The sequence below is a fragment of the Candidatus Planktophila sulfonica genome (assembly GCF_002288065.1).
GTDB classification, from domain to species: Bacteria; Actinomycetota; Actinomycetes; order Nanopelagicales; family Nanopelagicaceae; genus Planktophila; species Planktophila sulfonica.
Map to the genome: position 1 here is coordinate 1 of NZ_CP016773.1, position 57671 is coordinate 57671.

The following is a 57671-nucleotide window of genomic DNA, read 5'->3' on the forward strand; positions in this document are numbered from 1 at the left end:
GGCTAAACCCCTACTTTAGACCACAGCCTGTGGATAACTTTGTGGATAGACCTGGGGGTTTGAAATGGCAGTAGTTGGCGTTGAGCTAACCGAGCTCTGGGATCGAGTCGTCGAGCATGTCTCGGCTGGCGAACCTCAGCATCGCGCATTTTTAGCGATGACTAAGCCCCTAGGTCTTCTACAAAACGAAGGTGGCGCCACCAGTCTCTTGGTCGCAGCGCCCAATGCATTCGCAAAAGATGTTCTCGAATCCCGCCTCCGCACAGTTGTAAATGAAGTGCTCACAAAAGAGCTCGGTGAGAAAGCAAATATCGCAGTGATGGTCGATGAAACTATCGAACTCGCAGATCTGCCGGCACCAACTGTTGCGATTGAAACCACAGCACCACGTCCGGGAACAGGACGTGAAGATGAAAGCGTTCGCAAATCTGACGAACCTTCACAACTCAATGCGCGCTACATCTTCGAAACTTTTGTTATTGGTGCATCAAACCGATTCGCGCATGCTGCTGCAGTTGCAGTCGCTGAAGCGCCAGCAAAGGCATACAACCCGCTCTTCATCTACGGCGAATCTGGTTTGGGTAAGACTCACTTGCTCCACGCAATTGGTGCATATGCAAAAGAGCTATACGGCAATGTCCGCGTGCGTTATGTGTCTTCTGAAGAATTTACCAACGACTTTATTAACTCAATCCGCGACGATAAGGCAACCGCTTTTCAGCGTCGTTATCGCGACCTCGACATCTTGCTCGTCGATGACATTCAATTCTTAGAGAATAAAGAACGTACACAGGAAGAGTTCTTCCACACTTTCAATACGCTCTATAACGCTAATAAACAAATAGTTATTTCATCAGACCGCCCACCTAAGCAGTTAACAACTCTTGAAGATCGTTTACGTTCACGATTCGAGTGGGGTTTGATTACAGATATTCAGCCGCCTGAACTTGAAACCCGTATTGCAATTCTTCGAAAGAAAGCTGCGCAAGATAAATTAAACGCACCCGATGATGTTCTTGAATTTATCGCGTCAAAGATTTCAACCAACATTCGCGAGCTCGAAGGTGCGCTGATTCGCGTTACCGCTTTCGCATCCCTCAATCGCCAGGTTGTTGATATGGGCCTTGCTGAAATTGTTTTGAAGGATTTGATTCCAAATGAAGTTAACTCTGAAATCACTGCGCCAACGATCATGGCTCAGACCGCGGCTTATTACAGCCTGACCATTGATGACCTTTGTGGAACATCTCGTTCACGCGCGCTGGTAAATGCGCGCCAGATTGCGATGTATCTCTGCCGCGAGCTCACTGAACTTTCACTACCGAAGATCGGCCAGACATTTGGCGGCCGCGATCACACCACTGTGATGCATGCCGACCGAAAGATCCGCGAGCTCATGGCTGAGCGCCGCTCGATCTATAACCAGGTCAATGAGTTGACCACCCGCATTAAGCAGCAGACTAAATAGCCTTAGAAAGCGGTTTTGTCCGTTTTCACCCTCTTTACCCCCAGATGGGGATAACCTGTGGATAACTGTGGATATTGGCGCTATTTATGTGGGTAATCGCAGTTGATAAGCACACAAGGAGATCGGAGGGTAGGGATGGCTACGACGCCACACATCTTTACCCACAGCTCGCTCGGCGTTTCCCACAGCACTGCACAGGTAAATCAAGGCTCTGACCAGCGCTTTTACTCGATTTCCACAGCTTTCCGCCGCGGTTACTACTACTACCTTTATATATACAAATCCCGTTTCCAAGCGGACCGCTTCCACATTAGATTTCCACTACTACAAACACCTACATGGATCTGAGGGCTACGGCGTGAAATTTACTGTTGATCAAAATTCTCTAACAGATGGAGTGAATTGGGTTTCTCGAAGCCTCTCCACGCGCCCTATTAAAACTGAGCTCCTCGGAATCAAGATTGATGCAACCGGCGATGAAGTAATCCTTAGCGGTTCAGACCTAGAAACATCTTCTAAAGCAAACTTTAAAGCAGACATCTTTGAAAAAGGCGCAGTGTTAGTTCCTGGAAAGTTGCTTGCGGAAATCTGTCGCTCCCTTCCAAATAAACCAATCACTATTACTTTAGATGGCTCGCGAGTATTAGTGACATCAGGTTCTGCAAAATTTACCCTGCCAACACTTTCACTTTCTGAGTACCCAAATCTTCCTGAACTTCCTGAAACAACTGGAACAGTTGCAAGTGATACTTTCGCAACAGCAGTTGCACAGGTTGCAATCGCTGCAGGGCGCGATGATTCACTACCAACACTTACGGGTGTTCATGTTGAAATCACCGAAGAGACAATCACTCTTGCTGCAACAGATCGCTACCGCCTTGCAGTTCGCGAATTTAACTGGAACCCAGCAACACCAGGTTTCTCAACATCAGCACTCATGCGCGCTCGCACATTAGCGGATGCTGCAAAATCACTTATTGGTTCAAAAAATGTTTCACTTTCTTTTGCACCAACAACATCAAATGATCGCCTTGCAGGATTTAGTGGCGATGGTAAAACAATGACTTCACGTATGTTGGATGGAACCTTCCCTCCATACCGCCACTTGCTGCCAACTGATTCAGTAACAACTGCAGTTGTAGAAGTTGCACCATTCCTTGACTCTGTTCGCCGCGTCGCGCTCGTTACAGATAAAACTGTTCCACTACGTCTTGAATTTAAAGATGGAGGAGTATCACTTGAAGCAGGAGCTGGCGAAGAAGCGCAAGCAACCGAAACTATCGATGTACTACTTAACGGCGAACCAATCTCAATCGCTTTTAACCCTGTCTTCTTAGCTGACGGACTCCAAGCGGTCGGAACACCATTTGTTCAGATCTCATTTACCGGCTCCAACAAACCAGCGATCCTCACCGGCCGCACCGAACCAAACGGCGCATCCATCGAGAACTACCGCTACCTGTTGATGCCTATGCGTTACGCCTCTTAACAAGGCACCCATATGCGCGTAACTCGGCTAGCGCTGACCAATTTCCGCTCCTATAAAAACCTCGAGCTGGAATTTTCTGCCGGCCCCACAACATTTATCGGCAATAACGGCAGCGGCAAAACAAATATCGCCGAGAGCCTTATCTATCTCGCCTACCTATCTTCACATCGCGTTTCAAATAACCAACCACTTATCTCGCTAGGTGCAGATCAAGCAATAATCCGCGCAGAAATTGAGAGCCAAGGTCGCACACTGCAGGTAGATCTTGAGATCAACGCAAATAAAGCTAACCGTGCACGACTTAATAGCAACCCAGTTAAATCACAGCGCGAAATTTTGGGCGCTCTGCAAATTATCTACTTCTCCCCTGAAGATCTTGATTTAGTTCGCGGCGAACCAACCCACCGCCGCGATTTCTTAGACAAACTTTTGATTACACAATCACCACGCCTTGCTGGAGTTATCTCTGATTACGAGCGTGTTGTAAAACAGCGCAACACTTTGCTAAAAACCCGCGCTCCGGAAAACGCTTTAGTTCCATGGACAGAACAACTCATTACATACGGCGCACAACTATCGGCCGAACGAATTAAATTAGTTGACGATTTAAACCCTTATGTCACTGCAAACTACAAAAATCTCAACGAAGTGAAACCCGCATCCATCTCATATAAATCTTCAACAGAAAACTTATCCGCAGACGTTACACACAATGTGGAAATCTTGACTGCGCGACAAATTGAAGTTGCGCGACAAGAACAAGAACGTGGTGTTTCATTGATCGGCCCACACCGCGACGACTTACATTTACAACTCGGTGACTTTCCTGCAAAAGGTTATGCCAGCCACGGAGAATCCTGGTCGATGGCGATCTCATTGCGTATCGGTTCATATAACTTACTTAAATCAGAAGGCGCAGAACCTGTTTTAATTCTCGACGATATCTTCGCCGAGCTCGACACTGCGCGCCGCCAACAATTAACTTCGGTTACACAGATGGCCGAACAAACTTTTATTACTGCAGCTGTTGAAAGCGATTTACCCGCCGAGTTACTATCAACCAAGTTCTATGTGGCTCCAGGGGAGGCGAAGAGATGAGTAAGCGCGATCTCGCCCACGACCTCTTCCAAAGTTATAAAACCGGATTCACCAAAAAGAAGAAGGTCATCGAAGAGCGCACCCAAACCCCCGGCGACCCAACCCTGATTGCCAATGTTCTTAGTGACCTGATTCAGCAGCGCGATTGGGATTCCGGCCTCGCCGAAGGAACCTTGTTCGCCACCTGGGCTCAAGTCGTCGGCCCTGAAATCAGCCAACACACCACACCTTTATCCATGCTCGACGGGCGCCTTCTGGTGCAATGCTCATCAACCGCCTGGGCCACCCAGCTCAACCTCGTCGGTCCATCACTGCTCGAGAAGATCCGCTCAAGCGCACCAGGCGCCTTGGTTGAATCCCTCGACTTCATCGGCCCCCAGGCTCCATCCTGGAAGCGCGGCTTAAGAACAATCTCCAACGGGCGCGGCCCCAGGGATACATACGGCTAAAAAGGATTTATGTAGCAAGGAAGGCTGAAAGCAAAAGTTGGGCGCGAAGCAACCAGTTTTGCGTAGCCTTCCTGTGGAATAAATCCGCAGCAGCCATAGTTACACCCTATGTAAACCTGAGTCGCCTCGACTCAACTCTTTGCGTAGAATCGACTCAGGTTACGAGCCTCAACCCAGATTGGCTTGAGAGAAGAAACAGATTCAGCGAAGGAGCAACACAATGGCTAGAGCAGTCGGAATCGACTTAGGAACAACAAATAGCTGCGTATCAGTACTCGAAGGTGGAGAACCAACGGTTATTGCAAATGCGGAAGGCGCTCGCACAACCCCATCGATCGTCGCATTCGCAAAGAATGGCGAAGTTCTCGTCGGTGAAGTTGCAAAGCGTCAGTCAGTGACAAACGTCGAACGCACAATTCGTTCCGTTAAACGTCACATGGGTACCAACTGGACGATGGATATCGACGGTAAGAAGTACACACCACAAGAAATTTCAGCGCGCGTTCTACAAAAGCTAAAGCGCGATGCAGAGGCGTATCTCGGAGAGACAGTAACGGATGCTGTAATTACAGTTCCTGCTTACTTCAACGATGCACAGCGCCAAGCAACAAAAGAAGCTGGCGAAATCGCGGGCCTCAACGTTCTTCGTATTATCAACGAGCCAACTGCAGCAGCACTTGCATACGGACTCGATAAGGCAGATCAAGAACAGACAATTCTCGTATTCGACCTTGGTGGCGGAACATTCGACGTTTCACTCCTTGAAATCGGCGACGGTGTTGTAGAAGTTAAAGCAACCAACGGTGATAACAACCTCGGTGGCGATGACTGGGATCAATCACTTGTTGATCACCTCGTAAAGACATTCGGATCTGCAAATGGCATCGACCTTACAAAAGACAAGATGGCAATGCAGCGTATCCGCGAAGCTGCTGAAAAAGCGAAGATCGAACTTTCATCTTCACAATCAGCAACTATCAACCTTCCATACATCACAGTTGATTCAGAGAAGAACCCATTGTTCTTAGATGAAACAATTACTCGCGCACAGTTCCAGTCATTGACTGCAGATCTTCTCGAGCGATGCAAGAAGCCATTCCAAGCAGTTCTTAAAGATGCTGGAATTCCAATTGCAAATATTCACTCAGTAGTTCTCGTTGGTGGATCAACTCGTATGCCAGCTGTCGTTGACTTGGTTCGCGAATTAACTGGCGGAAAAGAGCCAAATAAGGGCGTAAACCCTGATGAAGTAGTTGCAGTTGGCGCATCACTTCAAGCCGGTGTTCTTAAGGGCGAAGTAAAGGATGTATTGCTTCTCGACGTCACACCACTTTCTCTTGGTATCGAAACCAAGGGTGGAGTTATGACAAAGTTGATCGAGCGCAACACAACTATTCCTACAAAGCGTTCTGAAATCTTTACAACTGCTGATGACAATCAGCCAGCTGTTCAGATTCAGGCTTACCAAGGTGAGCGCGAGATGGCTGCATATAACAAGAAGCTCGGAATGTTTGAGCTCACTGGTATCGCACCAGCTCCACGCGGAGTCCCACAAGTTGAAGTTACATTCGATATCGATGCAAACGGAATCGTTCATGTATCTGCGAAGGATCTTGCAACAGGTAAAGAGCAGGGAATGACCATCACTGGTGGTTCAGCTCTATCTAAGGATGAGATCGCAAAGATGATGGCTGATGCCGAAGCACACGCAAATGAAGATAAGCAGCGTCGTGAAGAAGCAGAAATCCGCAACACAGGTGACTCACTCGTCTACCAGACAGAGAAGTTCCTTACCGATAACGCAGATAAGTTCACCGAAGGTGAAGCTGCAACTAAGAAGGCTGAACTCGATGAAGCACTCGCTGCGTTGAAGACAGATCTTGGTGGGGCTAACTTCGAATCAATTAAGTCAAACACTGAAAAGGTTTCGACAATCTCACAGGCACTTGGTGCACTGATGTATGCGAACGCATCTGCTCAGGCAGAAGGCGCATCAGCAGGATCTGAAGATCATGTTGAAGATGCAGAAGTTATCGACGCGGAAGAAGCTAATTAAGTGAGACACAAAAGTGTCGAGCATTTGGGATGGGTATAAATAGGTGACTACAGAAAACTTAGAATCAACCGAAGCAAATGACGCTTTGATTGAGTCTCAAGAGTCTGAAACAACTGCCGACGCTGCACCGGTTCAGGAGACTGACCCGGTTGCAGCGCTCACAGCTGATTTACAACGACTTCAGGCTGAATATGCCAACTATCGCAAGCGCGTAGAACGCGACCGCGCAGTTGCTCACGAGCTCGCTATTGGTTCAGTACTAACTGAACTTCTCGCAACCCTCGATGACATCGACCGCGCGGCTGACCACAACGAACTTACAGGTGGCTTCAAGGCTGTTGCAGATCAGATCTCAGCAATCACCAACCGTTTCGGACTCGAAAAGTACGGAACTGAAGGCGAAGAGTTTGATCCGCAGATCCACGAAGCGTTGCTCCATGACACATCTGCTGATGTAAAGGTTTCAACTGCATCAAAGATCTTGCAGCCTGGATATAAGTACAAAGAACGCATATTGCGCCCAGCGCGAGTTGCAGTGACGGATCCAGAATAAAAAATGGCCGCTAAAGACCTGTACGAGAAGGATTTCTACAAAATCTTGGGTGTAACGGCTACGGCGACCCAGTCTGAAATTAAAAGCGCCTACCGTTTGAAAGCTAAAGATTTACACCCTGATAAAAATCAAGGTGATACCGCTTTGGAAGATAAGTTCAAAGCTGTCTCTGAGGCTTACGACATCTTGTCTGATTCAAAGAAGCGCGCCGAATACGATGAAGCCCGTTCATACTTTGAACGTGGTGGATTCCGCGCACCACAAGGTGGCGCAGGACAGAACTTCCAAGGTGGAGATTTCTCCGACATCTTCGGTGGCGGAAACCCACAAGATATCTTCGCTAATTTATTTGGCGGCGGCGGTCGTCGTGGGCCACGTAAAGGCAGCGACTTACAAACCGAAGCAACAATCACATTTAAAGAAGCTGTCTTCGGTACAACACTGGATTTGAAACTTAATACCGATGGAAACGGATCGCAGACAATTTCTGCACGTGTTCCTGCTGGTGTTAATGATGGCGCAAAGATTCGCGTTAAAGGAAAAGGTGCACCGGGAGAGGCAGGACCCGGTGATCTCTTCATTGAGCTAGAAGTAAAGCCCCACGCTACTTTTTCTCGCAAAGGTGAGAACTTGTTATTAACCCTTCCTGTTACATTTGCAGAGGCTGCACTTGGCGCAGACATTAAAGTCCCGACACTTTCTGGTGATGATGTCACTGTTCGTTTAGCTGCAGGAACACCAACAGGCCGTGTGCTTCGCGTTAAAGGCCGCGGCATTAAGAAAGGCGCAATTGTTGGCGACCTACTTGTCACCGTTGAAGTACAGGTTCCTCGTCGGGTTGAAGGAAAAGCTATTGATGCAATCAAGGCATTTGCAGCGGCAACTTCAGATCACGATATCCGTGCAGAGTTTGTTACTAAGGCAAAGTCATGACAAAGGACTTGCCACACGAAGAGCATCCTGACGACGATGCAGGACTTTATGTAATTTCAGTTGCTGCAGAACTTTCTGGTCTGCATCCACAAACTCTTCGCCAATACGACCGCCTAGGTTTAGTTTCACCAGATCGCACAGTCGGCCGTAATCGTCGTTATTCACTTCGCGACATTGCATCGCTTCGTATGGTGCAGCGATTAGTCGGCGAAGGAATCAACCACGCCGGCATTAAGCGGATCATCGAACTTGAGACAGCAATGGCAAACATGGCTGTTGAAGTCGCAAAACTACGCATCGAAGTTGATGCACTGATTGAGCAGAACCCACCAAAGGGATTGCCAACACGTAAGAAGTCCGATGTCATCATTTACAAAGATGAGAACTAACTCTTTATAAAGTTTGTGCGACCCTTCCAAGTCCCTAAGGTTTGTTCCGCAGGTGATTTCAAAATACTTTCTAATACGGTTGCATAGACATCTCTAAAGTCTGTTGTCACCGCTAGGTCTCCATTAATCAAATTCTTCAGTGATGGTTGATCTCCGTAGAAGCCACCATTTACCTTGTCACCAATAACAAACATTGGTCCCGAAGTTCCATGATCTGTTCCTTGTGAGCCATTTCCAATGACGCGGCGGCCAAATTCGCTATAAACAACCATCGTGACATCGGCCGCCCTTGAAGTGGATTTCATCTGCCCCATAAAGCGCGCAATCGAATCAGATACAACACCAAGCAACTCAGCCTGCGCATTGGCCTCATTGGCATGGGTATCGAAACCACCGAGAGAGACAGACCAGACACGAGTAGGCGAACCGGCTGCAATCAGCTTTGCCACAACATCAAGCTGTTGCGCCAAATTGCTATCACCACCCGCATTTCCACCATTAACAGTTGGAAGATCAGGATTAACTGGCGCAGGTGCTTTCAAGATTGGTTGCACCGTAGTTGAAACTGTAAAGAGATTACGCATTGAGGTTGCAGCTGCTGCCATTAACGCTGAATCGTTACGAGAAACCTTTGAAAGCTGCTGGCAATTCACACCAACACTTCCCTTAGGAATTACCAAACCACCAAGTGGTAATACTGATCCTGAACGCTTCGCACCGGCAAAGAGCGGAGGCAGAACCGAACCTAGAGAGATTGCCAACATTGAATCTTCTGCCTGCGAATCTATCCAGCGACCCAACCAACCAGTGTTTATGTGTTTTGCAGGAGAAGCTGTCTGCCACTTCGCCATCGATGAAAAGTGTGAGCGGTCAGGATTTGGATAACCAACACCACGAATGATCGCAACCTTCTTCTGGTCCCACAAAACTTTCAAACTCTTCATTGCGGGATTGAGGGCCAGTTCAGCATCAAGTGGAAGAACAGTTTCGGGTTTATAAGAAATCTCAGGACGCGATGCAAAATAAATCGGATCCTTATATGGAATAACGGTATTCAAACCATCGTTACCGCCATACAAGGTGAGCATGACAAGAATTGGAGTGCCGGAAGGAAGTGGGCGACTTACTGCGGCAGCTGCAATTTCATCAACACTTAAAATCGGTGCAATTGCACCCGCCGCAACAGCACCTGCTGTCATTGTTAAGAATTTACGTCTGGTTACTGTATCCATGGCGGCTCCTATGCACTCACTACATATTCAGGGCTACAGAGTGCAAGCACTGCAAACTCTTGCGGATTAGAAACTGAATTACGCAGCGCTGCCTGTGTGCGGGCGCTCCATTCAGCAACACCTAACCAATCAGCGCTCTGCATAACGCGGCGATCTTCAGAAATTTCTAGTAGCCCGCGAAGAGAACTCTGTTTAACCAACCATGTGGCAAAAGAGATTCGATACTGAGCGCTAGCTGATGAAAGCCACGCTTCACCTGCTGGCCAACCACCAACATTGGGGGGCGAGAACGGAATCTGCCCCAATTTATTGAGGAAGCCATTTAACTGCGCAGGCTTTTCAAGAAGCGATGGGGTTAATTCAAGTGCGCGACATGCAGAGATAAACCATTCGACTGGCGATTTCACTAGTGCAAACCGCGCATCCTTCAGCGCAGAATCGTTAGTCATAGCAAGGACGCCTTGTGAAATATTCCGTGATGAAAGCGCTTTAACCGCCGAGAAATTAGCTGGCATTGGTTCAGTGCTAGAAATAAAGCGATACCAGAAACGCTCTGCAATAAATTTTGGACAATCATCGCGAGCAACCAAATAGTCAACGACGCTTTCGCCTGTAAAAACTCTATTTGTGCCAAGGAGAGTAACCGCGCTTGAATCGTGGCGCTTCGGATTAAATGTAACTGTGCCATTGCTCTTCACAACCTGGTAACCAGTCAGAACTTTTGCCAGAGCTTTCACATCATCTTCGGTGTATCGATCAACACCCAGAATAAATAACTCCATCAATTCGCGAGCTAAATTTTCGTTAGGTGCTTTGGCGGTGCTGTCTTGCCCATCTAACCAAAATTGCAGAGCGCCATCATTGAGCATGGCACGAGACATCTCATTGAAATTACCAAGCGCATACTTTCGAAGCGTTTGATTCTGCTTAAACATGGTGAGCGGATAATCAACTTTGGTAATGGAAGTCGCCCAGTGCCCATGCCAGAACCAAGTCATCTTCTCTGAAAGTCCATGGTTGCTCAGCGCCATGCGATCGAGCCACCACAGCGATAACTTTTCGGATTGATTACGCATTCCCAAAGCGAAAGGAACTACATCTGCAGAGTTCGGCTTCGGGCGCGGCCCTAAATCAGTAAGTACAGGTTCAGCGATTGCATCTGCGCCCGGGTCACTTGCAGGAATAGTGGTCAGAGCGCTGCGAGATTTTTCAACGCCCATCTTGAGTGATGCTGCGAATTCGCCAGGACGAGGCCCAAAGCCAAAGCGTTGGTGAAGTCGAGCAATCTCCATCCGCTTCGTGTTCATGTCTCGACAGTAGCCCCACTAGTTGAGCGAGGTAAGGTTCGGGCATGAATTCAAAGGAACTTCTCCGAGAACAAATTCTTAACAAGGCTGTTGTCCACGGCAAAGTCATCTTGTCTTCAGGCAAGGAAGCCGATTACTACGTCGATCTTCGCCGCGTAACTCTTGACCACGTCGCAGCGCCCCTTGTTGGCGAAGTAATGCTCGATCTGACCAAGGGCCTTGATTACGACGCAGTGGGCGGACTTACCTTGGGCGCAGACCCTGTTGCCACAGCGATGATGCATGTGGCTGCCCGCAACGGCAAAAAGATTGATTCTTTTGTAGTTCGTAAGGCTGAAAAGGCACACGGACTTCAGCGCCGCATCGAAGGTCCAGATGTAAAAGGCAAGAGAGTCTTAGCTGTTGAAGATACTTCTACAACAGGTGGATCAGTTCTTACCGCTGTCGAAGCACTTCTTGAAGCAGGCGCAATTGTTGTTGGCGTTGCAGTTATAGTCGAACGCGGTGCAAAGCAGGCAATTCTTGATGCAGGCTACAAGTACTACGCCGCTTACTCGCTCGAAGATTTAGGTCTGTAAGACTTACGAGTGATGCTTGCGAGTACTCCACTCGCGGAAGAATTCGATTGCAACAGGTACGACGCTCACAATAATAATGAGCCCCACAACCGGCAGAAGATACTTATCTACTGAACCTTCCAGCTTTTCACCGAGCAAATAACCCAGACCAATAATTCCTTGCGTCCAGATAATTGCGCCCAGAACATTCCAGAACATAAATTTCTTTGCAGGAACACCAACAATGCCAGCAAGTGGATTAATCAGCGTGCGAACAAATGGAATAAAACGAGCTAACACCAACGCTTTTCCAGTGCCGTACTTGTTCAGCCACTTCTCAGTTGCTTCAACCTTTGATTGCGTGAAGAAGCGACCATCAGGACGGCTAAATAACTTGCGCCCGTATTTTGCACCGAACCAATAACCAACCTGCGAACCAATAACGGCAACGATAGGAGCACCAATAAAGAGTGCAACTGGATCAAGGGAAGCTCCACCCAAGATGGCAGCGCCCGAACCAGAGGCTGCAACACCTGCGATAAAGAGAAGTGAATCGCCAGGAAATGCTAGGCCTACCAACAAACCAGTTTCTGCAAAGATGATTGCCAAGACACCGATAAGCCCAAGGTCGCCAACGATCGAATGGGCATCAAAGAGGTTTGCAGCAATGTTCATGACTCGAGGATAAGGTAACGGCCGTGAATATTCATCCCAATGGCGAGCTAATGAATGAAAAATATCGCCCACAGTTTCACTTCACACCTGCGCGCAATTGGATGAATGACCCCAATGGGTTGCTCTATTACAAAGGCAAATATCACCTCTTTTTCCAACATAACCCGCAGGCAAATGTCTGGGGAAATATGTCGTGGGGACATGCAGTCAGTACTGATCTTTACTCATGGCAAGAGTTACCTGTTGCAATTAATTGCACACCAACATCTGGAATCTTTTCTGGAAGTGCTGTTGTTGATTACAACAACACTTCAGGTCTTGGAACTACAGAGAATCCACCGATTGTTGCTATTTATACAGAACATCAAAACGATGAAAGCAATCAATCACAATGTTTGGCATATAGCGTCGATGAAGGTCTGACATTTACCAAGTACGAAGGTAATCCTGTTCTTGATATCAACCTTCCTAACTTCCGCGATCCGAAAGTGAGCTGGATTGATGGCCAATGGATTATGACTCTGGCGCTGCCGCAAGAATTTAAAATCTCTTTCTATGCATCCCCTAACTTAAAAGAGTGGACACACTTAAGTGACTTTGGCCCTGCAGCTGAAGTCGGCGGAATCTGGGAATGCCCCGATCTATTTCAACTCGGCGATAAATGGGTATTGATTGTTTCGCTCAACCCAGGTGGATTCCAGATCGGTTCAGGAACACAGTATTTTGTCGGTCAGTGGAACAGTAAAGAATTTATCGCAGATGATGTGCAGACTCGCTGGATTGATTACGGCCGCGATAACTATGCGGGTGTCACATTCTCAAACGCACCAGATAACAAACGAATCTTTCTGGGATGGATGAGCAACTGGGATTACGCAGTGAAGGTTCCAACAGACCCATGGCGAAGTGCGATGACAATTCCGCGAGAACTTTCTTTGCAGGCAAATACATTGGTGCAGATACCTATCGAAAAACCAGGCGGGTTCCCAGAAGTTTCATTCACAACAAGCGGTGGCGCGATCCGTATTCATGAAACACCTGAACGTTTTGCCGAAATCGGCGTTCGCAACGGAAAGATTTATGCCGATACATCCAATGCCTGGAATGAAATAGCAGCGCCACTGGTGCAAGAAGTCCCCGCACCAGCGAGCGAGGTCGACTTCAGAGTCATTGTGGATCGGGGCTCAATCGAGGTTTTTGCCGCTGGTTCTACCGTCTGTTTCACAAACCTTGTGCTTGTTGATACTTCGCTGCACTATGTCGAAACAATTGGCGAAGTGAATAACCTTAAATTGCAGCAGTTGTATCGCGAACAACAAGGCTAAGCGGAACCAAAATATTCTTATGCTCACTTACTGGGTGAGCGATTTCAGAGATAGCTGCAGCTGCAGCAACCTGTCCTTCAAATTGAGGCGGCTGCGCAACAGTTGTTAAACCCACATACTGTGCAATCAAGTGATCATCAAAGCCAATCACTGACATATCTTCAGGAACGCGCAAGCCTTTCTTGCGAATAGCTTTTAGCGCACCGAACGCCATTTCATCTGAATGACAGAAGAGCGCAGTCGGCAACTTCTTCCTCTGCAAGAAAGCTTCCATAGCAATCTCTGCGGTGTAGATATTAAAGTCGCCACGGATTTCAAAATCAGGATTCCATTCAGCGCCAACTTCATTGAGCACTTCAATAAAACCTTTGGTGCGATTATCTGAGACATCAAAGTTATAAGCAGTTTCGCGCTGGCCAGATAGAACCGCAATCTCGCGATGACCCAAATCAATTAAGTGTTTTGTTGCAACGCGCCCACCCATCACGTCGTCGATTGCAACACTTGTACAACCTTCGTGAATGAAACCAATTGTTGTGATTGGGATTCCTAAACTAAGTAGCGATTCAAACTCTTCATCTGTCGGAGGCATGCTGATTACAATGAGCGCATCAACTTTTCCGCGCAACTGCTTATGTTGGAAAATTCTTTGACGCGCTTCAACTTGAGAAAAGTTATAGAGAAGCAAATCCATTCCAGCTTCGCGTAAACTTTGTTCAATTCCATTAATCGCTTCAGCAAAATACCAACGTGATAAATACGGAGCGATGACACCGATTCGATTTGTGCGCTGAATTAATTCGCGCGGAATTAAATCTGAACGCAATGGATAATTAAGTTCCATCGCAGCTGCAACAATCTTTGATCGCGTTGCTTCATTAACGTGGTGCAGCCCTCGAAGTGCGCGAGAAACCGTGGCCGGTGAAACCCCAGCCTTTTCGGCGATTTCGACGACTCCAGCCATCTACCCACCCTTTCGCTAGCCGACTGCAAATTTCTGCAAAACCTCTGCAAAAGATACCCCCGAGACCCCCTTTTTAGATAGCCCACCCCCGCACTTTGAGCGTGGAAACCAGCGCCCCGTACCGTTTATAACGCTTTTATTACCTTCCGCCCCGCGCGCTAGCGACCTGCAAGCCATTAGCAATAACGTTGCCCCACGTTCGCGGCTCAAGGCCTGTCCCCAAAGCCGCTACACCCTCAATAGAAAAGGTATCCACATGCTAAAGAAAAAGGGTCTACTTGTTGGAGCTGCTGTTGCAGTTCTTTCACTCGTAGCAACTACTTTCACAGCAACATCAGCATCAGCTGCTGGCTGTGACGAATATTCAAAGTGGAAGGGAACAGGAACAGTAAAGATTTTCGCTGGTATCCGTGACCCTGAAGCTTCAGTAATGGAAAAGATCTTCGCTGAGTTCACAAAGTGCACAGGCATCAAGATTGCTTACGAAGGCACAGACCAGTTCGAAACTCTTCTCCCAGTACGTGTTAAGGGCGGAAACGCACCTGACCTCGCAATCATTCCTCAGCCAGGTTTGGTATCAACAATGGTCGCAACAGGTAAGGCTGTCCCAATTTCAGCTGCAACTCGCGCAAACCTTTCTAACTACTACAACCCAGCTTGGGCATCATTTACAACAATCAACGGACGTATCTACGGTGCACCATTCGGCGCATCTTCAAAGTCACTCGTTTGGTACTCACCAGCACAGTTCAAGAAGCTTGGCGTTTCAATTCCAGATACATGGAAGGAAATGGAAGCTGTTGCAGCTAAGTTCGAAAAGGCTGGAGCAAACCCATGGTGTGCAGGAATCGAATCAGGTGCAGCTACAGGTTGGCCAGCAACTGACTGGATCGAGCAGATGGTTCTTCGCGAACAGGGTCCAAAGAAGTACAACCAGTGGTGGCAAGGCAAGCTCAAGTTCTCATCACCAGAAATTCTTGGTGCAATGAACAAGGTAGCTGCTTGGCTCGGAACAAAGTCACAGGTTGGCGATCTCAAGTCTGTAGCAACACGTAAGTTCCAGGATGCAGGCGTTCCAGGACTTAAGAACGGTACTTGCGGCATGTTGCAGCAGGCATCTTTCTACTCATCAATGTTCCCAGCAGGAACAACATTCGGTCCTGCAGGTGACGCAGATGCGTTCTACCTCCCAGCTACAAACTCTAAGTTTGGTAAGCCAATCATGGGTGGCGGAGAGTTCCCAGTCGCATTCTCAAAGAAGAAGGAAGTTGGATTCGTCCAGGATTACCTATCTTCACCTGTATACGGCATTGAGCGCGCGAAGGCAGGCGGATGGACATCAGCTAACACTGGTATCCCACTATCTTCATACTCAGATCCAGTTCTTAAGGTTGTCGCAGCACAGCTTCAGAACAAGTCTGGCGCAATCGTGTTCGACGCATCTGACTTGATGCCAACTGCAGTAAACGGTGCTTTCTGGAAGGAAATGACCAAGTTCTACGCAGAAGGTAAGTCAATGAAGGAAGTTGCATCTTCAATCGACGCTAACTGGTAATTAATTACCAATAGCTCATTGCAGTTAAGCAATAAGAAGTAAAGATGCCGGGGTCCACACCTTGTGGGCCCCGGTCTCTTCTTAGATAATCACCACCTAATTAATCTTTACCGAGCTGAAAGGATGTAAACGAAAATGACATGGTCAAGTTTGCTCAACAGCTCTGGTCCGAAAATTCTTCAGATCCTCGCAGTGCTCGCTATCTTCTTCGGTTTCTACGGGGTCGCATTCGCAGCTGGAGCACGCGTTCAAGGCAAGAAACAAAACATTCTTGCACTCTCACTCTTCTTAGTACCTGCACTAATCCTCGCCGCTATCGGTCTTGGAATTCCTGCAATTCAAACTTTTATCGAATCATTTAAGAACGCTGACTCTTCACAATGGGTTGGCTTTGCAAACTACACACGCGCTTTCCAAGATCCAGACATTCTCCTTGCATTCCGTAACACAATGCTTTGGATCATCATCTCGCCAATTGTCGTAACAGCACTTGGCTTGGGTCTTGCAACAATGCTCAACAAGATGAAGCGCGAAGCACTCGCTAAGTCACTGATCTTTATGCCGATGGCAATCTCATTCGTTGGGGGTTCACTTATCTGGAACTTGATGTACCAATATCAAGAGCCTGAGGTAAATCAGACAGGTCTCGTCGGCCAGATCATGAAGTCACTTGGAATTCCTCTGCAGCACCTTCTGTTGTGGTCACCATGGAACAACTTGTTCCTTATGGCCGTTTACATCTGGGGAACAACCGGCTTCGGCATGGTGATCTTGTCTGCGGCTATTAAGAACATTCCTTCAGATATCGAAGAAGCAGCCCAGCTCGATGGCGCTTCAGGATTCACGCTTTTCCGCACAGTTACTGTGCCAATGGTTAAAACCACCATCATCGTTGTTCTTACAACCGCCATGGTCGGCACGCTCAAGCTCTTCGACGTCATCCACACGATGACCGGCGGAAACTTCAAGACCGATGTGCTCTCAAACCGTATGTTCGATGAGCACTTCGTCTATCTCAACAACGGCCGCGGATCTACGCTCGCAATCCTGATTTTCTTGGGCGTTCTACCTATTACTTATTACAACATCCGCTCTATTCGCGCAGAACGGAAGCACTAACCATGGCCAAAGTATCTTTGAAGCGAAATAAGCCGCTCCTAGCCGAGCACGGCACCAAGCCATTCACCTCACCGATCGCATCAGCGGTCGTGACTGTGATCGCGCTTTTGTGGACAGTTCCAACTCTTGGACTTGTCGTTACATCTTTCCGCACCAAGGAAGACATTCTCTCTTCTGGTTGGTGGACATCATTTAGCAATCCAACATTTACTCTCGATAACTTCCGCGCAGTTCTGCTTACAGGTGGCGGCTCGCTCGGTTCAGAAGGAATGATTCCTTTTGCAGTGAACTCACTAGCAATCACAATTCCTGCAGTTGTTCTCTCTGTTGGATTCGGACTCATGGCTGCATATGCACTTGCCTGGATTCCATTCCGCTTTAGCAACCAGGTCTTCTACTCACTCTTTGCACTGCAAGGTGTTCCACTACAGCTTTCACTCTTGCCACTTCTTACATTCTTCGCAACAGGTGTTCAAATCGGTGGAACACAAATCATTCCACCACTTGGAATCGTCGGAACTTTGGCTGCTGTCTGGTTCCCACACGTGATGTTCGGTCTTCCACTTGTTACATACTTACTTCACAACTTCGTTTCAGCACTTCCTCGCGAGCTTCTTGAAGCAGCGCGCGTCGACGGAGCGAATCACTTCGAAGTCTTCCGCAAGATTGTTCTTCCACTTTCACTTCCTGCAGTTGCATCGATTGCAATCTTCCAGTTCCTATGGATCTGGAATGACTTGCTTGTAGCTCTCGTATTCGCAGGCGGAACAGATGACGTTGCACCACTGACTCTTCACCTTGCAAACCTCGGTGGTTCACTTGGTTCTAAGTGGGAGAACGTTGCGCCTGCAGCGTTGTTCTCGATCATCATTCCGTTGATCGTCTTCTTCTCGCTACAGCGCTACTTCGTCCGCGGACTCCTTGCAGGTTCTGTTAAAAGCTGATTTAAACGTCAGCGCCGTTATTGGCGATGACATCCTTGTACCAGTAACCAGAATCCTTAATGGTGCGCTTCTGCGTATCGAAATCAACGTGCACGATCCCAAAACGCTTCTCGTATCCGAGCGCCCATTCGAAGTTATCCATCAGTGACCACTCGTAATAACCCTTAAGTGGCGCACCTTCTGCGATTGCTTCGGCAAGTGCTGCAAGGTGAGCTTGTAAGTAATTCACACGTCGCTGATCGTGGCACTTTCCATCTTCACTAATTCCTTCATCAAATGCTGCGCCGTTTTCGGTGATGTAAAGATCAGGAAGAGCGCTTCCATATTCTTTATGCCAACGCATCAAGAGATCCCTAATACCTTCTGGAGTTTGTGGCCAACCCATATCCGTTAGATCACCTGGTGCTGCTTCATCAATATCGAGTTCAAAGAGACCGGCGATTGAATGCCACTGCATCGGCTCACCCTTTGATGCATGAATGAAGTTATCGAAGTAATAGTTAATTCCAATAAAGTCATTCTTCACTGTTGCTGATTCAAGATCGCCTGGCTTGATAACTTCACCGAGTTCGTCACCAAATTCATCGAGCAAGATCTGTGGATATTTACCCTTCATAAATGCATCCATCCAGAATGTATTCAAGTGGGCATCACTTACTTCATATGCATGGCGCTGAACTGGATCGTTCATATCATCAGCACGGAAGTTAGTCTGGTTTAGTACCGGACCAGTCAAAATATCGCTACGCACAGCACGCATCGCATTCGTTGATGCAACATGTGCCAAGACAGTGTGGTGCGCTGCCGCAAATGCGGACTTGCGATCCTTCACACCTGGTGCGTGAATTCCAATTCCATAGCCAAGCCATGAAACTACCCACGGTTCGTTAATCGGTGTCCACTTCTTTACGCGATCACCAAAGTGTTCAACGACTGCAGTTGAGTAATCTGCAAAAGCTTTCACGATTTCGCGGTTTGTCCAGCCACCCTTATCTTGCAGAGTCTGTGGCAAATCCCAGTGATACAAAGTTGCAAGCGGTTCGATTCCTGCTTCAAGCAACGCATCGATTAAACGATCGTAGAAAGCGAAACCACGTTCTTCGCGGACGCCATCGCCGTTTGGAAACATACGAGGCCATGCGAATGAGAATCGGTATGACTTAAGACCAAGTTCCTTCATCAGCGCGATATCTTCGAGATAGCGGTGATAGTGATCATTGGCGACATCGCCTGTATCGCCGTTGGCTACCTTGCCCGGCGTCTTACAGAATGTGTCCCAGATCGAAAGCCCGCGGCCATCTTCATAAGCTGCGCCCTCGATTTGATAGCTGGAGGTCGCAGCGCCCCAGATAAAGTCCTTTGGAAAAGTGGCCATGGAGTGAGCGTACTTTCACATGTAATAAATATGTATAGATTTGCTAAAAAGCCCCCTCCAGACCCTAAACTTCGCAGAGCCTGCGCGCCTCTCCCTCAACTTGGGGCGCCCTGACTCTCCAATGGAGGAGAAAACATGACAGCTTCTGCTGCCCTATCGACCGTGCAAGTAACCGGTTCAAATCTCAACATCACCTATGTGGTTCTCGCAGTCGCCCTCGGCGCACTCGGAATCGCCTTCGCTCTTCGCCAGCAAGTCTTGGCTGCAAGCGACGGAACAGACAAGATGCGCGAGATCGCTGAAGCTGTCCAAGAAGGCGCTGCGGCATACCTTGCCCGCCAGTTCCGCACACTTTCATATTTCGTAGGAATCGTCTTCTTCCTCCTACTCGCACTCCCAGCTGACACCACCGCACTTCGCGTTGGTCGCTCTGTCTTCTTCCTCCTTGGCGCAGGTTTCTCTGCACTCGTTGGATATAACGGCATGTGGCTCGCAGTACGCGCAAACGTTCGCGTCGCAGAAGCTGCTCGTCAGAAGGATGGCAGCAAGGCAGTTCAGATCGCATTCCGCACAGGCGGCGTTGTCGGTATGACAACTGTTGGTCTCGGACTTGTTGGTGCATCCCTCGTTGTAATTCTCTTCCGCGAGAACGCACCAGTTGTTCTCGAAGGTTTCGGTTTCGGTGCTGCAATGCTCGCGATGTTTATGCGCGTCGGCGGCGGTATCTTCACAAAGGCAGCTGACGTCGGAGCAGACCTTGTCGGTAAAGTTGAAAAAGGTATTCCAGAAGATGACCCACGTAACCCTGCAACAATTGCAGATAACGTTGGCGATAACGTCGGTGACTGCGCTGGTATGGCTGCAGACCTCTTCGAGTCATATGCAGTAACACTCGTTGCAGCACTCATTTTGGGTAAGGCTGCATTCGGTAACGAAGGTCTTATCTACCCACTGATCGTTCCTGCAATCGGAATCATCACAGCTGTTATCGGAATCTTCGCAACTCGTTTGCGTTCAACAGATAAGTCAGCAATGAGCGCAATTAACCGCTCATTCTTTATGTCAGCAATTATCTCTGCAGGTCTTACAGGCCTAGCAACATTTACCTACCTTCCAGGTAAGTTCAACTTGCTTACAAACTACTCACCAACAGTTCTTGAAGAAGCTGGCAATATCAACCCACGCGTTCTCGCATTCGGTGCAGTAATCATCGGAATCGTTCTTGCCGCAGCAATTCAGGTACTTACAGGCTTCTTTACTGAAACCGGCAAGCGCCCAGTAAACGATGTAGCAGCCTCATCTCAGACAGGTGCGGCAACAGTAATTCTCGCTGGTATCTCAGTCGGTTTCGAATCAGCTGTGTACTCAGCACTTCTTATCGCAGCAGCAGTATTCGGTGCATTCTTGCTCGGTGGCGGATCAGTTGTCTTGTCACTCTTCGCAATCGCACTCGCAGGAACTGGCTTGCTTACAACAGTAGGCGTCATCGTTGCGATGGATACATTCGGCCCAATCTCAGATAACGCACAAGGCATTGCAGAAATGTCAGGCGACGTTAAGGGCGAAGGCGCACAGATTCTTACTTCACTTGATGCAGTTGGTAATACAACTAAGGCAATCACTAAGGGAATCGCAATCGCGACAGCTGTTCTTGCAGCAACTGCGTTGTTCGGCGCATTCACCGATGCAATCAAGGAAGCAGTTATCAAGGCAGTTGGCGAAGGCACAACAGTTGCTCTCGAATACCAAGGCGTTCTTGATATCGCATCTCCTCGCAACCTCGTCGGTTTGATTATCGGTGCAGCAGTTGTATTCCTCTTCTCAGGACTTGCAATCAACGCAGTATCACGCGCAGCGGGTGCAGTTGTTGTTGAAGTTCGTAACCAGTTCAAGCTTCACCCAGGAATCATGAAGGGCACAGAAAAGCCTGAGTACGGCCGCGTTGTCGATATCTGTACTCGCGACTCACTACGTGAACTCGTAACTCCAGGACTTCTTGCAGTGATGGCACCAATCGCAGTTGGCTTCGGTCTCGGCGTTGGCGCACTCGGTGCATACCTTGCAGGTGCAATCGGTACAGGTACTTTGATGGCTGTCTTCCTTTCAAACTCAGGCGGAGCTTGGGATAACGCAAAGAAGATGGTTGAAGATGGACAACACGGCGGCAAGGGCACAGATGCCCACGCAGCAACAGTTGTTGGTGACACTGTCGGAGATCCATTTAAGGACACAGCAGGCCCTGCAATCAACCCACTTATCAAGGTGATGAACCTTGTTGGTCTCTTGATTACACCTGCGATTGTTAGCTTCGCACTTCCAACACAATCAACGAAGTCACTGCTTATTGCAGCAGTTGCAGTTGTTGTGATTATCGGAGCTCTTATTCGCAACCGTCGTCAATCGACAACTATCGACTACTAAGCCAAGGCACTTCCCCAACCAATGGCAAAAGATCTCAAGAAGCTGGTGATCGTTGAATCACCAGCGAAGGCACGCAAAATTGGCGGCTACCTCGGCGATGGTTTCATCGTCGAGGCTAGCGTCGGTCATATTCGCGATCTGCCGCAGCGCGCAGCTGATATCCCTAAAGAGGTAAAGAAGCTCGCTTGGTCCAAAGAAGGCGTCGATATCGAAAATGATTTCGCACCTTTATATGTCATTAACCCCGACAAGAAGGCGAAAGTTGCCGAGCTTAAGGAGTTGATGAAGGACGCTGAAGAGATCCTTCTTGCAACTGACGAAGACCGCGAAGGCGAAGCAATCGCCTGGCACCTCGTTGAAGTACTACAGCCAAAGATTCCCATTAAGCGCATGGTCTTTAACGAGATCACCGAAGAGGCAATCAAGGCAGCTGTCGAAAACACTCGCGACCTTGATTACAACCTCATTGATGCACAAGAAACACGTCGTGTACTAGACCGTCTCTATGGTTACCGACTTTCACCAGTATTGTGGAAGAAAGTTATGCCACGCATTTCAGCAGGGCGCGTTCAATCTGTTGCCACACGCCTCATCGTTGAAAAAGAACGCGAACGCATGGCCTTCATCTCATCTTCTTGGTGGGATCTCAATGCAAAGACAGAGCTTGGCTTTACTGCACGACTGCTTTCAGTAGATGGCAAGAAAGTAGCCTCCACCGCTGACTTCGGCGCAGATGGCGCAGTTAAAGAGAAGTCACTTAAAGACATTCTCTTGCTTGATGAAAAGCAAGCAACAGCTCTTACTGAAAGCTTAAAGAACACACCACTGACCGTTAAGTCGATGGAAGAAAGCCCACGCACCGAACGTCCTAAGCCACCATTTACTACATCAACAATGCAACAGGACGCGGGTTCACGACTTGGTTGGGGCGCACAAATCACTATGCGTATTGCACAACGTTTGTACGAAAACGGTTACATCACCTACATGCGTACAGACTCAATCAACTTATCTGATCAAGCAATCAAAGCTGCACGCGCGGCCGCAACTTCGCTCTACGGAAAAGATCACGTCTACGAAACCGCGCGCCTTTACCAAGGTAAATCTAAGAACGCACAAGAAGCGCACGAAGCAATTCGCCCAGCAGGAGATGTCTTCAAGACCCCTGGTGAATTAGCACCCGAACTTTCACGTGATGAATTCGCACTATATGACCTCATCTGGAAGCGCACCGTTGCTTCCCAAATGGCTGATGCCAAGAAGATGCAGATGCGCGTCGACTTCGATGCACAAACCGCAGATAAGAAAGAGACAATCTTCCGTGCCAACGGTTCAGTCATTACCTTCCCAGGTTTTTTAGCTGCATACGATGACATCGCAACTGATGAAAACAAGGATGAAGAATCAGAAGACCGTCGCTTGCCTGCAATGACTGTTGGTCAATCAGTAAAGGTCGATGAATACTCTTGCGAAGGCCACGACACCAAGCCACCTGCGCGTTACACCGAACCAACTCTCGTTAAAAAGTTAGAAGAACTCGGTATCGGTCGCCCTTCAACATTCGCATCCATCATTCAAACCATTCAAGATCGCGGCTATGTCTATAAACGCGGCCGCGCACTTGTTCCAACCTTCCTCGCATTCTCAGTGACAGGCTTGCTTGAAACCCACTTCACCAAGCTTGTGGATTACGACTTCACAGCCTCAATGGAAGAAGATCTCGACAAGATTGCATCCGGTGAAGCAGGCCGCGTCGATTGGCTGCGCGATTTCTACTACGGCGTCGATGGCCAACCAGGACTTAACGAACTCGCACTCGACCTAGGCGTTATTGATGCGCGCGCCACCAACACAATGAATTTATCTGACACCATCGAAATCCGCGTTGGTCGCTACGGTGCGTATCTACAAGAGAACATCCCTGATCAAGATCGCAAGCTCGCCAACATTCCTGAAAACCTTGCACCCGATGAACTCACTCTTGAGAAAGCAATCGAACTTCTTGCAGCTCCATCAGGTGAACGCGAACTCGGCGTAGACCCAAAGACAAACTTTGAAGTCGTTGCAAAGTCAGGACGCTTCGGCCCATACATCACTGAAATCTTCCCTGAAGAACCTGTCGAACTTAACGATAAGGGCGAACCAAAGAAGAAGCGCAAGAAAGCCGATGCACCAAAACCAAAGACAGCATCCCTGCTTTCCACCATGAACCTCGACACCATCACACTCGATGATGCACTCAAACTCTTATCTCTTCCGCGCGTACTTGGCACCAACAGCGCAGGAGATGAAATCACCGTGCAGAACGGCCGCTACGGTCCGTATCTCAAGGCCGGCGCAGATTCACGCACACTCACATCTGAAGACCAACTCTTTTCTATTAACCTCGATGAGGCACTTGAGATTTACTCAAAGCCAAAGGAACGCCGCCGCGGTGTTGCAAAGCCTCCACTGAAAGAACTCGGCGTGGATCCAGGCAGTGAAAAACAAGTCATCATTAAAGATGGTCGCTTCGGTATGTATGTCACCGATAGTGAAACCAATGCAACGCTTCGTCGCGGTGACACGTTAGAGGCTATGACTCTCGAACGCGGACTCGAACTCCTTGCAGGCCGCCGCGCATGGGAAGCAGAAAACGGCCCAACACCTAAAAAGTCACGCAAAAAGGCAGCCAAGGTAAAGCCAGGAGATGCTGCCCCAACTCTTACAAAGAACACCGTAAAGAAAGCAGCAACAAAGAAGAAAGCCGCCAAGAAAGCCACAGGAAAAGCGAAGAAGGCTTAACTACTTCGCCAAGTAGACTCCACTCATGACTCAAGAGACGTGGTTACTTACCGGAGGCGCTGGATACATCGGCACACATATCGCTGATGAATTCATCCGCAACGGCAAGAACGTCGTCATCTATGACTCGCTCTACCAGGGCCTTGAATCCCGCATCGTCTACCTGCGCGCAAAGCACAACGTCGAAATCCCACTGATCAAAGCCGATATACGCGATTACAACGAGATCGAAAGCGTAATCCGCACCCACAAGATTGATGGCATCGTCCACACCGCAGCACTCAAAGCAGTCGGTGAATCTATGGAAAAGCCAGATGAGTACTTCGAAGTAAACCTCGATGCCACAACAGAACTCCTTGAAATCGCAAAGCGCAACGGTGTTAAGAAATTTATCTTCTCATCCACTGCAGCTGTCTACGGCAGCCCAGATTCAATGGATCCCTGCAAAGAAGATGGCGACAAGAAACCAATCTCTCCTTACGGTGATTCTAAGTACCAAGCAGAGTCAAAAGTCACCGACTTCATCAACCTAGAGGGAAATCACGGAACATCACTTCGCTTCTTCAACGTCGTAGGAGCTGCTGCCCCAGAACTTCTCGATAACTCAGTAGAAAACCTTGTCCCAATCGTTCTTGGCAAACTCAACAAAGGTGAAGCACCAACAATCTTCGGAACCGATTACCCAACTCCCGATGGCACATGTATCCGCGACTACGTCGATGTCCGCGATATCGCCCGCGCACATTTAGCTGCAGCCAATGCCACAACCAAACTTCCACCCGCAATGAATATCGGCACCGGCCGCGGCGCATCAGTGCGCGAGATCATCAAGCTCGTACTTGAAGCCACCAACAAGGGCGACACCAAGGTCAACGAAGTCGAACGTCGCGCAGGCGACCCAGCTTTCCTCTGTGCAGATATCAACCTCGCCAAGTTAGCGATGGGCTTTACCTCGCAATACTCACTTGAGGAGAGCGTCCGCAGCCTCTTTTAGAGCAGGATAATATCTAAATGAAAATCATTGCCCTGATTCCTGCGAGAGCTGGTTCCAAATCCATAAAAGATAAGAATTTACAGAGAATTTCAGGTGAGAGTCTGCTCGAAAAAACTATCTTGCACTCTCAGAAAGTAATCCAGATATCGGATGTTTATGTATCGTCTGATTCAGACGAAATACTCCAATTCTCGCGATCTCTGGGATGTAAACCAATAAAGCGACCAGATTTATTCTCAAATGATTCTGCAACCGCGGACGACGTCGTGAGAGATTTCTTGCTGCAGACTCGATTTATCGAAGTACCCGAAGTATTGATAGTTTACCTTCAGCCAACTTCTCCTTTTCGAGAAATTGGAATGATCGAAAAAGGAATTGAAGATTATTTACGGAATAGTAATCCGGTTATTGCGGTAACTGATGTGTACCAACATCCATTTAAGACATTAAAGCTTGACAAGTCTGGAAAAGTAGAAAAGTACTTAGAAAATTCAGATCCCACCGCGAATCGACAGTCACTCCCAAGAGCGATCATTGCTTCCGGCTCCCTCTATATATTCTCAGTGCAAGACTTTGAGACGAATGGAGGAATTCCAGTAAGTGGAGCCACACCTATTTTTGTTACAGGGGTCTATGCTTTGGATATCGATACTGAGTTCGATTTAATAATCGCGCAAAAGATAGGGAATGATTATGAAGTTTGATATTGCAGGCCGAACCGTGGGCGACGAGTTCGCACCTCTGGTAGTGGCTGAGATTGGCATCAACCACAATGGATCACTCGCGGAAGCGATTAAGTTAGTCAATGCTGCGAAAAAAGCCGGCGCGGAAATTATAAAGCACCAAACTCACATTCCTGACGCTGAGATGTCTCAGGAGGCGAGAACTGTTATTCCAGGAAATGCCGAAATCTCGATTTATGAAGTGATCGCCAACTGTTCGCTTTCGCTGGACGAAGAAAAAGAGCTGGCTCAGTATGTTCGAGATTTAGGGTTAATCTATATGAGCACCCCATTCTCATTCGAGGCTTTAGAATTCTTGGACTCTCTGGACGTCCCTGCATTCAAAATTGGATCTGGGGAATGCAATAACTACCCTTTAGTACGCGCAATTGCAGAAAAAAGAAAGCCAGTAATCATGAGTACTGGGATGAATTCAATTGAATCAATTCAGCCATCTGTCGAAATTTTCAGAGAACTTGGTGTTCCATTCGCGCTTATGCATTGCACAAATCTTTATCCAACTCCAGACAAACTGATTCGCCTCAACGCCCTTAATGAACTTAGACAAAATTTCCCAGATGCTGTGCTTGGATTGTCTGACCATTCCTTAACTAATTACCCATGTTTAGCTTCGGTTGCTCTTGGGGCATCGATATTAGAACGCCACTTCACTGACTCCAAAGATCGGCCCGGCCCGGACATTGTATGCTCCATGACTCCAGCCGAATTGACTGAACTGATTGAGGGATCAAGAATTATTTATGAGGCAACCAAAGGAGCGAAGTTCCCGGTGTCCGAAGAAGATGTGACAATTGCCTTTGCATTTTCCTCTGCTGTAGCGACGAAAAAACTAGCCAAAGGGCATGTCATCCTCAGAGAAGATATAACATTGAAAAGGCCTAATGGAGGCGCTTTTGGGCCTAAAGAATTTGATGCTCTCGTTGGATCAACAGTTGTGACAGACATTGAACCCAATTTGCAAATACGTTCAGACCAGGTCCTGCTTCGTCCATGAAAAAAATAGGCTTTCTTACCGGCACTCGCGCCGATTACGGCAAACTGAAACCGCTCATCAAAGCTATAAAACCTGATGGGAATTTTGAAATTCATCTCCTTGTGACAGGTATGCATCTTTTGGACCAGTATGGATCAACAGTGGCTCACGTGATAGATGACCACCTTGGCATTATTCATTTACTGCCGAATCAGCATCCTAGACAAAACATGGAAACCTGCCTTGCCCGGACCATTGAGCAAATATCTGAAACGTGCTCAGACAATGACTTTGATTTGCTTGTGGTGCATGGAGATCGAATTGAGGCTCTTGCGGGTGCAATTGTGGGTGTATTGCGGAATATTCCGGTTGCGCATATAGAAGGAGGCGAAGTTTCAGGAACAGTTGATGGTCTCATTAGACATTCCGTGAGTAAGTTGTCGCATTTGCACTTTGTGTCTAATAAAAAAGCCCAAAAACGATTGGAGCAATTGGGAGAGAAAACATCATCGATTTATGAGATCGGCTCTCCAGATATTGATGCAATGCTGTTCAGTCAACTCCCTAGCGTCTCTGAGGTGAAGACAAGATATAATATTGATTTTGAGGAATATGCAGTATTGATTTTTCACCCAGTTACCAATGAAATTGAATTCTTAAATCAAATTATGGAAGAAATCACGAAAAGTCTTGAACATTCAGGTCATAAGTTCATTATAATTAAGCCAAATAACGACCTTGGTACTCATATTGTCCAAAAAGCACTTTCAACGCTTAGTGATCGAAATAGGTATCTTCATATCCCATCTATGAGGTTTGAGTTTTTTCTCCAACTTTTAAAAAACGCAAAGTATATAATTGGAAATTCCAGTGCCGGCGTAAGAGAAGCGGCGTACTTTGGTGTACCAGCAATAAACATAGGTACTCGCCAGTTAAACCGAAATGAGAACGAATTAATTTTAAACACAGGCTATGACAAAGAAGAAATTCTGGAGTCCATTCTCGCGACTGAAAATATTGAGCGAATGCCAAAGCAAGACTTTGGAGATGGGAAATCTGGAATTAAATTCGCCCAAATCTTAAACAGCGAGAGTTTCTGGCCAGTCGACACAAACAAAGTTTTTGTCGATGTCTCAAAATAATCAAAGGAGTAGATGTGAACACGTTATTTGGACTACCTGAAGAAGTAGTTTTCTGTAAGAAATGCGTAATATCTAATCAGCGACCACGATCTACGGTTGAGTTTCTAAATTCACCAGATGATGCAAAATCAACAATTGCATTCGGTGACGACGGCGTCTGTGAGGCATGCCGATTCGGAGACCAAAAGGACCTTACAATTGATTGGGAGGATCGCGAGACAAAGCTCATGGAACTACTTGATAGGCATCGGCGGTCACAGGGTTATGACGTCGTAGTTCCTGGAAGCGGTGGGAAGGATAGCGCTTACACAGCACATGTCCTTAAGGAAAAATACGGAATGAATCCATTGACCGTAACCTGGGCCCCACACTTATATACGCAAATCGGGTGGGAAAACTTTATCAATTGGTCACACGTAGGAGGCCTGGATAATCTTTTGTTTACCCCGAATGGAAACTTGCACAGAGTCTTGACCCGCGAGGCCTTTATTAATCTCCTACACCCATTTCAACCGTTCATCGTAGGACAAAGAATTATTGGTCCTAAAATCGCGGAGAAGTTCGGCATCCCGCTTATTATGTATGGTGAAAATCAAGCGGAGTATGGAAACCCCATCAGCGAGAATTCTACCCCGTTGATGCAAGAGCGTTTTTACAAGTCCAGTTCAATAGATTCTATAAAATTAGGTGGCCGATACATAAAGGAGCTCGTAAAAGACCACAATATTAAACCGAAGGAGTTCGAACCGTACTTACCAATGGAATCCTCTGATTTTAAATCAGAGGTTCATTACCTCGGCTACTATCATAAATGGGATCCCCAAGAATGTTTCTATTACGCAGTTGAACATACTGGATTCATACCCGCACCCGAGAGAACCGAAGGATCTTATTCCAAGTACAGCAGTTTGGATGACAAGATTGATCCTTTTCATTACTTCACCACATTGATTAAATTCGGCCTTGGACGTGCATCGTACGATGCAGCACAGGAAATACGAACTGGAAAAATAAGTAGAGAAGAGGGTGTATCTCTTGTTAAGCAATTTGACCAAGAATTCCCTGAAAAGTATTTTAAAGAATTCTGCAACTATATTTCCCTATCAAAGTCCGAATTCTTTGAAGTAGTAGATAGAAACAGGTCTCCTCACCTCTGGGAGCAGCAATCAGGTGAGTGGGTACTGCGCAGAACTGTTTGGAAAGAGTGATGATCCCGAAAAGGATAATTGCACGGCTTGATGTCAAGGGCGAGTTCCTTGTAAAGGGCATTCAACTAGAAGGTATTAGGAAAATTGGCGACCCCCTCCAATTTGCCCAAACGTACTATGACGCAGGAGTTGATGAAGTAGTCATTGTCGACGTAGTGGCATCGCTTTATTCTAGAGAGCATTTATACAACCTGATTTCCTACATCACAAACAAATTGCGAGTGCCAGTTACTGTTATAGGTGGAATCAAGACGCTTCAGGAAGCCAATGCGGTCTTCCGATCTGGTGCAGATAAAATAGGGATTAATTCAGAAGCAACACGAAACATAGATTTACTAACTAAAATATCAGAAATCTATGGGGCGCAAGCGGTAGTTAGTTCTATAGAGGCCAAGTACGATAAAGAAAAGAGTAATTGGTTTCTATTCACGGAATCTGGGAGAAATAATTCCAAGATTTCAATTAATGAGTGGTTTTCAAAGATTGAAGATATAGAGATTGGAGAGGTGTTTGTTACCTCTGTAGACAGCGACGGACTTAAAAAAGGGCCTGATGTTTCACTCATGCAGACTGCTAGAAATTTAACTCCGCTGCCAATGATTTATTCCGGTGGGATTTCGTCACTCCTAGATGCTGAAGAAGCACTTAAAACTGGTATTGACGGCTTGGCCATAGGAAGCGCACTTCACTATAAAACGATTGAAATCTCATCTCTCAAGAAACATCTTAGCGACCAGGGATTTTCAATTCGAATAGAGGAGAATAAATGAAGATAGGAATCGCTGACTATCAGGCAAGTAATCTAGGAAGCCTGAGTTCCGCGTTAGGCGAGATTAAAGTCGACCACTTCATAAGCTCAAACTCTAAAGATTTAGAAATGGCCGATTTAATTTTACTCCCAGGTGTTGGATCATTTGCGGCTGGAATTCAGAATCTCAAAGAAACGGGGTTAGCCGAGACGATTTGCGAACATGCTCAAAAGGGTAAGCCTGTACTTGGAATCTGCTTGGGAATGCATTTACTTGCCTCTCTCGGATTTGAAGGAGGTTCAACCGCTGGACTAAATTTGATTCCTGGTGAGGTTTTAAGATTGAATCCAAGTATCGATTATCGTATTCCTCACATGGGTTGGGATATAGTGCACTATAAAGAGCACACAAGTTTCGTGTATTTTGCACATTCTTATTATTTTCAACCTTCAAGCAATTCGGAAGTCGAAATAAGAAGCGAATATGAGCTTGGAGGTCAGCGCTATCCGGCTCATATTCAATTAGGGAACGTTGCAGGAATACAATTTCATCCTGAGAAAAGCGGTCCTAATGGACTAAATATCCTCGTAAATTCCATCGATACATTGGCAGGGAACCATTAGTATGCCGCTCTCGAGTTCAAAAACGAACATTACCGTTGCACATCTGGCAAGTTTTCAAGGCAATTTTGGAGATGTGGCCAACCATCTTGGTTTCAGGAAGTGGTTTTCGGGATTAATCCAAAGTGATATTCATTGGGCTAATATAGAAATTAGAGACTTCTATAGAGGGAATCGGGAATTCGATGCGAATTTAGTCGCAGAATTAAATGCGTTCGACTTGGTTGTAATTGGCGGCGGAAATTATTTTGAGCTTTGGCCTGAAAATACCCGAACCGGTTGTTCAATCGACCTCCCAGAAGAGCTACTCAAAGATATCCACCCCCCAATCTTCTTCAACGCTTTGGGGGTGGACGACGGTCAAGGTGTCGGAGAGAAAGCAAGGCGCTATTTCGCCGATTTTGTAAAATATCTGTACAACTCGGACAAATATTTATTGTCACTTCGAAATGATGGAGCCCTGCAAAACATTAGGAAAAACTTTCCAGAGCTTTCTAATTTTAACTTTAATGTCATTCCGGATCATGGATTTTTCGTCCTATCTGATTCCAACCTTAGGCATAACCACAAAAAAGATATTTCAGAAGTTGTAATCGGATTAAACCTTGCACAGGATATGACTAATTTAAGATTTAAGAACGGCAAAGAGCAATTTCTGTCTCAAATCAGGCATGTTCTACTGAAAATTGAATTTGATCGCCTCATCCTGTTCCCTCACATTTATAGTGATGTAGAAATACTCTACGAATTGATCAGCTCTCTGCCTGATGCCATAAAGCGAGAAAAAATCTCCCTTTCCCCACTCGGTAGTCATAATTTGGATATACGCACAACGCTTGAAAATTATTTGAGTGTGGATTTGATGATTGCAATGAGATTCCACGCAAATGTCATACCATTATCGTTGGGAACTCCCACCATTGGGATTTCGAGCTATCCTCAAATTTCCAATCTTTACGCCGATTTGGATATTCAAAGTTGGAGTCTGGATGTTGACCAGCAGGCTGATTTCCCACGAGATTTGACAATAAATCTAGAAGAAATATTGAGTGGAAGCGAAATAGTTAGGGGAACGTTCCAACAGATTCCAATTAAGCTCTGGGCACAGAGGACAAGTTTTGAACCAACCATAAAAACCTGGCTTGGAAGTCACGGTTTTTCATAGAGGATATGAATCCACCTAAGAGTCTCCAACAGTCCTTTCTAGCCGTATCAGCTGCGCCCGATAGACTCACTCCATGCCTGCAAGCCTGCCAACCCCCGCTGCTCCAGCGCCGGATGCACGCCGCAGCGTCTTAGCAATCCCAGCCTTTCGCAAGCTCTGGAACTCGATGGTCTTCTCATCCCTTGGTGATTGGCTCGGCCTTCTTGCAACTACGGCGCTCGCACAACAACTCTCGGGCGGCTCATACGCAACAGCAAACTTCGCAATCGCCGGTGTCTTTATCGCTCGCTTACTTCCTGCAGTATTTCTTGGCCCCATCGCCGGAGTAATCGCCGATCGATTCGATCGCCGCCGCCTCATGGTCTCAGTCGACATCATGCGCGCAGCTCTCTACATATCTATTCCAATCGTTCACACATACTTCTGGCTCTACACCGCAATGATTCTCGTCGAGTGCCTGACTCTCTTCTGGTCACCTGCAAAGGAAGCATCCGTTCCAAACCTTGTTCCTCGCGACAAACTCGAGAACGCAAATCAAGTTTCACTCTTAGCTGCATACGGAACCGCACCCATTGCTGCAATTCTCTTCTCGCTCCTCACACTACTTTCAGGTGCAATCGCCGCAATCAGCCCACTAATTCCAAGCAACTCCATCGACATCGCACTTTATGTCAACGCACTCTCATTCTTATTCGCCGCATGGACAATCCGCGGCCTCAAAGAGATTCCAAAAGGTTCGGCATCTAAATCAAATAAGGATGAGAACGTCGGACAGTCACTCATTCAAGGATGGAAAGCTGTCTCCGAATCTAAAATCATCCGCGGCCTCATCATCGGAATGGTCGGCGCATTCTCAGCAGCTGGCGCTGTTATCGGCCTTGCCCGCACATTCGTAGGCGATCTCGGTGGTGGAGATGCCGCATACGGTGTTCTCTTCGGCTCTGTCTTCACTGGTCTTGCAATTGGAATCGCAGTCGGGCCTAAGGTATTTGCACAGTTCTCACGCCGCCGTTTATTCGGTGCAGCCCTCACAACATCTGGTGTATTCCTTGTTCTTCTAGCTCTTATCTCAAACCTTGTTCTTTCTGTCTTTATCGTTGCGATCCTCGGAGCCTTCAGCGGAATCGCTTGGGTTACCGGCTTCACCATGCTCGGCATGGAGGTCGGCGATGATGTTCGCGGCCGTACCTTCGCCTTCGTACAGTCATTGATCCGCATTACATTGGTAGCAGTTCTAGCAATCGCCCCAATCATCGCCGCCACAATCGGTGAGCACCGCTATGAATTCCAAACAATCGTCCTTAACTACAACGGCGCACAGATCACCATGCTCATCGCCGGAATCATTGCTGCGCTCATTGGTTCAGTTTCTTATCACCAGATGAAAGATCGCCCAACAGTCTCTCTCTGGTCAGACATCCTCGCAGCCCTTCAAGGTGAACTCGGTGCAATTACCGGCACACAATCAAAGGGAATCTTCATCGCATTCGAAGGTGGCGAAGGCACCGGTAAATCAACACAATCACAACTTCTTGCTAAGTGGCTTGAACAAGAAGGCGAAACAGTTGTTCTCTCCCGTGAACCCGGTGGCACTGATCTTGGAAAAGATCTTCGCAAGATTCTTCTCGGACATGAAACTGGCATCATCAGCCCACGTGCAGAAGCTCTTCTTTATGCAGCAGACCGCGCACACCACGTCTTCTCTGTAATCCGCCCAGGTCTTGACCGCGGAGATGTTGTCATCACCGACCGATACTTCGATTCATCTGCTGCCTACCAAGGCGCAGGTCGCGTTCTCAATCCATCAGAAGTAGCGCGCATCTCTCGCTGGGCTACAGAAAGTTTGTATCCAACACTCACAATCCTTATCGATGTCCCTGCAGAAATCGGACTCGGTCGCCTTCAATCACGCGATCGCCTCGAAGCAGAACCAACCGAATTCCACGAACGAGTGCGACAAGAGTTCTTACAAATCGCCATGATGGATCCTGAACGCTACTTCGTTGTCGATGGCACACAAACGGTTGAAGAGATTCACGCACAAATCATCGCTCGAGTTGCAGAACTTCCTGCACTTAAGCGCAACGCAGAAGAACCCAAGAAGAAAAGATTTAGAAAGTAAATGATCTCTGTCAAGAAGATTGTAATTACCGGTGCGGCGGGTCAAGATGGATTGATTCTTGGGTTGAAGTTGGTGGCTGCAGGGCACAAAGTTGTTGGCATCGTAAGAAGCGCAGACCAAAAAGCTTTCTTGGAGAGCTACAACCCAGCGGTTAAATCCGAAATCTTAGATTCATCCACTCTAACGTCTGTACGGGAATTCTTGGAAAAAAACCAGCCAGATCAGATCTATCACTTGAGCGCCAAGAGCTCAGTTGCAAACTCCTGGAGTGATTCAGAAAACACGCTCCAAACCAATATTTTCCACACGCTTAATTGGCTAAATGCGCTTAATGAGCTCAAGATGCATTCAACGCGTTTCTATCACGCCTCAAGCAGTGAAATGTTTGGACTCCCCAAAAGCCATCCCCAAACAGAGGAAACCTTGCTTCACCCAAGATCCCCTTACGGAGTAAGTAAGGTTGCAGCACACCATCTCGTGGTTAACTACCGAGAGTCATTTGGTCAATTTGCATCTACCGGAATTCTCTTCAACCACGAGTCACCTCTTCGGGACATTAAGTTTGTTACTCGAAAAATCTCACAAGCAGTTGCAGAGATAGCTCGAGGAAAAAGAGATTCGTTAACCTTGGGAAATATTGAGATTTCGCGCGACTGGGGGTGGGCACCGGACTATGTGGATGGAATGATTTCGATTCTTGAGCATGATTCTCCGGATGATTTCATTTTGGCTACAGGCGAATCACGTACTTTAAAGGAATTTGCAGCAACGGCCTTCCAATCAGTCGGAATAGAAGACTGGGAAAAGTATTTGACAATAGATTCTGCACTTGTGCGGCCTGCAGACGTTATCTCAGTGGTTGGCAATTCACACAAGGCTAGACAAATGCTCAAATGGTCACCCGCTGTTTCTTTTGAATCAATGGTAAAGAGAATGGTTGACTTCGATTTAGAATTAATTGACACCGGAGAAATGAATAGAAGCTGGAAGCCTGAATAAATGACATCCGTCTTTGATGTTCTCGTGGGTCAAGAACACATCATTGAAATTCTTCAGGGCGCCGTAGCTGCTTCTCGCACAGGCGAAGAATCACAAGAAATGACGCATGCCTGGGTCTTCACCGGCCCTCCAGGGTCAGGCCGTTCATCAGCCGCTGTTGCATTCGCTCAAGCGCTTATCTGCCCCAACAATGGATGTGGCAACTGCAAAGACTGTAATTCAACGAAAACTCACGGCCATCCTGATGTTGAAATTATTCGCACCGAAGGTTTATCAATCAAAGTAGAAGAAGTCCGCGAACTTCTTAGTCGCGTCGCATGGGCTCCATCAATGGGTGGATGGCGTGTAGTCGTGATGGAAGATGCTGATCGACTTACTGAATCGGCAGCTAACGCACTTCTTAAAGCAATCGAAGAACCAGGAACTCGCACAGTCTGGTTGCTCTGCGCACCCACACTTCACGATGTACTACCAACTATTCGTTCACGTTGCCGCCACCTACAACTGCGCACACCAAGTCTTGAAGCAGTCACCAACGTTCTCATTAACCGTGACCATATTGCTCCAGGCATGGCAGATTTTGCAGCGCGAGTAAGCCAAGGACATATTGGTCGTGCCAAGTATTTAGCAACGAATGAATCAGTTCGCAGTAACCGCAAAACAATCCTGCGGCTTCCACTTCAACTTGGTTCACTCGCGGCAGCATTCCAAGCAGCACAAACGCTCGTTGATCTAGCAACTACCGAAGCAAATGCATCATCAGATGAGCGAGACGAAAAAGAAGTTGAGAAACTTCAGGAAGCCTACGGAAAAGGCGCAACCGGTCGCGGCATGGCTACAGGCGGAGCCAAAGCAGTCAAAGAACTTGAGAAAGAACAGAAGTTACGCTCCACTCGCATGGTCCGTGACTCCATTGACGGCGCTCTCCTTGACATCGCCACTTTCTACCGCGATGTCATGATGGTGCAATCGGGCAATACAGATTCAATAATCAATACCGACATGCACGAACAAATAGAAAGCTACGCATTTAACTCCCCATCGCACTCAACCGTCAACAAAATCAACGCCATCATGGAAGCGCGAGAAAACCTGGCACGCAATTCAGCTCCGCTTGTGACCTGCGAAGCGCTGATGTGCCAATTAGCGCGTAAATACCTCTCAACCAACCCTTGAGGGTGGTCATCGGCACCCCTTGCTATACGGCAGAATTCCACCATGCGTCTAGACCATGTTTCTTATGTTACGTCCCATGATCAACTTGCCGACACAGTTCAACGCTTAGGTTCGCGCCTTGGTAGCACCTTCGTTGATGGTGGGATTCACCCACGTTTCGGAACACGTAACTTCACTGCTTCACTAAAGAACGGCCAGTACATCGAAGTAGTTTGTCCGCTTGATCATCCAGCTACAGAGCAAACTCCATGGGGTAAGGCTGTTTCAAAGAAAGCCAATGAAGGCGGCGGTTGGTTCACTTGGGTATTTAGCACCAAGGACATCGCACCAATAGAAGCTAAGTTTGGCCGCGATGCAATCGAAGGTCATCGCACACGCCCAAACGGAACTGATTTAAAGTGGAAGCAAATTGGCGTAAAGGAAATCGCAGATACTCGCGAATTTCCATTCTTTATTCAATGGTTATCTACGGACCACCCTTCTCAAGACGGAACTCCACTGGCAGAGATTGAGAAGATTGTCATTGCCGATAAAGATCAGCTTGCGGATTCATGGTTTAAAGAAGACATCCTTGCCTCACTCGGAGATGTCAATATCGAGTGGGTTGATCCCTCAGCAAATGATGATCAATCAGGAATTGTTGCAGTGCATCTTTCAACGCCATCAGGTGTCGTAATCCTCGACTGAGTCAACCACTCACAGGGTTTCATCGAACTCGCGAGACTTGGTAACAATCTGGGTTAAATTTCATCATGCAGGTCCATTTTGGTTTACTATCCTGATGTGAAACTCTGCAACCGAATTCTCTTGAAGTTCTATTATTTTGCACCGCGTAACCTCTGGAATTGGGTTGCAACTTTGCTTGGAATTGGGAAAACGGGCTACGATTCAGAAACGATTACGCAAATGATTGTCGAGAAGAATATTAATTGGGAATATGCTTATGAGAAAGATGTTACTTCTTACGAGAATCAGAAAATTGTTACAGCAATTGCCCACCATCAATCCCGACACAACTCTTCATTTGTAACTGTCCTGGATTTTGGGGGTGGCGGGGGCCACTCATTCGAAATCGCGCAACAAACCTTTAAGAAGATCTCGATGAAATGGGTGGTTGTCGAACGGGAGAAAATAGTGAAAATGCTTACAAATCGAATTTCTCGGGATGGACTTTCCTTTGCTTCCAGCATCGAAGAAGCAAAGAAAATGACAGGGAACGTAGATTTGATTTTTTGCAATAGTGCACTTCAGTACACCGACGCCCCACTTGATTCACTGGAAAATCTTCTGAGACAAAACGCAAAGACAGTCTTCTTAACCAGAAGCCCTTTTGCTAAGGGTAAAGATGCTATTTCATATATACAGCCTTCGCTTTCTGAATCAAATGGTCCTGGGCACCCACCAAGAAATCTCCACAGTGTTCTAGAAGGATATAAATGCAAGTCAGTCCCAATAGAAGAAGTACTGTCTTTGATCCAAAAATACTACCGAGAGGTGAAGGTATTTGACGAAGGTAGATGGGAAGGTGCAAGGAGTGCGAAATTAATAAACTCATATACCATTTTGGCGACCAACCCGATTTTAATTTGAGTATTTCAACAGTTTCTTGATTTTCTGAATCACATCTGACTCACTTAAAAGTTTGCTGTCAATTGTTGGCGTCTCGGCCAATACATGTAATCCGGGAAGATTCCTCTCGACAACTAAATTAAACTCAGAATTGTCCTTAAAATTTAGACTCCAAAATAAAATTCTATAAATGAATCGAATCCACGACTTAGGAACCTTGGCATCATATTTAACAGCTGGCCTTCGGAGTGAAGATTCCACCAAGAGCAAGAAACTTTCCTTAGACAATCGTGTCGGCCGAGCAACTCTTGAACTTTTAAAACTAATCCAGCGAGTAGCCAATATTGCTTGTTTTGGGGCTTTCTCTAAAATTAGTAATTTAGGAATTAATTCGAAATACTCTTGCTTCGTTGTTGCCCAAAAAGCCAAATCTTCAGGGAATGCTGTCAGATTTCTACGTTCGTGGCAGAGGATTGGGATTTCAAGTACCGCAAGTTCGGCTCCCGCAGAAGAGTTGCCAGTCAGAAGAAGGTTTGTTGTCTTCGCCAGATCGTATAGCGAAATATTATCACCAGGCAGGTTCACATAAATATTCGGTCCTGAAATTTTCTCTAACAAATCGAGAATCTTTTTACCATTGCTAGATTCAATCGACTCTCGCTTATTTGGGAATTCGCGTGGGTGAATTCTTACAATGACAGACAAATCATCCCGGCTTGAGACATACTTGCAAACAGATTCAATCCAGTCAAGTTGAGATTTGAAAATCACCGGCAGGTTAGTCCTAATTGGGTCTATTCCAATGAGTTTGATTGCAAAGATCTCATCCGCGCTTGACGTTGTGAGTAAAAGAACCTTGTTGTTTATCGGAATCTTCATTCTCTCCCGTAACTCCAAAGAAGGAGATCCCTTGAATTTGCTGGAATATACCCATGGACTAGTTGCGCTCAATAGGCCACGGAAATGATTAACAACTAATTTCGACTCTTGTTTATTCAAGGCAATTTGTTTAGTAACCGCCCATTCGGCGGAATTGTTAATTGTGAGAGCTTGTAAATCATCCCGATAAAGGGAAAACTTCGAATAATGATTGTCGCTTGAACCGGCAGCGTGCAAAGTATACGTTGGGATCCCTAAGCTCTCTGCAACTCGGCAGAAAACATTATTCACTGAGTAAATACGATTGTATACAATGACAGTATCGAAAGCATGCTCTGCGAGGTAAACTTGAGAAAAGAATAGAATTCCCATGGAATACCTTAATGAAGAGAGGTATGCTGGGAATAGTTTCTCAGGAATTTCTAATGACGCAATTTTATTATTTAGTAGAAATTCATAGGCGGCCATTTTTCCTATGGGCATACCAGCAAATTCAAATTGATGCCAATTTGTTGAATTGACTTCAGAAATTGCCAAGAAAATTTCTTGATCATATGCGCTAAGATCTGGCATTGAAACATTTTCAAAAAAAGGAATTTCATTTATATATTTCGAGGTCCTTATGCATCTATCGCAGACCTTTGCTTTTTCCTCGCTAGATGAATCAAAAGTCAATCCGAATGCTGACATAGAAACACAGAATTCGGAAAAGTTTCTATCGCAACTCAAGAAAGTGACTTCGTGGTTATTTGCAACTAACTCTAACGATATCTGAATCTCAGCGGATAAATGTCGCCAGATTGCAGAGTTCGGCGAGAAGAATAGTATTTTCAACGTAGCTCCCCATTTTCGGTATAGTAGCGAAGGGAAGTAAGGGAAGGCTTCATGAGATGAATTCTATAGTTATTGCTGCTTCCCACGGGGCACTCTACAAATTTATGCTCAACAGGTCGTGTCAATTAATCAAGGCCCAGAAATGGACAACGTGCGACTGATGACCAAATCACCTTCGGCATATTTTGTATTCGTCCACTTAGGTGATAATCCTGCGCCAATTTTAATTGACATGGCAAATTCGGCTCTCTCCGGTTTACACGGTTCTGAAGCAGTATTGATTACAGACTCCCCAGAAAATTGGAAAGATTTCCCAGGTAATAGGATTCAATACTCTACTTCTGACCGTTCGAGCACATTTCTCAGATTTATTGGCCGAAATCGTGAGCTATTGAGGATTTCAGGAGGTTATTGGTTGTTCACACTCGAGCGGATTCTTTCCCTGCAGGTAGCCTCGAGATTACTGCGTGCAGGTGTGCCAATCATCCATCTGGAGTCAGATGTTTTTTCTATGATTGACGGAGATGTATTAAAATATTTAGTAAATGAACACAAATGTTCAGCGGTACCCAGATATTCGGAATCGCAAGGAATAGCAAGCATATTTTTTTCGCCTTCAATTTCACAGCTGTGCTCAGATGTGAACAAACTTGAGGAATTACTAGCGCTAAACCATTTTATTGACAACGACATGACGCTACTAGGAGAGGCTCTAAACACTGGAGTCTTGGGTCAACTCCCAAGTAGTCCAATTGAAACCTCAAGAGACAAAGGCATTCTTTTCGATGGAGCGGCATATGGACAATTGGTATTTGGTCAAGACCCACTCCATAATGGCGGTATTAGAAAATCTGGATACATGAATCCGAGTTTCAATATCAATTTAAAAGAAGTGAAGTTTGAACTGACCGAAAATAGTGACAATCGATCAACACTTTCAGTCCGATGGAGAGGGAACTCCTATCGATTGGCAAATCTGCATATACACTCAAAGGAAAATATCCCAGTTATTGAACGACATGAACACTACTGGCACAGAGTATTGGGAGATGTAAATACAGGAATATCTAGGACCAATGAGACCAAAATAGTAGATGTGATACATTCTAGACCAATCAAAATCACCGATAGATTTAGGCGTGCCCGAAAAGTTGGTTTCATACGACAAGCCTGTCGAAGTTTAAGGTACAGAATTAGTACGCTTATTAAATGAAATACAGTCAAATCAGGAAACTAATCACTTTGCCCGTCAAGCACCTTGATTTCGGTGCAGGTTTCCAAAGACGAAACCCCTTCATGTCGAAGGAGGTTTTCTCAGGGATTTGCTGGATTCTCCAAATCTAACGAACCATTCCAGAATAACTAGAATGAGTCGACTCCCGTTCCCCAACGAATACTTCGATAGTGCTAGTAGTTATGACGTGCTTGAACACCTATCTCGGGATTTGAATGGCGAGAACGAATTCATTTACTACATGAATGAGATATCAAGAGTTCTTAAAAAAGGAGGATTAGCGGTATTTGTCCTCCCAGATTACCCAAATACAGATGCATTCTCTGACCCGACACACATAAATTTTATAACCAACGAAACTGTCAATTTCTTTATTGGATCTAATGAAATGGGTGGCTACTCGGGAATCACGACTAATTACCAACTAATTTTAAATCAACGACTTAGGTATTGGAAAAATTGGGTAAATTCAAGTTCAGAATTTCAAGATAGAACTCAACTAACCACCAGACGAAGACTAAGTTTAGCCAGAAGGAACTTGGCTAGGTTCTTTTTCCCACAGCATAGGATTTGGGTATAACAGAAAATTTAAGAAACAGAGTGTTATTCATTTAGCAAACTCACTATAGAGCCCAATTGGATTTTATACGGTCCACGAGAGATCCCAAATCTACTAATTAATCGATTTCTTCCCATCACAAACGAATGATCTAAACCGAGCGCCTGTGCAAGAACTTGATATTCCCGCGCGCCAGATTCCAGCTCGCCCCTCAGTTCCAAAATCTTACAGCCAGGTGCACAAAAAATTATATTCGCCAACCCTGCACCATATTCCCCTACTACAATTTCTGCAGCAGAAAAAATTGAAGAAATTTCTTGAAGACTTAGGTCGGACAAATAGTAACTTTCAAAGCCGAAACTAGTTTCTAAGGTTTGTTGTACCTGTGAGGCATTTATAAGTGGCCGAAACAACCCCGCTTCCCGACGAATCAAAACCCTAGAGGGGTATCGACGCGACCTCTCACTTTGTATTGATAACAAGCCTCGGGCCTGGTGCAATAATTCAGCGTTAAACAGAACTAATCCGGCTTCTTGGTCACCTGCCATCGTGGAGAATAGTGGATTGTTGAACTGAAGAACATGAAGCTTCTTTACCTTAAGATAACTATTTGGTTCAAGCAGAATAATCGGTCGGGACGTTAGTGCCTTTATTGATTCCAAGATTTGTAGTCCCAATTCCGAAGAAACAAGCAGTGGAATCTCGTTGCTGAGGTCAAGAGAATCGAAAATAAACAATCGAGAAAGATCCTCAATCACAAAGTGCATCCAATTTTTCGTCCCCCCTAACATGAATGCTTCCCCAAGCCCTGGCTCAACCGGATACTTAGCTTCTGTCACGTAGGTATTATCAATTCTCTGATAAAGAAATCCGGGCCAAGAATTAAAGGAAGAGCCAAAAGAAGGAACTTTTGTATCATCTCCGGTATAAAACTTTCCATCCGAGAAAGCGATTTTTCCATGGATGACAGTGGATTCAAATAATTCTAGAAAACTCCAATTCTCAAAGTAGTTCTCTTTCAACCGTTTTTCAGAATTTAGATGCACGGAACCACAGAACTTCACTCGTTCGAAACTCGTTACAGTCTCTTTTTTCGGAACACCAAGGAAACCTGTTAAATAATTCCCGGGCAAGTATTTATCTATAAGGTCTGGAATTTCTGGAATGTGAACAAGCGGTTTAGATTTTGGGGACGGAATTTCTATTGATTGCAGTTTTAGTCGTCCGCGCGTGAACAGCAGATTATATTTTTTCCAGTTTCTGCTCAGCTCGTATTCAAGCGTATTTCCTATTTCATTCGTTGGAAATCCAAAACGGGCAACCTCCCTTGAAACATATGCACAGTTAAAATCAGAAATGTTCAACTCCAATGATTCGTTATTTCGCAAATCGAGAGGCAGCCCATAACGAAGCGTGAATTTTGCCCATTTTCTAGAAAAAATCAATTCAGTTATTTTTGTAACTGCCAACATATTTCGCTTGAGGCGTCGCGTACGTGGTAACTTCTCATAAAAATTCACGGAATCGGCAAATGGTGTCAAGACTGAAAATATTGAACTTGAATGTACTTTTACTGAAACCAATTTCTCATCGAATGGCCATTTAACCTGGGACAGATGCTGACGTAGGCCAAAGCCTTGAATTTCTAAATATTCTCGATCCATACACTTAATTGGTCACTTCACGTGAGATTTCCATCAACGCCTTTCCATAAAGACTCCCCTCAAAGGATTTAGCTAAGTTACGTAATTCCTCTGTAGAAATCAAATTCTTCCGAAAAGCAACTTCGTCAGGTGAACCTACCAACATTCCTTGACGCGACTGAACCACCCTTACTAATTCAGAGGCCATAGCAAGGTCGTCAATCGTTCCAGTATCAAGCCACGCAGTTCCTCGATCGAGTATCGAATAGTTAAGTAGGTCGTCAGCGAGGTAAGATTTTAAGAGATCGATTATCTCAAGTTCCCCTCGCTCAGACTTAGAAAGAGAACGTGTTCTAGAAGTAACGCTCGAATCAAAATGATAAATTCCTGGAATCGCGTACCCTTGTCCACCATCGGCAGGTTTTTCTCTGAGTGTTGTAATTTGTCCTTGTAGATTAATCTCAAAAGCTCCGAATGAGGATATATCCTTCACGAGATAACCAAAAATGGAAGCCCCATCACCAGTTCTGTTCTCGGAAAGCTTTTTCCCAACCTGACTTCCATATATGATGTTGTCCCCAAGCATAAGAGTCACGGATTGATTTTTGATTTTATCTTCGCAAAGTAAAAAAGCCTCTGGTAGCCCATTCGGATGCATTTGCTCAACGTATTGAATTGATATCCCCCACTGACTTCCATCTTGGAGCAATTCTTGATATCTAGCTGAATCTCTTGGCGATGTAATCACGATAATCTGATCTATCCCCGAGGCCATCAAAAGGGAAATAGGGTAATAAATCATAGGTTTGTCATAAATAGGAAGAAGTTGCTTTGAAGTCACTCTTGTGACCGGACCTAACCTAGTACCAAACCCACCAGCCAAAAGTATTCCAAGCATGGTTGAATACTATTCCTTATGTCCCTAATAAATCTAAATGACTTCTCAAATGGACCCTTCTCTTTTCCAATCCCCCCACACGAAGATGACAGGGGGACCTTTCGGATGATCTTCCGACAATCCGAACTTAAATCAAGATTTCCAACAATTCCCCCAATGACTCAACTTAATTACATTGAAAATAGACAGTCATCGTTGCGCGGGTTCCATGGAGCTTTGGAGAAAGCGAATCATTGGAAGCTGGTTACTTGCATTTCCGGTGCTGTTACAGATGCAGTTCTTGACATCAGACCGAATTCACAAACTTTTGGAATGATTGGCATGTTACAAATTACTGCAAATAAGCCGGAGCTTCTGGTTATCCCTCCAGGCTTTGCTCATGCATTCCAAGCACTCGAAACCAAGACCATTGCAATTTATGCAACAAATATCGAGTATCCAAATCAGGATGAAATCGACATCAACCCTTTGATTCCATCTTGTAAAGAGATCTGGGGTAAGTCCCCAATTGTTAGCGCGCGCGATGAAAATGCCTTGCGATTCGACGAACTACTAGCTGCCGGAAAATTCTATGCCTGAAAAAGTGGTTTATGTTTCGGGAAGTGGGGGGCTTGGAAATCAAATCCACAGTCTGCATGCTGCTTATTGTGCTGCTATACACGGTCAATCGAGGATCATCTTTTTACTTCCAAGGAAGAAGCGTCGCTCATTAAGACTTCGCGAAGAGTCTCTAAGTACATTTGACTTAGGAAATTCAATTGACTGCCCAATAGTAATGATTTCCCCAAAAGGGTTGAATCTAATCCGGTGGGCCGGAATAAAACTTCGACTTCGATTAATGATTAAATTTAATTTTGTTATAGATGTGCCAACCACATCGGAACTTATACCCTTTATGAGCGCTCATTGCGCGCTCAACAAGTCGATACACCTTGGTGGCCATTATGAGAATTCCAAAATACCAGTTAAGGCACGACTTCTCGGATTCCCCCAAGAATTCTCTTTACGAAGCCCGGGTGCTTCTTTTGAGCAACTCAAGTCAGCATTTCGAAGCCCTGAGAGAAAGCCCATTATTGGTCTGCATGTTCGTTTAGGAGACTTTCGGGATTGGCAAAACGGAAGTTTTTTACTTGATGCCTCGTACTACAAAGAAAGATTGATAAGGGCTTTAGGGAAATATCCTAATGCAGATGTTTGGATTTTTTCAGATGAACCGAATGTAGCCGCGTCTTTTGTTGGAGATATATCGCCCGTTAAGGTAATAAGCGAAGACTTTGAACTCACAAACGCAGAAGAATTGAGCTTATTGGCAAACTCGGATTTGATTATTGCATCACATGGAACTTTTAGTTGGTGGAGCTGCTTCTGGAAGGAGAGGCAGGAAAATATCTATTATCCCGATCCGGCCCTTTGTTTATCTGAATGGGTCGACGTCAATCTAGTTAAACACTAATCGCTCAAAATGCTTGCTAAGGACTTTTTTCTATTCTTTTTGGGAAATTTCAACCAATCAAAAAGTTTCATCGCACAATAAGAGAAGTTATTTTTCCAAGATATTTTGTATATGAATTCTTCAAGAAAAATATCTGTCTCCTCTGAAATCTCTTTGCGATGCAGAAAAGAAAATTGGTGCGAAATTTTTTTGTTCGGAATCAGCAAGTTCATGTGTGCGCTCCCCTCCGATGTGTGGCTTGCCGATTCATCATTGCCGATGTTGCTAACCAAATTAAATTGAGGCACCACAGTAAATTTCAAGTTTGCACGCTGAACCGCAGCAAGGGGTGCTGCCCACGAATCAGTTCTCCCAGTTGTGGCACGTTGATATGCGGTTCTCCAAAAACTCTTCACTCTTCTAGAAGCAGACATCCTGCTTAAACTTTCTCCAGAGAGCAATTCTGCGCGCATCACTTCCCATCTAGATTTCCAAGTGGCCCAGCCCCAAATTAGTGGGTAGGTACTCCAAGAATTAGTTGCGACCTTGGAAATCTTTGGGTTGAAGTTATTACCTGAGATTAGCCAAGTATCGTGATCCTCTCGGAAATGATCTAGAGCCTGGCTTGCAAAGTCTATAAAATTTTTATTGAAATAAAGATCGTCTTCAAGAATGATTCCCTCATTGACTTCAGAAAAAAACCAATCTATTGCCGTAATTACAGATACGGCCAAACCGCGATTTTGATTACGTTGCCAGATGCGAAGATCTACTCCGGAGTTTGATGCAATCCTCTTCGCGCTCTTAACCATCTCAGTCTGCAATGACGCTTGGTCTAGATTCTTAGGCCCATCTATGGCCAGATAGATATCCATGGAACCGGCTTGGACTAACGAATAAAGAGTTCGCTCCAAGCCTTCTTTGCGTACGAACCCAATTATCAAAACAGGTTTTTTGGGACCTGGAGCCATGCCCCAATCATAGATGCAAAGATATATCTCATTAACGGTAGAGCTACTTTTTGCGGTTACTATTCGCGTATACTTGCATGAAAAGGTCGGGAGTCGAGTTGAGCAAAACCTTGCGCAATTTTGTTGTACCGGCCGGGAATTTAGCTGGCCAGAATACTGAGTATCTAGGCGCGATCTCCGAGCAGTTGAAAAGTGGTTCGCTGATTGGCGGCAATGCAGTCTCAAAGTTTGAAGAGAATTTAGCAACTTATGTAGGCGCTAATCATGTCCTGAGTCTCGCATCCGGCATGGATGCGCTGATTATTGGCCTCACGGCACTCAACCTTCCACCGATGTCAAACGTGCTTGTGGCAGATAACGCTGGCGGGTACGCGAGCTTGGCAGTTCTAAGCACCGGGCACCGTCCGATTTTTTGCGATGTCAACCCATCCGATTTTGAGATGGATCTAGATTTTGCAACTGATTTCTCAGATGAAATCCAAGCTGTGGTTGTTACACATCTATACGGCCGCATGGCAGACATGAATTCAATTATGGCCTGGGCGAAGAAAAATGATATTAAGGTGATTGAAGACTGCGCGCAATCCATTGGAGCGATACAGGATCAAAAGCAGGCAGGTACTTTTGGCGATATAGGAACCTTTTCCTTTTACCCGACAAAGAATTTAGGTGGAGTCGGAGATGGTGGTGCCATTTGTACGGATAATGATTTATATGCAGAACGTATTAACAAATTACGACAATATGGATGGAAACACCGCTACAACATCTCGGAGAAATTCGCTCGAAACTCACGCCTAGATTCAATAAACGCGGCTGTGCTTGATGAGAAACTGAAAACATTGAATCAATCAAATATGCGCCGCAGGGAGATTCTTACTCAGTATATTTCCTCATTTTCAAGCGGCATTTTTTTCCAAGATCGAAGTGTTGCCTTAGATAATGTTGCACATTTAGCGGTAGGAGTTTGTGAAAATCCAACTGAAATGATTAATTTCTTTGGTGCTGAAGGAGTGGAATTGACGCGACATTACCCGATCCCAGATTCGCTTCAAGAAGGATTAAATTACCTTGGAGTTGATAAGGCCACACCTACAAGTCATAGATTATGCAAACAAGTTGTATCTCTGCCGATTTATCCTTGGTTGACGGATGAACAGGTAAATTTGGTGTGCATTGTTGCGCAGAAGTGGTCTGGCTCCAATGCCTAATTTGGAACAAGTAGATTCGAATCCTTTTAAGATTGCATCCTTCTTAGACGAAAGAGGCAACCTCTCCGTTCTTGAGTTTGGGGAAATCTCCTTACAACCAAAAAGAATTTTCTGGATAAACAGTGTTCCGATTGGTGTTAAACGAGCCTCACATTTTCATCGGAAATGTAATCAAATTCTAATCTGCACGCAAGGCAGCGTGAAAATTTATATCACAAATTCAAAATTGGTTTCTCGCGAGTTTGTTTTAGAGGCAGGTTCTGCCTTCTTATTGCAAGTGAATAACCTGATTCAATATTCCTTTCTCTCGGCAGAGACTCAACTATTAGTACTCGCGGACCAGGCATATGACTCAACTGATGTATTCACAATTGATGAATGGAATGGGGATACTCCATGAAGAAATATCTTGTGACGGGTGGAGCAGGATTTATTGGGTCCAATTTTGTAAATCGACTTTTCAATGAGCTATCTTCCAAAGAGTCAGATTTTGAAATACATTGCATTGATAAATTAACCTACGCTGGCAATTTGGCTAATATAAGTAAGGAAGCTCGAGAATCGAAAAGCTTTGTATTCCACGAGGTAGATATCAATTCAACCGAAGTTGATGTGATTTTGGGTTCAAATCAGTTCGAGTATGGAATCAATTTTGCAGCTGAGAGCCACGTAGACCGAAGCATTGACGGTCCTGCAATATTTGTCACAACAAATGTGCTTGGAACGACAAATCTACTGAATGCCTGGCGCTCTTTTCAGAATAACCGTTTTATTCAAATTGGAACAGATGAGGTCTATGGCTCCCTTCAGGTCGGATTTGCAAATGAGCAATTTCGATTGATGCCTTCCTCGCCGTATTCAGCTTCGAAGGCAAGCGCAGACTTGATTGCACTTTCCTATAGACATACCTATGGGATGGATGTGATTGTTACGCGCTGCTCGAACAATTATGGTCCGAATCAAAATTCAGAGAAACTAATTCCTAAAATGATTGAAGCAATCCAAGCCAATCACGACTTGCAAGTTTATGGAGATGGATCGAATGTTCGCGAATGGATCCATGTGGGGGATCATGTTTCGGCAATAATGCAAATTGCTACTGCAATTAAACCTCAATCAAGTGTCTATAATATCGGTACAGGTGTAGAACTGACTAACTTGCAAATAATTAAATTACTTCAAGACAAAATAAAATATTCTGAATCTAAAGTTAAATTCATTGCAGATAGACCGGGACACGATTTTCGTTACGCGATTGATAGTCGTTTGCTTCGCGAGGAATTTGGGTGGAAGCCTGCGATTGACTTGAATGAGGGACTAGACGGATTAATTAGCCTTTAGCGAGATTCAAATAAACGCTGGAAATACTTTTTAGCCCGCTTAGGTAAAGGTTCATAGCGTGATTTCCATCTAGCTAATCCAAGCTGGCGAGCCTTTTCCTTAAGGATTTTTTCGTAGGGTACATAAATCTCATCGGGTGCGCTTTGCACTTTTGAGTACTCTGTACCCATCTTCCTAGCGAGAGGAAATCCAAATTGGTGTGACGAGAAATGGTAGAAAATGACATTCTGGCCGTCAATGCTGACTGGGTGACTCGCGAAGTTGTAGTTCTCGAAATTCCACGGCGCTACTCCAGCCCCTGGATTTTGAATAACATGGATTAAATCACCAAAATCTGACTGCCAGTAATCGAGATACTTTTGATCACCGTAGACAATCCGCCCATTATGAAGTGTTGGTTTATCTGGACAAAGATCAAGGCAATTTGCCGTCCAGTCTTGACTTAACTTAATCCCGTTTGGGGTATTTGGAATCGAAACCCAACTTACGTTGAATTCGCCAGAGTCAAGAAAAATTCTTGCTAATCGCTCAGAAAAGTTATGTCTCACAATGCTTGCTCGACCCAACCCTACTTCATCCCAAATCGGCTTCGGAGATGAAAAGAAGAAAATATCCGCATCCAGGTACACAACATCCGAAAATGAACCACCCGCCTCAAGAATTCTGCTCAGTATCAAAGAAGGCAAGTTCCAAACAAACTCCATAAAACTACGAGTTGAGCGAAGGATTTCTAGAGTTTCTGAATCCAAAACAGAACTTAATGCTCTAACTTCCACTCCAATTATATCGAATTGGAGGGCCTCATGTTTCGTCAATTCCTCTAGGGCAATGAAAAGAAAATCGCTATTCTGGTCAAAAACTCGCAGTGATTCACACATTGCTAACGTACGAGGAAGAAAATTTCTATCACTAAGAGTGAAATATAGGGGTCGTCTTTGTCCCAGGATATTTGCTGCCACCTAAATCGACCCCTCAACAATCTACTTGTCCGACAGACCGAGAATGTAAATTATTTAACTACTTGCGCGCAATACACTTACACCATGAAAAACCTGCTAAGAATTCTGCGAAATAATATCATCGACTTAGCATTTAGGTTCAGAAATAGGGCAATTCGGGCTTTATCAAGTAAAACTGTTATTAGCGCCGACGATTCGAAGAGTGATAGCGAAGTGAGTTTTTACGTGTCCAGCGTTGACGCCATCAATTCGAATCCTAAAAAATTTAATCGCTTTCGACGAATTTATAATTATCGAGAAATTCTTGAGCATGTCACTTATTGGCAAGGTATCAAATACTTGAAGAAAATCGAAAATCAGAATCCAGATCTTTATCTCAATTTCCCAAAAAGGCACACCAGCGATTTAATTGGTAAACCTCGCAGATATATTTATCTTCAAGATGTGGAAATCAGCCCAACAACAATTCGGTATCTATCTGTTGCATCTGAGATTCAAAGTATTTTTGGAACTAATATGTCGGGGAATGTGGTTGAAATTGGCGGAGGGTACGGAGGCCAGTGCGCGGTCTTTCAAGATTTTTTCAAAGTTAATGAATACGAAATCTACGATCTTCCAAACGTACAACACCTAATCAAGAAATTCTTGGTAGCGATTGGCCGTTCACAAAATGTAAGGTTCCCAGAATTCGGACAAACTCACGACACTCCTATAAATTTTGCAGTAAGTAACTACGCATTTTCTGAGTTGCCACGACAAATTCAAACTTGGTACCTGGAGAATATTCTCAAGAAATCAGAAGCTGGATATATGATCATGAATAGTGGCCGGGCAGATTTTACGGGCCGGAACAAGGGAAAGCTTTCGATTCAAGAAATTCAAGCAGTTATAACAGGCTCAAGATTAGTTGAAGAGGTTCCAAGGACTAATCCAGACAATTATGTCTTAGTCTGGGGAAAGCATTTGAACTTAGAGCATTGTTCTGAAATTAGGTAATATGTCGCAAGAAAATTCTATGCCACTCCTTACGGCCATCGTTCCTGTAACAAGAATGGCTGGTCGATTAGAGAGAATGAAATCTTGGCTTGAGGATGTAAGTCAATTGGATTTGGAAGTAATAATAGTTCATGACAAGCAAGACGAGGTCACGGGGATAGAAATTATCGCGCTGTGCAATTCTTTGAATAATCCAAACGTACATCTGATTGAGAAATACTCTGGTTCACCAGGACTTGCCCGAAATGTAGGACTTTCGATGTCTTCCGGCGCCTGGATTTGTTTTTGGGATTGCGACGATTTGCCACTTCCAGAAAAAATCTTAGGTGTAGTAAGTGAGTTGGATAAGCAAACCGAAATAGTCATTGGTCAGTTTGAACTAGTAGATAACTTAAGCGAGAAGTCAAAATACCTTTCGCGAAGTAAGACTCTTTCAGATCTAGTCTTGAACCCAGGAATTTGGCGCATGGTGTTCAAGTCGGGACTTATCCGAAATTCGGAATTTACTAAATTCCATTTAGGAGAAGATCAACTTTTCTTGCTACAACATGGTCCGGAAAATCGAAGGATTTTGTTTACGGATGAAGTCTTCTATAAGTATTTTCAAGGAGTCCCGGATCAACTTACTAGTCAAAAGAACAAAATAGGAGACTTATTCGAAGTATGCAAGATCACCAGCGCCAACCTTATTGACCGAAAAAATGAAGATCAAGATTTTGCCATTCTTGTTTTAAGCAAGAACGCCTTGACCTGCATTAAAGAAGGATTGCCAGGGCTCAAGGTTCTAACTATGCGCCTATTCTTCGCGACGATTGCAAGATCTTCATGGAAGACAAAGTTGCTCCTGACGGTAGCCCCAATTCGAATAGTGGGGAGAATTCTTCATGAAAGGACATGACTCAAATAAAGTTGTCCTAAATGGTGGATTAGGCAACCAACTATTTCAAATTGCATGTGGACTTTATTATTCAGTAGACAAAAAAGTGTTGGCAGATGGGAATAAGGGACTCCCCAACTTGAATTCAGAGAATCGAGTCATATTGGAATCGCTTGACTTCCCTGGTAAGGAAATCGCATTCACTGAACGTCAAGAAATGCCCCTCCAGAGGCAATTGTTTAGAATTCTCTTGGTCGCTGGAATTAAATCCACTGCAAGTCGAAATCTAGATTTCATTGTTAAGCACTTTACCCGACTAACAAGATTTCTTGGCTTGATTGGTGTCAGTCAAGTTATCGTCGGTCGAGGCGTCGGCTACACGCCAGGGATAAAAGGCACTCATCGTTCAATCGCTATTGGGTATTTTCAAACTTTTAGGTATGCATCGGACCATGCCGTCTTCAAAATTCTAAAGGCTTCGAGACCGAAGCGAGTTGGAGTAGAGCTCCAGAAGAATCTTAAATTAGCTGAACAGTCTCTTCCGATTATTGTTCACATTCGTTTGGGAGATTACTTATTGGAGCCAAATTTCGGAATTCTCCCCCCAAGTTATTTTCTGGAAGGCATATCTCTTCTACGGGAAAAGCTTCCAAACAATCCAATTTGGGTTTTTTCGGATGATGTGGGTCAGGCAAAGAAATATTTTCAGGGTGAGGCGCTAGGTGAAATTATCTGGATTCCGAACGTAGATGGCGACCCAGTAAGCACGTTGGAGCTAATGAAACACGGAAGTGGCTATGTAATTTCTAATTCAACTTACAGCTGGTGGGCTGCTTTCTTAAGATCTGACCCTAAAGCTAAGGTTGTTGCTCCAAGTCCTTGGTTCAAAGTTGGAGGTACGCCCGATTCACTGCTTCCGGATTCCTGGGTTTTGTTAAACCCTTGGCCGCGCAATTAAGTTTATATCTTGCTGTATGAGACGATGTGTCCGTGATTGAATTTTTATCAAAGCCTAAATTTTCTATATTAACGAAGAGCCCAATTTACAGAGCTTCTCGCGTATTGAGCGTCAAAGACCGAAGAAAAATCTCATTAGTTATTGTTGTTCAAGTCTGCCTAGGACTTTTCGATCTCGCAGGAGTGGCAGTTTTCGGCGTAATGGGATCTTTGGCAGTATCAGGGGTTCAATCACAATCTCCAAATAGTCGAGTGGGTCAAGTCCTGGATGCAATTGGGATAGCTAATCTTCCATTTCAGAAACAAGCTGCAATTCTTGCAATTCTTGCCACGTGCTTTCTAATGGCTCGAACATTTCTAACGGTGGTTGTAACCAAGCGAACGATGTTATTTCTTAGCAGAAGAGGCGCTGCGATTTCATCCGATTTGGTGGCCAGACTTCTTTCTAAATCCCTCCTGTTTATTCAAGAGAGAACTACGCAGCAAACCTTATTTGCGCTTACTCAAGGTGTTTCAACCTTAACGATAGGCGTACTAGCCACAGTTGTGACCATGATTTCAGATACCTCTTTACTGATCCTCTTAACTGCAGGCTTATTTGTAGTTGATCCGGCAATAGCCATAAGCACTTTGGTTGTGTTTGGATCAATCATTCTTTTTATGTATAAGAATTTACATAATAAGGCGAAGACTCTTGGATTTGCAGAATCAACGCTGCACATAAAAAGCAATGAAAAAGTCTTAGAGGTTTTGAATTCCTATCGAGAATCAGTGGTCAGAAACCGCAGGAATTACTACTCTGAGCAGATTGGCATGCTCAGATTTGATCTGGCCAAAACACAAGCACAACTCAGCTTCATGCCGTATATTGGCAAATACGTATTGGAGACTTCAGTAGTACTCGGCTCGTTATTGATTGCAGCAATTCAATTTGCATTGCATGATGCCGTCACAGCTGTTGCTACTCTGTCGATATTCTTAGTTGCGGGAACTCGCATTTCACCTGCGGCGCTCAGGCTTCAGCAAGCATTAATTCAAATCAAATCTAGTCTTGGCGGCAGTGAACCAACGCTAGATTTGATTGATGCTTTACGTGACACATTACCTGCAACTAGCGTCAACCAAGAGCTTGACTTAACTCACGAACAATTTGTACCGAGAATTCAAATTCAAGATATATCGTTCACCTATCCCAATAGTGATAGACAAGCTTTGTCAGGGGTCAATCTGGATATCCAAAGCGGAAGCGTTGTCGCTCTTGTAGGTCCTTCCGGCGGAGGCAAAACCACTTTAGTTGATGTAATTCTCGGAATCATTGAACCCAATTCAGGCAAGGTATTGATTTCGAACCTGACACCGATTGATGCGATTCAAATTTCCCCAGGTGCAATTTCGTATGTTCCCCAGGATGTTTCGATTATCGATGGCACTGTGAGAGAAAATATCGCAATGGGATTTCCGGTTGAGGTTGCGACAGATGAGTTAGTTCATAACGCCATTGAATTGGCCGGGTTGAAGGAATTTGTCGCCACTCTTCCAAACGGACTAGACACTTATGTGGGCGAAAAGGGTGCCCGAATCAGTGGTGGTCAGAGACAACGCCTTGGGATTGCCAGGGCACTCTTTACTAATCCAAAGTTGCTTGTACTTGATGAAGCCACGAGCGCTTTGGATGGCGAAACTGAGTCAAGAATTACCGATTCAATACTTAGCCTCAAAGGTAAGGTCACCGTGCTCATGGTCGCCCATAGGCTTAGCACCGTGCGCAATGCTGATCAGGTCGTTTACATGTCCGAAGGCTCAATTAAGGCCGTAGGCACGTTTGAGTCTGTTCGGAATACCGTTCCAGATTTTGATACTCAAGCTCAGCTAATGGGGCTCTAGGCAATTTGTCCGTTTTGTCCCCTTCCCGCGACAATCTAGACTGGGATTCGTAGTAGGGGATAGAACCTCTGTTCTGAGGTTCAAAACCGGTTAATGAAGGATCAATAAAGTGGCACTTAGCGTATGGACAGTTGCTGAACTGGGGGCTTTTTACACTGAGCACCGTTCAGAGCTACTTGTGCATGCCAATCGCGTATTGAAGGATTCAGCTAAGGCTGAAGAAATCACCCAAGACTCTCTTATTAAGTTCATGCTCGCTGCCCCTGAGCTTGAATCACAAGAGCACGCACTCTCTTATCTTCACCGCACTATTGAAAACCTCTGCATCGACTACTTCCGCATGGAAGGGCGCCGTCCAAACCTTGTGGTTATCGATGATGCCCAGGCTGAAGTTGAAGCTGCATGGCAGGTTTCAGGTGATCACTCAGAAGTTCTTACTCAGGCTGAAGATGCGGCGATTATTCGCCAGGCTTTGGCTCTTCTCTCACCTGCTGAGCGCGCAGCGCTTGTGATGTGGGAGATGGAAGGCCGTTCAACTGAAGAAATCGCTGCAGAGCTTGGAATCAAGGAATCTGCAGTGCGTCACACAGTTTCACGCGCTCGCACATCCCTTCGCCGCGTGCTTTCAGAGCTTGTTATTGATCAAGAGCGTGGCCTTACAGCTCTTGACATGCTTTCAACCACCTATAAGAAGGCATCTGAGCTCGCAGCTAAGTCTTCAAAAGTTGCCTTGTCCTTACTATTAGTAGTTACAGCATTCCTTGGCTTTAACTCAATGACTGGCCGCGAAGGAGTTCTTCCAACAGTCAGCTCAAAAGATTCAACAGGAGCCGTAGCTGGATCTGCCTCAACAGATTCACCATCACCTGCCCCATCTATCTCGATGCCAGCAAAGAAGTCATCAACGATGGTTTCTGGAGTATACGTCAAGAGCGCAAAGGCTTACTGGCCTGGCCTTGATAACGAGGGCGTCCCAACAGGATTCACCGTCGCAGGTGAAAATGGTCCAATCGGAAAGATCCGCGTAAACCGCAATACTCCGATTGCGACCGAAGAAGGCACAATTTTGGCCACCCAGGCCATCACATCTGGGGGTGGACCAAATGTGATGATCGATCAGACCATCACAGTCGATGGCAACGGCACAAAGTATGAGGTCAGTTACGTAGCACTCGGAATCAAGGGCAATTGGGCGGTAGCTGAGGCTGACGCCACGAGCGTGGATTTTGAGCGTATGTCCAATGGCCAGTACCTTATGACCGTTACAATTTCCCTACTCTCGACCCCAACTTCAGAGTTCGTAATCCCCGTGGGCGACCGCGGCTACGACCTTGTTGGCGCACCTAAGACGATCACGTCTCGTCTCTTGCTCAATGCGAGCAAGACCCAAATTTTGGCTCAGGCGGTATTAGTACCCGGAGCATAATTAAATAAGTTTCTTCACCGCGTCCGGATACACGGTGGAGAATTTGATTCATCAGCACGTGCGATGAATCGAGAGGAATTGAGAAATCAATTCCAAGCCGACCTACGGAAATTCCGTAGATCGACTATCGAAAGGAAACAAATGTCTACAAAGACAACATTCAAGCGCGTAGCGCTTGTAGCAGTTGCAGCTTTGGGTCTCGGTGTTCTTTCAGTTGCGCCTTCAAACGCAGCTGCAATTTCAGTAACCGTTACACCATCAGCTACAACTTCAACAATCAAGACTGGTGAAACAGCAACGATTTCACTTACAGTTTCAGGAATCCTCGGCGGAGCCGGCGAATCTCTAACTGTTGTTGGTGTTCGCACAAAGGGTGCATCTGGAACTGTTAACTTCAACGGAACAACAGATTCAACAACTACACAACTTCGCGCAGGATCATCATCAGGAGCTGGAGCAGTTCTTGCTTCTGGCGCATACTCTGCAGATGGAATTGCACTTGATACAACTACTGCAAGCGCATCAGGTACACCTGTTCGTGCAGTAGTCAAGGCTAACTTGGTAAACCCAACAACAGCCGGTACATACGAAGTTACAATCTACACAGCAGCAGCTAACGGTTCTGTTGGTACAACAGATATCAAGCCATTCGTATGGACAGTCACAGTTACAGCTGATTCGAAGATTGCAGATACTTCATCTACTTCAACAATTTCAGCTGGAACTTCTAACCCAGGAACTGCAGATGCAACAGTTGTTGCAACTTCAGCTACAACAGGTACAGCAGCAGCAGCAACAATTAAGTTCGTTGCTAGCAACGCAACAGCATCAACAGCTGATCCAATCAACGTAACAGTTGCTGGTCCAGGATTCTTGGTTACTGGTACTGATACAACTACATCGATGGCTCGCGCTAACGCAACAGCTCGTTTTGTAACAACAGGTACAGGTGCAACTAACTACGTACTCGTCTACTCAGATGGAACAGCTGGAAAGTCAACAATTACTTTCACAAGCTCACTTTCTGGCGCAGTACTTGCTACAGAATCACTTACATTCGCTGACAAGAAGCCTTCAACAATCACTGTTGCAGTGAAGAAGGCATACATTGCTGCTGGTAAGACAACACCTAAGGTATTCTCTGTTTCTGTAAAGGATTCAGCAGGTAACTTGGTTACTGATTCAACAATCACAGGTACACGTACCGACACAACTACAGCTGGTAAGGCAATTGCTACAGCAGATTTAACATGTGGTTCTTTCGATACCAAAGACTTGGTCTACTACTGTTCAGCAACTGGTACTTCATCAGTAGCGTTCGGTGCAGCTGAGTACAAGATCACAGCAACAGGAACAGACGCAGATGCAACAGCAGTTTCAGCAATGGGTTCAACCTATTACTCAGACATCGTTGCAG

Annotated in this window: 51 protein-coding genes (1 of these 51 running past the window's edge); 41 read left to right on the forward strand and 10 right to left on the reverse strand. The window is 45.7% G+C overall.

All coding sequences use genetic code 11. The features are described from left to right. The first annotated feature begins 64 nt into the window (after positions 1–64). The 8 genes from dnaA to A1sIA56_RS00040 all read left to right on the forward strand — a co-directional run bounded on the left by dnaA (position 65) and on the right by A1sIA56_RS00040 (position 8435). Complete coding sequence (gene dnaA / locus A1sIA56_RS00005; RefSeq protein ID WP_095672925.1) at positions 65–1468, forward strand: chromosomal replication initiator protein DnaA; 1404 nt, start codon at positions 65–67, stop codon at positions 1466–1468. Positions 1469–1826: 358 nt separating this feature from the next. Next, positions 1827–2957, forward strand: a complete 1131-nt coding sequence (gene dnaN, locus A1sIA56_RS00010) for a DNA polymerase III subunit beta (protein ID WP_095672926.1) — start codon at positions 1827–1829, stop codon at positions 2955–2957. A gap of 12 nt (positions 2958–2969) precedes the next feature. After that, a complete protein-coding gene (gene recF, locus A1sIA56_RS00015; protein WP_095672927.1) occupies positions 2970–4055 on the forward strand; it encodes a DNA replication/repair protein RecF in 1086 nt (361 codons plus the stop codon). Continuing rightward, positions 4052–4504 carry a DciA family protein gene (locus A1sIA56_RS00020; protein WP_095672928.1) on the forward strand — a complete coding sequence of 151 codons (453 nt, stop codon included), beginning with the start codon at positions 4052–4054 and terminating at the stop codon, positions 4502–4504. The genes recF and A1sIA56_RS00020 overlap by 4 nt, the downstream gene beginning before the upstream one ends. Before the next feature lie 220 nt (positions 4505–4724). Then, positions 4725–6560 carry a molecular chaperone DnaK gene (gene dnaK / locus A1sIA56_RS00025; RefSeq protein ID WP_095672929.1) on the forward strand — a complete coding sequence of 612 codons (1836 nt, stop codon included), beginning with the start codon at positions 4725–4727 and terminating at the stop codon, positions 6558–6560. An 85-nt stretch (positions 6561–6645) separates the two neighbouring features. After that, a complete protein-coding gene (gene grpE / locus A1sIA56_RS00030) occupies positions 6646–7113 on the forward strand; it encodes a nucleotide exchange factor GrpE (protein WP_420021864.1) in 468 nt (155 codons plus the stop codon). A 3-nt stretch (positions 7114–7116) separates the two neighbouring features. Continuing rightward, positions 7117–8046 (forward strand): DnaJ C-terminal domain-containing protein, encoded by a 930-nt coding sequence (locus A1sIA56_RS00035; protein ID WP_095672931.1) that lies wholly within the window; start codon positions 7117–7119, stop codon positions 8044–8046. Beyond that, on the forward strand, positions 8043–8435 hold the full coding sequence (locus A1sIA56_RS00040; RefSeq protein WP_095672932.1) for a heat shock protein transcriptional repressor HspR: 393 nt from the start codon (positions 8043–8045) through the stop codon (positions 8433–8435). The genes A1sIA56_RS00035 and A1sIA56_RS00040 overlap by 4 nt, the downstream gene beginning before the upstream one ends. On the opposite strand, the gene A1sIA56_RS00045 is transcribed toward A1sIA56_RS00040, so the two are convergent. Together A1sIA56_RS00045 and A1sIA56_RS00050 are read right to left on the reverse strand one after the other, a co-directional pair. Continuing rightward, a complete protein-coding gene (locus tag A1sIA56_RS00045; protein ID WP_095672933.1) occupies positions 8432–9667 on the reverse strand; it encodes a DUF1501 domain-containing protein in 1236 nt (411 codons plus the stop codon). The two genes, A1sIA56_RS00040 and A1sIA56_RS00045, sit on opposite strands and share 4 nt — an antisense overlap. Before the next feature lie 8 nt (positions 9668–9675). Beyond that, positions 9676–10974, reverse strand: a complete 1299-nt coding sequence (locus A1sIA56_RS00050; protein WP_095672934.1) for a DUF1800 domain-containing protein — start codon at positions 10972–10974, stop codon at positions 9676–9678. A gap of 44 nt (positions 10975–11018) precedes the next feature. Here A1sIA56_RS00050 and pyrE point away from each other — a divergent pair, with 44 nt between their 5' ends. Beyond that, the gene (gene pyrE, locus A1sIA56_RS00055; RefSeq protein ID WP_095672935.1) at positions 11019–11552 is read left to right on the forward strand and encodes an orotate phosphoribosyltransferase; all 534 of its coding nucleotides are present in this window, start codon (positions 11019–11021) and stop codon (positions 11550–11552) included. Between the two features lie 3 nt (positions 11553–11555). On the opposite strand, the gene A1sIA56_RS00060 is transcribed toward pyrE, so the two are convergent. Continuing rightward, positions 11556–12206 carry a DedA family protein gene (locus A1sIA56_RS00060; RefSeq protein WP_095672936.1) on the reverse strand — a complete coding sequence of 217 codons (651 nt, stop codon included), beginning with the start codon at positions 12204–12206 and terminating at the stop codon, positions 11556–11558. 50 nt (positions 12207–12256) lie between these two features. Here A1sIA56_RS00060 and A1sIA56_RS00065 point away from each other — a divergent pair, with 50 nt between their 5' ends. Then, positions 12257–13531: a glycoside hydrolase family 32 protein gene (locus A1sIA56_RS00065; RefSeq protein WP_095672937.1), complete on the forward strand. Its 1275-nt coding sequence runs from the start codon at positions 12257–12259 to the stop codon at positions 13529–13531. On the opposite strand, the gene A1sIA56_RS00070 is transcribed toward A1sIA56_RS00065, so the two are convergent. Beyond that, positions 13494–14495, reverse strand: a complete 1002-nt coding sequence (locus A1sIA56_RS00070) for a LacI family DNA-binding transcriptional regulator (RefSeq protein ID WP_095672938.1) — start codon at positions 14493–14495, stop codon at positions 13494–13496. The genes A1sIA56_RS00065 and A1sIA56_RS00070 overlap by 38 nt on opposite strands. A gap of 256 nt (positions 14496–14751) precedes the next feature. On the opposite strand from A1sIA56_RS00070, the gene A1sIA56_RS00075 reads away from it, so the two are divergent. The 3 genes from A1sIA56_RS00075 (at position 14752) to A1sIA56_RS00085 (ending at position 18113) form a co-directional block, all read left to right on the forward strand. After that, positions 14752–16050: an ABC transporter substrate-binding protein gene (locus A1sIA56_RS00075; RefSeq protein ID WP_095672939.1), complete on the forward strand. Its 1299-nt coding sequence runs from the start codon at positions 14752–14754 to the stop codon at positions 16048–16050. Positions 16051–16185: 135 nt separating this feature from the next. Further along, positions 16186–17169 carry a carbohydrate ABC transporter permease gene (locus tag A1sIA56_RS00080; RefSeq protein WP_095672940.1) on the forward strand — a complete coding sequence of 328 codons (984 nt, stop codon included), beginning with the start codon at positions 16186–16188 and terminating at the stop codon, positions 17167–17169. Positions 17170–17171: 2 nt separating this feature from the next. Next, complete coding sequence (locus A1sIA56_RS00085; protein ID WP_095672941.1) at positions 17172–18113, forward strand: carbohydrate ABC transporter permease; 942 nt, start codon at positions 17172–17174, stop codon at positions 18111–18113. A 1-nt stretch (position 18114) separates the two neighbouring features. On the opposite strand, the gene A1sIA56_RS00090 is transcribed toward A1sIA56_RS00085, so the two are convergent. Then, complete coding sequence (locus A1sIA56_RS00090) at positions 18115–19488, reverse strand: GH1 family beta-glucosidase (RefSeq protein ID WP_095672942.1); 1374 nt, start codon at positions 19486–19488, stop codon at positions 18115–18117. Positions 19489–19623: 135 nt separating this feature from the next. Here A1sIA56_RS00090 and A1sIA56_RS00095 point away from each other — a divergent pair, with 135 nt between their 5' ends. From A1sIA56_RS00095 to A1sIA56_RS00165, 15 genes are all read left to right on the forward strand, one after another. Further along, positions 19624–21909 carry a sodium-translocating pyrophosphatase gene (locus tag A1sIA56_RS00095; RefSeq protein ID WP_095672943.1) on the forward strand — a complete coding sequence of 762 codons (2286 nt, stop codon included), beginning with the start codon at positions 19624–19626 and terminating at the stop codon, positions 21907–21909. A gap of 21 nt (positions 21910–21930) precedes the next feature. Next, positions 21931–24693, forward strand: coding sequence for a type I DNA topoisomerase (topA, locus tag A1sIA56_RS00100; RefSeq protein WP_095672944.1), 2763 nt, complete (start codon positions 21931–21933; stop codon positions 24691–24693). Between the two features lie 25 nt (positions 24694–24718). Next, entirely contained in the window at positions 24719–25687 is a 969-nt protein-coding gene (gene galE / locus A1sIA56_RS00105) for a UDP-glucose 4-epimerase GalE (RefSeq protein WP_095672945.1), read from the forward strand. Positions 25688–25704: 17 nt separating this feature from the next. Continuing rightward, entirely contained in the window at positions 25705–26391 is a 687-nt protein-coding gene (locus A1sIA56_RS00110) for an acylneuraminate cytidylyltransferase family protein (RefSeq protein ID WP_095672946.1), read from the forward strand. After that, positions 26381–27424 (forward strand): N-acetylneuraminate synthase family protein, encoded by a 1044-nt coding sequence (locus tag A1sIA56_RS00115; protein ID WP_190277004.1) that lies wholly within the window; start codon positions 26381–26383, stop codon positions 27422–27424. The genes A1sIA56_RS00110 and A1sIA56_RS00115 overlap by 11 nt, the downstream gene beginning before the upstream one ends. After that, a complete protein-coding gene (gene neuC / locus A1sIA56_RS00120; protein ID WP_095672948.1) occupies positions 27421–28545 on the forward strand; it encodes a UDP-N-acetylglucosamine 2-epimerase in 1125 nt (374 codons plus the stop codon). The genes A1sIA56_RS00115 and neuC overlap by 4 nt, the downstream gene beginning before the upstream one ends. Before the next feature lie 14 nt (positions 28546–28559). After that, positions 28560–29753, forward strand: coding sequence for an N-acetyl sugar amidotransferase (locus tag A1sIA56_RS00125; protein WP_095672949.1), 1194 nt, complete (start codon positions 28560–28562; stop codon positions 29751–29753). Beyond that, the gene (locus A1sIA56_RS00130) at positions 29753–30523 is read left to right on the forward strand and encodes a HisA/HisF-related TIM barrel protein (RefSeq protein WP_095672950.1); all 771 of its coding nucleotides are present in this window, start codon (positions 29753–29755) and stop codon (positions 30521–30523) included. The genes A1sIA56_RS00125 and A1sIA56_RS00130 overlap by 1 nt, the downstream gene beginning before the upstream one ends. Continuing rightward, complete coding sequence (gene hisH, locus A1sIA56_RS00135) at positions 30520–31125, forward strand: imidazole glycerol phosphate synthase subunit HisH (protein ID WP_095672951.1); 606 nt, start codon at positions 30520–30522, stop codon at positions 31123–31125. Before A1sIA56_RS00130 ends, hisH begins: the two co-directional genes overlap by 4 nt. Position 31126: 1 nt before the next feature. Next, positions 31127–32287 carry a polysaccharide pyruvyl transferase family protein gene (locus A1sIA56_RS00140; protein WP_095672952.1) on the forward strand — a complete coding sequence of 387 codons (1161 nt, stop codon included), beginning with the start codon at positions 31127–31129 and terminating at the stop codon, positions 32285–32287. 73 nt (positions 32288–32360) lie between these two features. Then, entirely contained in the window at positions 32361–34409 is a 2049-nt protein-coding gene (tmk, locus tag A1sIA56_RS00145) for a dTMP kinase (protein ID WP_095672953.1), read from the forward strand. Beyond that, positions 34410–35408 (forward strand): GDP-mannose 4,6-dehydratase, encoded by a 999-nt coding sequence (locus A1sIA56_RS00150; RefSeq protein WP_095672954.1) that lies wholly within the window; start codon positions 34410–34412, stop codon positions 35406–35408. Beyond that, positions 35409–36584, forward strand: a complete 1176-nt coding sequence (locus A1sIA56_RS00155) for a DNA polymerase III subunit delta' (protein ID WP_095672955.1) — start codon at positions 35409–35411, stop codon at positions 36582–36584. It begins immediately after the preceding gene. A gap of 42 nt (positions 36585–36626) precedes the next feature. After that, positions 36627–37271, forward strand: coding sequence for a VOC family protein (locus A1sIA56_RS00160; RefSeq protein WP_095672956.1), 645 nt, complete (start codon positions 36627–36629; stop codon positions 37269–37271). A 96-nt stretch (positions 37272–37367) separates the two neighbouring features. Then, on the forward strand, positions 37368–38174 hold the full coding sequence (locus A1sIA56_RS00165) for a methyltransferase, TIGR04325 family (protein ID WP_150121980.1): 807 nt from the start codon (positions 37368–37370) through the stop codon (positions 38172–38174). Here the strand turns inward: A1sIA56_RS00165 and A1sIA56_RS00170 are convergent. Then, the gene (locus A1sIA56_RS00170) at positions 38166–39722 is read right to left on the reverse strand and encodes a hypothetical protein (RefSeq protein WP_095672958.1); all 1557 of its coding nucleotides are present in this window, start codon (positions 39720–39722) and stop codon (positions 38166–38168) included. The genes A1sIA56_RS00165 and A1sIA56_RS00170 overlap by 9 nt on opposite strands. 262 nt (positions 39723–39984) lie before the next feature. On the opposite strand from A1sIA56_RS00170, the gene A1sIA56_RS00175 reads away from it, so the two are divergent. Next, positions 39985–41079 (forward strand): hypothetical protein, encoded by a 1095-nt coding sequence (locus A1sIA56_RS00175; protein WP_150121981.1) that lies wholly within the window; start codon positions 39985–39987, stop codon positions 41077–41079. Positions 41080–41233: 154 nt separating this feature from the next. Continuing rightward, positions 41234–41680, forward strand: a complete 447-nt coding sequence (locus A1sIA56_RS07010) for a methyltransferase domain-containing protein (protein ID WP_095672960.1) — start codon at positions 41234–41236, stop codon at positions 41678–41680. 23 nt (positions 41681–41703) lie between these two features. Here A1sIA56_RS07010 and A1sIA56_RS00185 read toward each other — a convergent pair whose 3' ends face one another. Both A1sIA56_RS00185 and A1sIA56_RS00190 read right to left on the reverse strand, forming a co-directional pair. Continuing rightward, positions 41704–43323 (reverse strand): glycosyltransferase family 61 protein, encoded by a 1620-nt coding sequence (locus A1sIA56_RS00185; protein WP_095672961.1) that lies wholly within the window; start codon positions 43321–43323, stop codon positions 41704–41706. Between the two features lie 4 nt (positions 43324–43327). Then, the gene (locus A1sIA56_RS00190) at positions 43328–44200 is read right to left on the reverse strand and encodes a sugar nucleotidyltransferase (protein WP_095672962.1); all 873 of its coding nucleotides are present in this window, start codon (positions 44198–44200) and stop codon (positions 43328–43330) included. Positions 44201–44218: 18 nt separating this feature from the next. Here A1sIA56_RS00190 and A1sIA56_RS00195 point away from each other — a divergent pair, with 18 nt between their 5' ends. Beyond that, the gene (locus A1sIA56_RS00195) at positions 44219–44779 is read left to right on the forward strand and encodes a dTDP-4-dehydrorhamnose 3,5-epimerase family protein (protein ID WP_095672963.1); all 561 of its coding nucleotides are present in this window, start codon (positions 44219–44221) and stop codon (positions 44777–44779) included. Continuing rightward, positions 44772–45653, forward strand: coding sequence for an alpha-1,2-fucosyltransferase (locus A1sIA56_RS00200; RefSeq protein WP_095672964.1), 882 nt, complete (start codon positions 44772–44774; stop codon positions 45651–45653). The genes A1sIA56_RS00195 and A1sIA56_RS00200 overlap by 8 nt, the downstream gene beginning before the upstream one ends. Here A1sIA56_RS00200 and A1sIA56_RS00205 read toward each other — a convergent pair. After that, positions 45650–46603, reverse strand: coding sequence for a hypothetical protein (locus A1sIA56_RS00205; RefSeq protein WP_095672965.1), 954 nt, complete (start codon positions 46601–46603; stop codon positions 45650–45652). The genes A1sIA56_RS00200 and A1sIA56_RS00205 overlap by 4 nt on opposite strands. A 98-nt stretch (positions 46604–46701) precedes the next feature. Here A1sIA56_RS00205 and A1sIA56_RS00210 point away from each other — a divergent pair, with 98 nt between their 5' ends. The 3 genes from A1sIA56_RS00210 to A1sIA56_RS00220 are packed head-to-tail and all read left to right on the forward strand — an operon-like array spanning position 46702 to position 49155. Continuing rightward, entirely contained in the window at positions 46702–47814 is a 1113-nt protein-coding gene (locus tag A1sIA56_RS00210; protein ID WP_190277006.1) for a DegT/DnrJ/EryC1/StrS family aminotransferase, read from the forward strand. Next, positions 47807–48214, forward strand: a complete 408-nt coding sequence (locus A1sIA56_RS07015; RefSeq protein ID WP_095672967.1) for a sugar 3,4-ketoisomerase — start codon at positions 47807–47809, stop codon at positions 48212–48214. Before A1sIA56_RS00210 ends, A1sIA56_RS07015 begins: the two co-directional genes overlap by 8 nt. Next, positions 48211–49155 (forward strand): dTDP-glucose 4,6-dehydratase, encoded by a 945-nt coding sequence (locus A1sIA56_RS00220; RefSeq protein ID WP_190277007.1) that lies wholly within the window; start codon positions 48211–48213, stop codon positions 49153–49155. Before A1sIA56_RS07015 ends, A1sIA56_RS00220 begins: the two co-directional genes overlap by 4 nt. Here the strand turns inward: A1sIA56_RS00220 and A1sIA56_RS00225 are convergent. After that, complete coding sequence (locus A1sIA56_RS00225; protein ID WP_095672969.1) at positions 49152–50114, reverse strand: hypothetical protein; 963 nt, start codon at positions 50112–50114, stop codon at positions 49152–49154. The genes A1sIA56_RS00220 and A1sIA56_RS00225 overlap by 4 nt on opposite strands. 84 nt (positions 50115–50198) lie before the next feature. Here A1sIA56_RS00225 and A1sIA56_RS00230 point away from each other — a divergent pair, with 84 nt between their 5' ends. From A1sIA56_RS00230 to A1sIA56_RS00255, 6 genes are all read left to right on the forward strand, one after another. Further along, positions 50199–51110, forward strand: a complete 912-nt coding sequence (locus A1sIA56_RS00230) for a putative sugar O-methyltransferase (RefSeq protein WP_095672970.1) — start codon at positions 50199–50201, stop codon at positions 51108–51110. Position 51111: 1 nt separating this feature from the next. After that, positions 51112–52008 (forward strand): glycosyltransferase family 2 protein, encoded by an 897-nt coding sequence (locus tag A1sIA56_RS00235; RefSeq protein ID WP_095672971.1) that lies wholly within the window; start codon positions 51112–51114, stop codon positions 52006–52008. Next, complete coding sequence (locus tag A1sIA56_RS00240) at positions 51995–52945, forward strand: alpha-1,2-fucosyltransferase (RefSeq protein ID WP_095672972.1); 951 nt, start codon at positions 51995–51997, stop codon at positions 52943–52945. Before A1sIA56_RS00235 ends, A1sIA56_RS00240 begins: the two co-directional genes overlap by 14 nt. Positions 52946–52977: 32 nt before the next feature. Further along, positions 52978–54828, forward strand: a complete 1851-nt coding sequence (locus tag A1sIA56_RS00245; RefSeq protein WP_150121982.1) for an ABC transporter ATP-binding protein — start codon at positions 52978–52980, stop codon at positions 54826–54828. A gap of 109 nt (positions 54829–54937) precedes the next feature. Next, positions 54938–56254 (forward strand): RNA polymerase sigma factor, encoded by a 1317-nt coding sequence (locus A1sIA56_RS00250; RefSeq protein WP_095672974.1) that lies wholly within the window; start codon positions 54938–54940, stop codon positions 56252–56254. Positions 56255–56395: 141 nt separating this feature from the next. Next, positions 56396–57671, forward strand: the 5' portion of a protein-coding gene (locus A1sIA56_RS00255) for a hypothetical protein (RefSeq protein WP_095672975.1). 629 nt of this gene lie beyond the right edge of the window; the window shows 1276 of its 1905 coding nt (coding positions 1–1276); its start codon is at positions 56396–56398; the stop codon falls past the right edge of the window.

Bases quoted from the DNA above. Each gene is read 5' to 3' on its own strand.
- A1sIA56_RS00080 (WP_095672940.1), top strand. From the start codon at position 16,186: ATGACATGGTCAAGTTTGCTCAACAGCTCTGGTCCGAAAATTCTTCAG.
- A1sIA56_RS00095 (WP_095672943.1), top strand. From the start codon at position 19,624: ATGACAGCTTCTGCTGCCCTATCGACCGTGCAAGTAACCGGTTCAAAT.
- pyrE (WP_095672935.1), top strand. From the start codon at position 11,019: ATGAATTCAAAGGAACTTCTCCGAGAACAAATTCTTAACAAGGCTGTT.
- A1sIA56_RS00020 (WP_095672928.1), top strand. From the start codon at position 4,052: ATGAGTAAGCGCGATCTCGCCCACGACCTCTTCCAAAGTTATAAAACC.
- A1sIA56_RS00185 (WP_095672961.1), bottom strand. From the start codon at position 43,323: ATGGATCGAGAATATTTAGAAATTCAAGGCTTTGGCCTACGTCAGCAT.
- A1sIA56_RS00170 (WP_095672958.1), bottom strand. From the start codon at position 39,722: ATGTCAGCATTCGGATTGACTTTTGATTCATCTAGCGAGGAAAAAGCA.
- A1sIA56_RS00060 (WP_095672936.1), bottom strand. From the start codon at position 12,206: ATGAACATTGCTGCAAACCTCTTTGATGCCCATTCGATCGTTGGCGAC.
- recF (WP_095672927.1), top strand. From the start codon at position 2,970: ATGCGCGTAACTCGGCTAGCGCTGACCAATTTCCGCTCCTATAAAAAC.
- A1sIA56_RS07010 (WP_095672960.1), top strand. From the start codon at position 41,234: ATGAGTCGACTCCCGTTCCCCAACGAATACTTCGATAGTGCTAGTAGT.
- A1sIA56_RS00240 (WP_095672972.1), top strand. From the start codon at position 51,995: ATGAAAGGACATGACTCAAATAAAGTTGTCCTAAATGGTGGATTAGGC.
- A1sIA56_RS00075 (WP_095672939.1), top strand. From the start codon at position 14,752: ATGCTAAAGAAAAAGGGTCTACTTGTTGGAGCTGCTGTTGCAGTTCTT.
- neuC (WP_095672948.1), top strand. From the start codon at position 27,421: ATGAAAAAAATAGGCTTTCTTACCGGCACTCGCGCCGATTACGGCAAA.
- A1sIA56_RS00090 (WP_095672942.1), bottom strand. From the start codon at position 19,488: ATGGCCACTTTTCCAAAGGACTTTATCTGGGGCGCTGCGACCTCCAGC.
- A1sIA56_RS00220 (WP_190277007.1), top strand. From the start codon at position 48,211: ATGAAGAAATATCTTGTGACGGGTGGAGCAGGATTTATTGGGTCCAAT.
- A1sIA56_RS00140 (WP_095672952.1), top strand. From the start codon at position 31,127: ATGCCGCTCTCGAGTTCAAAAACGAACATTACCGTTGCACATCTGGCA.
- A1sIA56_RS07015 (WP_095672967.1), top strand. From the start codon at position 47,807: ATGCCTAATTTGGAACAAGTAGATTCGAATCCTTTTAAGATTGCATCC.
- A1sIA56_RS00065 (WP_095672937.1), top strand. From the start codon at position 12,257: ATGAATGAAAAATATCGCCCACAGTTTCACTTCACACCTGCGCGCAAT.
- A1sIA56_RS00200 (WP_095672964.1), top strand. From the start codon at position 44,772: ATGCCTGAAAAAGTGGTTTATGTTTCGGGAAGTGGGGGGCTTGGAAAT.
- dnaA (WP_095672925.1), top strand. From the start codon at position 65: ATGGCAGTAGTTGGCGTTGAGCTAACCGAGCTCTGGGATCGAGTCGTC.
- A1sIA56_RS00045 (WP_095672933.1), bottom strand. From the start codon at position 9,667: ATGGATACAGTAACCAGACGTAAATTCTTAACAATGACAGCAGGTGCT.
- tmk (WP_095672953.1), top strand. From the start codon at position 32,361: ATGCCTGCAAGCCTGCCAACCCCCGCTGCTCCAGCGCCGGATGCACGC.
- A1sIA56_RS00195 (WP_095672963.1), top strand. From the start codon at position 44,219: ATGTCCCTAATAAATCTAAATGACTTCTCAAATGGACCCTTCTCTTTT.
- A1sIA56_RS00155 (WP_095672955.1), top strand. From the start codon at position 35,409: ATGACATCCGTCTTTGATGTTCTCGTGGGTCAAGAACACATCATTGAA.
- A1sIA56_RS00190 (WP_095672962.1), bottom strand. From the start codon at position 44,200: ATGCTTGGAATACTTTTGGCTGGTGGGTTTGGTACTAGGTTAGGTCCG.
- topA (WP_095672944.1), top strand. From the start codon at position 21,931: ATGGCAAAAGATCTCAAGAAGCTGGTGATCGTTGAATCACCAGCGAAG.
- hisH (WP_095672951.1), top strand. From the start codon at position 30,520: ATGAAGATAGGAATCGCTGACTATCAGGCAAGTAATCTAGGAAGCCTG.
- A1sIA56_RS00230 (WP_095672970.1), top strand. From the start codon at position 50,199: ATGAAAAACCTGCTAAGAATTCTGCGAAATAATATCATCGACTTAGCA.
- A1sIA56_RS00130 (WP_095672950.1), top strand. From the start codon at position 29,753: ATGATCCCGAAAAGGATAATTGCACGGCTTGATGTCAAGGGCGAGTTC.
- A1sIA56_RS00050 (WP_095672934.1), bottom strand. From the start codon at position 10,974: ATGAACACGAAGCGGATGGAGATTGCTCGACTTCACCAACGCTTTGGC.
- galE (WP_095672945.1), top strand. From the start codon at position 24,719: ATGACTCAAGAGACGTGGTTACTTACCGGAGGCGCTGGATACATCGGC.
- A1sIA56_RS00070 (WP_095672938.1), bottom strand. From the start codon at position 14,495: ATGGCTGGAGTCGTCGAAATCGCCGAAAAGGCTGGGGTTTCACCGGCC.
- A1sIA56_RS00160 (WP_095672956.1), top strand. From the start codon at position 36,627: ATGCGTCTAGACCATGTTTCTTATGTTACGTCCCATGATCAACTTGCC.
- A1sIA56_RS00035 (WP_095672931.1), top strand. From the start codon at position 7,117: ATGGCCGCTAAAGACCTGTACGAGAAGGATTTCTACAAAATCTTGGGT.
- A1sIA56_RS00235 (WP_095672971.1), top strand. From the start codon at position 51,112: ATGTCGCAAGAAAATTCTATGCCACTCCTTACGGCCATCGTTCCTGTA.
- dnaK (WP_095672929.1), top strand. From the start codon at position 4,725: ATGGCTAGAGCAGTCGGAATCGACTTAGGAACAACAAATAGCTGCGTA.
- A1sIA56_RS00110 (WP_095672946.1), top strand. From the start codon at position 25,705: ATGAAAATCATTGCCCTGATTCCTGCGAGAGCTGGTTCCAAATCCATA.
- A1sIA56_RS00150 (WP_095672954.1), top strand. From the start codon at position 34,410: ATGATCTCTGTCAAGAAGATTGTAATTACCGGTGCGGCGGGTCAAGAT.
- A1sIA56_RS00205 (WP_095672965.1), bottom strand. From the start codon at position 46,603: ATGGCTCCAGGTCCCAAAAAACCTGTTTTGATAATTGGGTTCGTACGC.
- A1sIA56_RS00115 (WP_190277004.1), top strand. From the start codon at position 26,381: ATGAAGTTTGATATTGCAGGCCGAACCGTGGGCGACGAGTTCGCACCT.
- A1sIA56_RS00085 (WP_095672941.1), top strand. From the start codon at position 17,172: ATGGCCAAAGTATCTTTGAAGCGAAATAAGCCGCTCCTAGCCGAGCAC.
- A1sIA56_RS00040 (WP_095672932.1), top strand. From the start codon at position 8,043: ATGACAAAGGACTTGCCACACGAAGAGCATCCTGACGACGATGCAGGA.